The organism is Nocardia sp. NPDC050717 (genome assembly GCF_040654275.1).
GTDB lineage: Bacteria > Actinomycetota > Actinomycetes > Mycobacteriales > Mycobacteriaceae > Nocardia.
Genome location: NZ_JBFAHR010000003.1, coordinates 356,736 through 414,406, shown reverse-complemented (window position 1 = coordinate 414,406; position 57,671 = coordinate 356,736). Strand labels below are relative to the sequence as shown.

The 57,671-nt window shown below is 68.6% G+C and carries 48 protein-coding genes (2 of these 48 cut by a window edge); 32 read left to right on the top strand and 16 right to left on the bottom strand.

From position 1 onward, the window contains the following. On the bottom strand, positions 1-554 hold the 5' portion of the coding sequence (locus AB0H56_RS10230; RefSeq protein WP_357160053.1) for a siderophore-interacting protein. It extends 154 nt beyond the left edge of the window; the window shows 554 of its 708 coding nt (coding positions 1-554); it begins with the start codon at positions 552-554; the stop codon falls past the left edge of the window. A 68-nt stretch (positions 555-622) separates the two neighbouring features. Here AB0H56_RS10230 and AB0H56_RS10225 point away from each other — a divergent pair, with 68 nt between their 5' ends. After that, positions 623-1,891, top strand: a complete 1,269-nt coding sequence (locus tag AB0H56_RS10225) for a SidA/IucD/PvdA family monooxygenase (protein ID WP_357160050.1) — start codon at positions 623-625, stop codon at positions 1,889-1,891. A gap of 52 nt (positions 1,892-1,943) precedes the next feature. On the opposite strand, the gene AB0H56_RS10220 is transcribed toward AB0H56_RS10225, so the two are convergent. After that, positions 1,944-2,609 (bottom strand): GNAT family N-acetyltransferase, encoded by a 666-nt coding sequence (locus AB0H56_RS10220; protein WP_357160047.1) that lies wholly within the window; start codon positions 2,607-2,609, stop codon positions 1,944-1,946. A gap of 319 nt (positions 2,610-2,928) precedes the next feature. On the opposite strand from AB0H56_RS10220, the gene AB0H56_RS10215 reads away from it, so the two are divergent. The 6 genes from AB0H56_RS10215 to AB0H56_RS10190 all read left to right on the top strand — a co-directional run bounded on the left by AB0H56_RS10215 (position 2,929) and on the right by AB0H56_RS10190 (position 18,635). Further along, positions 2,929-3,681, top strand: a complete 753-nt coding sequence (locus AB0H56_RS10215) for an alpha/beta fold hydrolase (RefSeq protein WP_232996621.1) — start codon at positions 2,929-2,931, stop codon at positions 3,679-3,681. Continuing rightward, positions 3,678-4,997, top strand: a complete 1,320-nt coding sequence (locus AB0H56_RS10210; RefSeq protein WP_357160044.1) for a polyketide synthase — start codon at positions 3,678-3,680, stop codon at positions 4,995-4,997. Before AB0H56_RS10215 ends, AB0H56_RS10210 begins: the two co-directional genes overlap by 4 nt. Next, positions 4,990-8,175 (top strand): nocobactin polyketide synthase NbtC, encoded by a 3,186-nt coding sequence (gene nbtC, locus AB0H56_RS10205; protein ID WP_357160041.1) that lies wholly within the window; start codon positions 4,990-4,992, stop codon positions 8,173-8,175. The genes AB0H56_RS10210 and nbtC overlap by 8 nt, the downstream gene beginning before the upstream one ends. 14 nt (positions 8,176-8,189) lie before the next feature. After that, a complete protein-coding gene (locus AB0H56_RS10200; protein ID WP_357160038.1) occupies positions 8,190-13,367 on the top strand; it encodes an amino acid adenylation domain-containing protein in 5,178 nt (1,725 codons plus the stop codon). 61 nt (positions 13,368-13,428) lie between these two features. Further along, a complete protein-coding gene (locus AB0H56_RS10195) occupies positions 13,429-18,186 on the top strand; it encodes a condensation domain-containing protein (RefSeq protein ID WP_357160035.1) in 4,758 nt (1,585 codons plus the stop codon). Positions 18,187-18,308: 122 nt separating this feature from the next. Next, positions 18,309-18,635, top strand: a complete 327-nt coding sequence (locus AB0H56_RS10190; RefSeq protein WP_110037206.1) for a VOC family protein — start codon at positions 18,309-18,311, stop codon at positions 18,633-18,635. An 8-nt stretch (positions 18,636-18,643) separates the two neighbouring features. On the opposite strand, the gene AB0H56_RS10185 is transcribed toward AB0H56_RS10190, so the two are convergent. Both AB0H56_RS10185 and AB0H56_RS10180 read right to left on the bottom strand, forming a co-directional pair. Then, a complete protein-coding gene (locus AB0H56_RS10185) occupies positions 18,644-19,090 on the bottom strand; it encodes a PIN domain-containing protein (protein WP_357160032.1) in 447 nt (148 codons plus the stop codon). Further along, the gene (locus AB0H56_RS10180) at positions 19,087-19,320 is read right to left on the bottom strand and encodes a CopG family transcriptional regulator (protein ID WP_357160029.1); all 234 of its coding nucleotides are present in this window, start codon (positions 19,318-19,320) and stop codon (positions 19,087-19,089) included. Before AB0H56_RS10180 ends, AB0H56_RS10185 begins: the two co-directional genes overlap by 4 nt. A gap of 693 nt (positions 19,321-20,013) precedes the next feature. On the opposite strand from AB0H56_RS10180, the gene AB0H56_RS10175 reads away from it, so the two are divergent. Then, positions 20,014-21,222, top strand: coding sequence for an alpha/beta fold hydrolase (locus AB0H56_RS10175; RefSeq protein ID WP_357160026.1), 1,209 nt, complete (start codon positions 20,014-20,016; stop codon positions 21,220-21,222). A gap of 223 nt (positions 21,223-21,445) precedes the next feature. Further along, positions 21,446-21,568, top strand: a complete 123-nt coding sequence (locus tag AB0H56_RS10170; protein WP_357160023.1) for a DUF4172 domain-containing protein — start codon at positions 21,446-21,448, stop codon at positions 21,566-21,568. Between the two features lie 631 nt (positions 21,569-22,199). Here AB0H56_RS10170 and AB0H56_RS10165 read toward each other — a convergent pair. From AB0H56_RS10165 to AB0H56_RS10145, 5 genes are all read right to left on the bottom strand, one after another. Further along, positions 22,200-28,790: a toxin glutamine deamidase domain-containing protein gene (locus AB0H56_RS10165; RefSeq protein WP_357160020.1), complete on the bottom strand. Its 6,591-nt coding sequence runs from the start codon at positions 28,788-28,790 to the stop codon at positions 22,200-22,202. Further along, a complete protein-coding gene (locus AB0H56_RS10160; RefSeq protein WP_357160018.1) occupies positions 28,791-29,111 on the bottom strand; it encodes a hypothetical protein in 321 nt (106 codons plus the stop codon). Beyond that, positions 29,108-29,614 carry a YbaB/EbfC family DNA-binding protein gene (locus tag AB0H56_RS10155; RefSeq protein ID WP_357160015.1) on the bottom strand — a complete coding sequence of 169 codons (507 nt, stop codon included), beginning with the start codon at positions 29,612-29,614 and terminating at the stop codon, positions 29,108-29,110. Before AB0H56_RS10155 ends, AB0H56_RS10160 begins: the two co-directional genes overlap by 4 nt. Positions 29,615-29,701: 87 nt before the next feature. Next, complete coding sequence (locus AB0H56_RS10150; RefSeq protein ID WP_357160012.1) at positions 29,702-31,051, bottom strand: SagB family peptide dehydrogenase; 1,350 nt, start codon at positions 31,049-31,051, stop codon at positions 29,702-29,704. Between the two features lie 39 nt (positions 31,052-31,090). Next, positions 31,091-32,065 carry an ABC transporter substrate-binding protein gene (locus AB0H56_RS10145; RefSeq protein ID WP_357160009.1) on the bottom strand — a complete coding sequence of 325 codons (975 nt, stop codon included), beginning with the start codon at positions 32,063-32,065 and terminating at the stop codon, positions 31,091-31,093. Positions 32,066-32,252: 187 nt separating this feature from the next. On the opposite strand from AB0H56_RS10145, the gene AB0H56_RS10140 reads away from it, so the two are divergent. The 6 genes from AB0H56_RS10140 to AB0H56_RS10115 all read left to right on the top strand — a co-directional run bounded on the left by AB0H56_RS10140 (position 32,253) and on the right by AB0H56_RS10115 (position 36,170). Continuing rightward, positions 32,253-34,100 (top strand): ABC transporter ATP-binding protein/permease, encoded by a 1,848-nt coding sequence (locus AB0H56_RS10140; protein WP_357160006.1) that lies wholly within the window; start codon positions 32,253-32,255, stop codon positions 34,098-34,100. A 202-nt stretch (positions 34,101-34,302) separates the two neighbouring features. Next, entirely contained in the window at positions 34,303-34,671 is a 369-nt protein-coding gene (rplN, locus tag AB0H56_RS10135; protein WP_019045060.1) for a 50S ribosomal protein L14, read from the top strand. Positions 34,672-34,673: 2 nt separating this feature from the next. Then, on the top strand, positions 34,674-34,991 hold the full coding sequence (gene rplX, locus AB0H56_RS10130) for a 50S ribosomal protein L24 (protein ID WP_110037193.1): 318 nt from the start codon (positions 34,674-34,676) through the stop codon (positions 34,989-34,991). Position 34,992: 1 nt separating this feature from the next. After that, entirely contained in the window at positions 34,993-35,556 is a 564-nt protein-coding gene (gene rplE, locus AB0H56_RS10125) for a 50S ribosomal protein L5 (protein WP_067491083.1), read from the top strand. Positions 35,557-35,560: 4 nt separating this feature from the next. Next, positions 35,561-35,746 carry a type Z 30S ribosomal protein S14 gene (locus tag AB0H56_RS10120; RefSeq protein ID WP_014981705.1) on the top strand — a complete coding sequence of 62 codons (186 nt, stop codon included), beginning with the start codon at positions 35,561-35,563 and terminating at the stop codon, positions 35,744-35,746. A 175-nt stretch (positions 35,747-35,921) separates the two neighbouring features. Then, positions 35,922-36,170 (top strand): hypothetical protein, encoded by a 249-nt coding sequence (locus tag AB0H56_RS10115; RefSeq protein ID WP_357160003.1) that lies wholly within the window; start codon positions 35,922-35,924, stop codon positions 36,168-36,170. A gap of 24 nt (positions 36,171-36,194) precedes the next feature. On the opposite strand, the gene AB0H56_RS10110 is transcribed toward AB0H56_RS10115, so the two are convergent. Next, complete coding sequence (locus tag AB0H56_RS10110; protein WP_357160001.1) at positions 36,195-37,763, bottom strand: alpha/beta hydrolase; 1,569 nt, start codon at positions 37,761-37,763, stop codon at positions 36,195-36,197. A gap of 312 nt (positions 37,764-38,075) precedes the next feature. Here AB0H56_RS10110 and AB0H56_RS10105 point away from each other — a divergent pair, with 312 nt between their 5' ends. From AB0H56_RS10105 to AB0H56_RS10040, 14 genes are all read left to right on the top strand, one after another. After that, positions 38,076-38,813, top strand: a complete 738-nt coding sequence (locus AB0H56_RS10105; protein ID WP_357159999.1) for a YoaK family protein — start codon at positions 38,076-38,078, stop codon at positions 38,811-38,813. 219 nt (positions 38,814-39,032) lie between these two features. After that, positions 39,033-39,431 carry a 30S ribosomal protein S8 gene (gene rpsH, locus AB0H56_RS10100; protein WP_067491077.1) on the top strand — a complete coding sequence of 133 codons (399 nt, stop codon included), beginning with the start codon at positions 39,033-39,035 and terminating at the stop codon, positions 39,429-39,431. A 15-nt stretch (positions 39,432-39,446) separates the two neighbouring features. After that, on the top strand, positions 39,447-39,986 hold the full coding sequence (gene rplF / locus AB0H56_RS10095; RefSeq protein ID WP_019045067.1) for a 50S ribosomal protein L6: 540 nt from the start codon (positions 39,447-39,449) through the stop codon (positions 39,984-39,986). Between the two features lie 2 nt (positions 39,987-39,988). Then, positions 39,989-40,396: a 50S ribosomal protein L18 gene (gene rplR / locus AB0H56_RS10090; protein ID WP_110037187.1), complete on the top strand. Its 408-nt coding sequence runs from the start codon at positions 39,989-39,991 to the stop codon at positions 40,394-40,396. Positions 40,397-40,427: 31 nt separating this feature from the next. Beyond that, entirely contained in the window at positions 40,428-41,078 is a 651-nt protein-coding gene (rpsE, locus tag AB0H56_RS10085) for a 30S ribosomal protein S5 (RefSeq protein ID WP_110037186.1), read from the top strand. A 1-nt stretch (position 41,079) separates the two neighbouring features. Continuing rightward, positions 41,080-41,259 carry a 50S ribosomal protein L30 gene (rpmD, locus tag AB0H56_RS10080; RefSeq protein WP_019045070.1) on the top strand — a complete coding sequence of 60 codons (180 nt, stop codon included), beginning with the start codon at positions 41,080-41,082 and terminating at the stop codon, positions 41,257-41,259. 2 nt (positions 41,260-41,261) lie between these two features. Beyond that, the gene (rplO, locus tag AB0H56_RS10075) at positions 41,262-41,705 is read left to right on the top strand and encodes a 50S ribosomal protein L15 (protein ID WP_232996647.1); all 444 of its coding nucleotides are present in this window, start codon (positions 41,262-41,264) and stop codon (positions 41,703-41,705) included. Positions 41,706-41,862: 157 nt separating this feature from the next. After that, the gene (secY, locus tag AB0H56_RS10070; protein ID WP_110037184.1) at positions 41,863-43,185 is read left to right on the top strand and encodes a preprotein translocase subunit SecY; all 1,323 of its coding nucleotides are present in this window, start codon (positions 41,863-41,865) and stop codon (positions 43,183-43,185) included. Further along, entirely contained in the window at positions 43,182-43,727 is a 546-nt protein-coding gene (locus tag AB0H56_RS10065) for an adenylate kinase (RefSeq protein WP_110037183.1), read from the top strand. Before secY ends, AB0H56_RS10065 begins: the two co-directional genes overlap by 4 nt. Beyond that, on the top strand, positions 43,727-44,524 hold the full coding sequence (gene map, locus AB0H56_RS10060) for a type I methionyl aminopeptidase (protein WP_357159992.1): 798 nt from the start codon (positions 43,727-43,729) through the stop codon (positions 44,522-44,524). Before AB0H56_RS10065 ends, map begins: the two co-directional genes overlap by 1 nt. 81 nt (positions 44,525-44,605) lie before the next feature. Further along, the gene (locus tag AB0H56_RS10055; RefSeq protein WP_357159989.1) at positions 44,606-45,685 is read left to right on the top strand and encodes a BMP family ABC transporter substrate-binding protein; all 1,080 of its coding nucleotides are present in this window, start codon (positions 44,606-44,608) and stop codon (positions 45,683-45,685) included. A gap of 9 nt (positions 45,686-45,694) precedes the next feature. Continuing rightward, positions 45,695-47,227, top strand: a complete 1,533-nt coding sequence (locus AB0H56_RS10050) for an ABC transporter ATP-binding protein (RefSeq protein ID WP_357159986.1) — start codon at positions 45,695-45,697, stop codon at positions 47,225-47,227. Between the two features lie 15 nt (positions 47,228-47,242). Next, the gene (locus AB0H56_RS10045) at positions 47,243-48,517 is read left to right on the top strand and encodes an ABC transporter permease (RefSeq protein WP_357159983.1); all 1,275 of its coding nucleotides are present in this window, start codon (positions 47,243-47,245) and stop codon (positions 48,515-48,517) included. Beyond that, positions 48,514-49,803: an ABC transporter permease gene (locus AB0H56_RS10040; RefSeq protein WP_357159980.1), complete on the top strand. Its 1,290-nt coding sequence runs from the start codon at positions 48,514-48,516 to the stop codon at positions 49,801-49,803. Before AB0H56_RS10045 ends, AB0H56_RS10040 begins: the two co-directional genes overlap by 4 nt. Here the strand turns inward: AB0H56_RS10040 and dtd are convergent, their stop codons facing one another. After that, positions 49,804-50,247 carry a D-aminoacyl-tRNA deacylase gene (dtd, locus tag AB0H56_RS10035; protein WP_357159977.1) on the bottom strand — a complete coding sequence of 148 codons (444 nt, stop codon included), beginning with the start codon at positions 50,245-50,247 and terminating at the stop codon, positions 49,804-49,806. A gap of 47 nt (positions 50,248-50,294) precedes the next feature. Beyond that, positions 50,295-51,806 carry a hypothetical protein gene (locus tag AB0H56_RS10030; protein WP_357159974.1) on the bottom strand — a complete coding sequence of 504 codons (1,512 nt, stop codon included), beginning with the start codon at positions 51,804-51,806 and terminating at the stop codon, positions 50,295-50,297. A gap of 243 nt (positions 51,807-52,049) precedes the next feature. Here AB0H56_RS10030 and AB0H56_RS10025 point away from each other — a divergent pair, with 243 nt between their 5' ends. From AB0H56_RS10025 to AB0H56_RS10015, 3 genes are all read left to right on the top strand, one after another. Beyond that, positions 52,050-53,966, top strand: a complete 1,917-nt coding sequence (locus AB0H56_RS10025; protein WP_357159971.1) for a hypothetical protein — start codon at positions 52,050-52,052, stop codon at positions 53,964-53,966. After that, positions 53,963-54,760, top strand: coding sequence for an ESX secretion-associated protein EspG (locus AB0H56_RS10020; RefSeq protein ID WP_357159968.1), 798 nt, complete (start codon positions 53,963-53,965; stop codon positions 54,758-54,760). Before AB0H56_RS10025 ends, AB0H56_RS10020 begins: the two co-directional genes overlap by 4 nt. Positions 54,761-54,883: 123 nt before the next feature. Continuing rightward, complete coding sequence (locus tag AB0H56_RS10015; RefSeq protein WP_357159965.1) at positions 54,884-55,204, top strand: hypothetical protein; 321 nt, start codon at positions 54,884-54,886, stop codon at positions 55,202-55,204. A 259-nt stretch (positions 55,205-55,463) separates the two neighbouring features. Here AB0H56_RS10015 and AB0H56_RS10010 read toward each other — a convergent pair whose 3' ends face one another. The 4 genes in view from AB0H56_RS10010 to AB0H56_RS09995 are tightly spaced (at most 10 nt apart) and all read right to left on the bottom strand, a layout consistent with a single transcriptional unit that may run on beyond the window. Next, positions 55,464-55,949 carry a DUF6301 family protein gene (locus AB0H56_RS10010; RefSeq protein WP_357159962.1) on the bottom strand — a complete coding sequence of 162 codons (486 nt, stop codon included), beginning with the start codon at positions 55,947-55,949 and terminating at the stop codon, positions 55,464-55,466. Further along, positions 55,946-57,199: a hypothetical protein gene (locus AB0H56_RS10005; RefSeq protein ID WP_357159959.1), complete on the bottom strand. Its 1,254-nt coding sequence runs from the start codon at positions 57,197-57,199 to the stop codon at positions 55,946-55,948. Before AB0H56_RS10005 ends, AB0H56_RS10010 begins: the two co-directional genes overlap by 4 nt. Positions 57,200-57,209: 10 nt before the next feature. Further along, the gene (locus AB0H56_RS10000) at positions 57,210-57,662 is read right to left on the bottom strand and encodes a hypothetical protein (RefSeq protein WP_357159956.1); all 453 of its coding nucleotides are present in this window, start codon (positions 57,660-57,662) and stop codon (positions 57,210-57,212) included. Then, positions 57,659-57,671, bottom strand: the final stretch of a protein-coding gene (locus tag AB0H56_RS09995; protein WP_357159953.1) for a hypothetical protein. The gene runs 143 nt beyond the window's last position; only the last 13 of its 156 coding nucleotides appear in the window; the start codon falls outside the window, past its right edge; the stop codon is at positions 57,659-57,661. Before AB0H56_RS09995 ends, AB0H56_RS10000 begins: the two co-directional genes overlap by 4 nt.

Here is a 57,671-nt window from a genome sequence, read left to right as displayed (position 1 = left end):
AGGCGCCCGTCGTCGACACGCTGCAGCCAGGTGAGCTCGTGGTGCGGTTTGTTGTGCACGGGGATGGTCATGTCCGACTCGTACTGCCACTCCAGCCAGACCCGCGCCGGGGTGTCGCCGATGGCGTCGAGCAGGGAGTTGATGGCAGGCAGCGAGGCGGTGTCGCCGAAGACGACGTACTCGCTCGGGGTCTGCTCGGGGAGCTGGAAGTTGGAGCCGAGCACGGTGGCGTCGAGCAGGTCGCCCGGCTTGGCGCGGACGGCCCAGTCGGCGGCCGGGCCGTTGTGCAGCGCGAAGTCGATGCTGGCGGTGTCGGCTTCGGGGTTCGGGTCGACGAGGGTGTAGCCGCGGTGGTGCAGCTTGTCGCTCTCGGCGTCCGGGATCCAGAGCCGGATCCACTGGGTCGGGTGCACCGGGTGGTCCGCGAGGAGTCCGCCGACGGTGAAGCCGATCCGCACGAACTTGTCGGTGATCTGCTCGTTGGAGGTCACCGTGAGCGTGTAGTCGGCGCCGCCCCAGGCCTTGGTGATGAGCCCATTCAATCCCTTACCCATGCCGTTAGGTTAGCCTAAGGTCACATATTTGTCTGTATGGCGTTCGTGAGAGAGCGGAGAACGAACCGGTGGAAACCCTCCTGGTAGTCGGAGCGGGGCCGAAAGCCCTTGCGGTAGCGGCTAAATCGCACGTCCTGCGCGCTCTCGGGCTGTCCGCTCCCCGCGTGATCGTGGTGGAGTCGCACGCGGTCGGCGGCAACTGGCTGCCCACCGGCGGGTGGACCGACGGTCAGCATCGCCTCGGCACCAGCCCCGAGAAGGACATCGGCTTCCCGTACCGATCCACCTGGGCGCGCGGTCGCAACCGCGAGATCGATCAGGGGATGGCCGCGTTCAGCTGGACCTCGTTCCTGATCGAGCACGGCACCTACGCCGAGTGGATCGACCGCGGCAGGCCGAGCCCGCAGCACCACGTGTGGGCCAAATACCTGCAGTGGGTCGCCAAGTCCATCGATCTGGAACTGGTGCTCGGCAAGGTCGAGCAGGTCAGCCATGCCGGTGACCGCTGGCAGGTCGACGTCGTCGACGCCGACGGCCACCGCACCGAACTGGCCGCCGACGGCCTGATGATCACCGGCCCCGGCCGCAGCAGCCGCGCGCTCGCCGAACATCCGCGCGTGCTCAGCATCGCCGAGTTCTGGGACCTGGCGGGCAAGCGCAGCCTGCCGGTGGCCTCACGCGCCGCGGTGATCGGCGGCGGCGAGACCGCGGGCTCGGCGCTGGACGAATTGGTGCGCCACGAGATGCTCACCATCTCGGTGATCTCGCCGATGGCCACCCTCTACACCCGCGGCGAGAGCTTCTTCGAGAACTCGCTGTTCAGCGACCCGGTGAAGTGGAACGCGCTGAGCATCCAGGAGCGTCGCGACGTCATCCGGCGCACCGACCGCGGGGTGTTCTCGGTGCGCGTGCAGGAGAGCCTGCTCGGCGACAACCGCGTGCACCACCTGCAGGGCCGCGTCACCAAGATCGTGCCGCGAGGCGAGTCGCTCGCGCTGACCCTGACCAACGAGCTGCGCGCCGACCAGGTGCACAACTTCGATCTGGTCGTCGACGCGACCGGCGGGCAGCCGCTGTGGTTCCTCGAGATGTTCGACCAGCAGACCGCCGACCAGCTCGAGCTCGCGGTGGGCGGCCCGCTGACCCAGCAGCGCATCGAGGCGTCGATCGGCTACGACCTCGCGGTCACCGGTCTGGCCGGAAAGCTCTACCTGCCGAACATGGCCGCGCTCGCGCAGGGCCCAGGTTTCCCGAATCTGAGCTGCCTCGGGGAACTCTCGGACCGCGTGTTGCAGAGTGAGCCTGCCAGGAGCCGGACACGCGCCGCGGCTCGCTGAGCACACGAAACAGCCCCGCGCGGCAGACGGCGCGGGGCTGTTCGGGTCGGACTCAGGCCCGGGCGACGGGCAGGTCGTCAGGAGTGCGCGGCGCCGCGTAGAGGGCGATGCGACGGTCGGGACGGACGTCGAATTCGTCGATCCGATGGAAGCCCGCCTTGGTGAGACTGCGGCAGATGGCCTGGTTGCGATGGTCGGGATCGCCGAGGACGCGGTGGCAGTCGGGGTTCGCGGCGAAGAGCGCGGTGACCATCGTGGCGATCCAGCCGGTCATGATGCCCTTGCCGATCACCGCGGTGTCGGCGGTGGCGATGTGGAAGCCGATGTCGCCGGGGGTCGCGTCGTACAGGCGGCCGATCTCGTCCTTGGCGGCGCGGTAGAACTCGAGGTAGGCCACGTCGCGGACGCCGAGTTCCGGCCTGCCGAGCACCTCGAAGTCGAGGCTGAGAATGCAGGGGCGCGAATACGTTCCGGCCAGCTGGGCGCGGAAGTCGGTGCGGCGGCGCTCGGCGTCCCAGTCCTGCTCCCAGGATTCGAGCAGGTGCTCGCGGGTCATCCACTCGGCCAGCAGTTCGGGGTCGGTACCGTCCGGGTCGGCCGCGCGCAGGGCGAACGGCGGTGCGAACACCGGCAGGCTCGGCGCCGGTGCGGCGGCTACGTCGGCGGGCAGGTCGGTCTGCTCGCGGGGTAGCACGTAGGGGGTCCCGGCGGGGCTCATCTGGCTCGGCGCTCCGTTCAATCACACACCGTGGCGGTCGATCACAAACCGCGGCGTTTCAATCGGAAATCATGGCGATCCGGTCGTTCGATCGCCACCGTTGTCACGTCAATGGTAAGGCTAGCCTATACTAATGGCCGGATGATATTGTTGCCCGACCGATCGCCCGATGGTTGCCGGACCGGCATCCCGGGTCGGTCTCGGGTGCAACAGGATTCGCCCCGGTTCCGTGCGACTGCGCGAGCCGGTCCGTGCCTGCGCGCGGAGTTGGACAGTGCGAAACGGCGGCGTGACCCTGCGTGGCCGGTGAGGGAGAGACATGGCAAGAGAACTCGGCTGGATCAGGCAATTCCAGGCCCCCAGGACCGATTCCCTACCGCCGCTGATCGTCTTCCCGCACGCGGGGGCCGGCGCGTCGGCCTACCGGGTGTTCGCCAAGCGGATGAGCCAGGACTTCGACACCGTCATCGTGCAGTACCCGGGCCGCCAGGACCGCCTGGCCGAACCCGCCGCGCAGACCCTGCCCGAGCTCGCCGCAGGCGCCTTCGAGGCCTTCCGCGGCTCGGCCCGCGACACCGGCGCCCCGCTGACCGTCTTCGGCCACAGCATGGGCTCGATCGCCGCCTTCGAGTTCGTCCGGCTGGCCGAGGCCGCCGGGTTGGCCGTGCGTTTGCTGGTGGTCTCCGCCGCGGCCGCCCCGCACCGGATCGCCGAGCTGCCAGGGCATCCCACCGAGGACGAGGAACTGCTCGACCACATGTCCGCGCTCAACGGCACCGGCGCCGACGTGATGGCCAGCCGCGAGGTCATGCGGATGGCGCTGCCGGTCCTCAAGGCCGACTACCGCGCCTTCGACGCGTACTCCTGCGGCGCCGACGTCCAGGTCGCCGCGCCCCTGCTGGTGCTCGGCGGCGACGACGACCCGTTCGTCGGTCCCCGTGATCTGTACGGCTGGGAGCAGAGCACCACCGCCTCGATCGAGGTCAACCTGTTCGCGGGCGGCCACTTCTACATCGACGAGAACATCGACGGTGTCGCCGAGGTGCTCGCGGGTCAGGCGCTCGCCCGATGACTCAGGACACCGATCCCATCGTCATCGTCGGCATGGGAGTCGAGGCCCCCGGCGGCGTCGACACCCTGCCCGCCTTCTGGTCGGCGCTGGCCGACGGCCGCGAACTCATCGGGCCCTTTCCCCGTGATCGGGACTGGCCGCTCGACGAACTGTTCGCCCTCGGCAGGCTCGACGGCTGGGCGCCCGTGCGCGACGCGGGCGGCTTCCTCGACGGCGCCACCGAATTCGACGCCCAGTTCTTCGGCATCACCCCGCGCGAGGCCGTGGCCATGGACCCGCAGCAGCGGGTCGCCCTGCGGGTGGCGTGGCGCGCGCTCGAGCACGCGGGCGTCAATCCCGGTGCGCTCGACGGTGATCCGGCCGGCGTCTGGATGGGCGTGTCGACGGTCGAGTACGGACCGCGCGTCGGCGAGGTCAACGAGTACAGCGGCTACCGCGCCACCGGCACCGCGCTCGGCGCGGTGGCGGGCCGGATCTCGCACGGGCTCGGCCTGATCGGCCCGTCGATCAGCGTCGACACCGCGTGCGCGTCCTCGCTGACCGCGGTGCACCAGGCCGCCGCCGCCGTGCGCGCGGGCGAGTGCGACTGGGCGCTGGCCGGTGGCGTGTGCGTGATGGGTTCGCCCGGCGCGTTCTACGAGTTCTCCAAGAACAACGCGCTGGCCACCGACGGCCACTGCCGTTCCTACGCCGCCGATCCGACCGGGACCCTGTGGGGCGAGGGCGCCGGCGTCGTCGTGCTGGAACGGGAGTCGCGGGCGAAGGCGCTCGGTCACCGGATCTACGGTCAGCTGCTCGGCTCGCGGGTCAACCACAACGGCGCGGGCGCGCCGATCGCGGTGCCCAGCGCGGCCGCCCAGCAGCGGCTCATCGAGGCCACCGTCGCCGCGGCCGGGATCGACGCGAGCGCGATCGGTCTCATCGAGGGGCACGGCACCGGCACCGCCGTCGGCGATCCGCTCGAATTGACCGCGCTGGCGGCCACTTACGGTGCCGCCGACCGTCCCGACACCCCGTTGCTCGGCTCGGTGAAGTCCAACGCGGGTCACGCCCAGGCGGCGTCGGGCATGCTCGGGCTGATCAAGGTGCTGCTGTGCGGCGCGCACGGCGCGATCGCGCCGAGCCTGTGGGCCGATGCCCCGACCACCGACATCGACTGGGACGCGACCAGTCTGCGGCTCGCCGCGAAACTCACCGACTGGGCGCCGCGCGCCGACGGCCTGCGCTACGCCGCGGTGTCCTCGTTCGGTGTCGCGGGAACCAACGCGCACGCCATCGTCGGCCTGCCGATGCTGGAGGAGACCAACCATGGCTGAGTACCGTCTGCCCGACGGGCGCGTTCCCGTCCTGCTGTCCTCCGACAGCGTCGACGGGCTGCGCGCCGAGGCCGCCGCCGTGCGCGACTACCTGTCCGAACACCCCGAGGTGGGTGCGGAACGCCTGGCGGACATGCTGTTTCGCACCCGCGTGCCGCGCCGTCGGCGGGCCCTGATCCTCGCCACCGCGGGTTCGGCCACCACCGACGAACTGTCGGCCGCCCTCGACGCGATCGCCACCGACGCCGACCACCCGTCCGTGGTGCGCGGCGACGTGGCCGCGAGCGCGCGCCGCGTCGGGTTCGTCTTCCCCGGCCAGGGCAGCCAGCGGCCGGGGATGGGCGCGCTGTTCTACGCGCAGTCCGCGGCCTATCGCGCCGTCGTCGACGAATGCGCGGCCCTGCACGAGGAGCGCTTCGGCCATTCCCAGCCGCTGCACTACCTACTCGGTCACGAGGGGCAGTACGAGGACACGGTGTGGGAGGTCCAGCCCGCGCTGATGTTCCACATGACCGGCCTGGCCGCTGTGTGGCGCGCCGCCGGTGTCGAACCGAGCGCGACCGTCGGGCACAGCCAGGGCGAGCTCGCCGCGGGCGCCGTCTCCGGAGTGATGACCCTGCGCGACTCGGTCCTCGCGGTGACCCACCGCGCCCTGCTCGCGGATCGGCTGTCGCCGCGCGGCTATTCGATGGCCGTGTTCGGTATGGACCGCGAGAGCGTGGAAGCGCTGATGGCCCGGCATTCGGGCTGGGCGGAGCTGGCGGTCGTCAACTCGCCGCACATCATCGCCATCTCCGGCGAGCGCGGCGCCGTCATCGACCTGGTCGCGGCGGCCACCGAGCGTGGCCAGTTCGCCAGAGAGATCCGGGTCGCCTTCCCGGCGCACACCTCGATCGTCGCCGAGGTGCGGGCCGATTTCGAGGGCTTCCTCGGCGACGAGATGAGCTCGACGAACTTCGCGCCCACCGAGATCCCCTGCTACGGAGCGACTCTCGGTGAACCGATCACGCCCGACCTCAAGCAGGAGGAGTACTGGTTCTGGAACCTGCGCAACCGGGTGCGGTTCGACCGCGCCGTGGTCAACGCGGGCGGCGACGGTGTCGACCTGATGATCGAGGTCGCCGAGCACCCGATCCTGCAGCTGGCACTGCAGGAGAACCTGAGCCAGGTCCCGGCCCGTCCCGGCCTGCCGCCGCGGGACTTCCGCGTCCTCGGCACCTCGTTGCGCACGGCGGAGGACCTGTCCGAGTTCACCCGCAATCTCGCCCAGGTCGCCGTCCTCGATCTCGGCTACCGGTGGGACGCGCTGCGCGTCGACGACTCGGTCACCCTGCCGCTGCGCGATTTCCCGCACACGATCACCGCCCCCAAGCGCCTGTGGGCGCCGCTCGGCGCGCGCGAGACGCCCGCCGAACTCGTCGTCAGCGCGCCGAAACCGCAACGGCTGGTGGAGGAGTGGACGCCACTGCAGCGGCGGACGCTGACCGCGCCCCGCAATCTGCTCATCGTCGACCACACCGGTGCCTGCGCCGACACCGCGGCCGCCCTGCTGACGGCCGCCGACCGCCACGGTGCCGACGCCAGGGTGCTCGGCCCGCTGGAGCTCGCCGCGGCCGACAGCGTGTCGGCAGCCGCTGCTCAGGCCCCGCCGTCCGGGAACGACCGCGCCGGAACCGGAGCGGGCGAGATCACCGCCGACACGGTGCTCGTCCTGCTGCCTGCCGGTGGTGACGAGAGCGTGGCCGACGCGACCGAGGCCCTGACCCGCTTCTACGCCGACCGCCCCTGGGCCGCCGCGCTGTCCGCGCTGCGTCCGGGCGGGGAGTGCTGGCTGCTCACCGTCGGCGGCGAAGCCGTGCACGACAGCGATCCCGTCCCCGGTCTGTTCCAGGCGGGCGTGGCGGCCGGATTCCGCAGCGTCGGTATCGAACACCCGGGCCTGCGGTTCCGTCATCTCGACATCGCCGCGCACGAACCGGCGACGACGCAGGCCGCCAAGATCATCGGCGCCGTGCACTCCGCCGGTGAGGCCGAGCTGGCGCTGCGGTCGGGCAAGCTCTTCGTCAAGCGCCTCGTCCCCGACACCGTGCCCGAAAGCGGTTCGCTCGGAACAGGTCTCGACCATGTCGTCATCGTCGGCGGCACCGGCAAGCTGGGGTTGCGCTTCACCGAGCATCTGGCGCGGGTGGGCGCGGGCCGGGTCACCCTGCTCAGCCGCAGCGGTGAGACCGAGGCGCTGGCGGGCGAACTGGCGCGGTTGCGCCGGCTCGGCAGCACCGAGATCGTGGTCAGCGCCTGCGATGTCAGCGATGCCGTCGCCGCGAAGGCCTTCGGCGCCGGGATCGCCGATCGCCCGGCCGATCTGGTGATCCACGCCGCCGTCAACTACGTCGACGCCGAACTGGGCGCGATCACCGCCGCCGACGTGCGCACCGCGGCCGCCGCCAAGCTGCGCGGCCTGGACAATCTCGTCGACAACGCGCCGCTCACCGCCGACGCACGGGTCCTGCTGTGCTCGTCGATGGCCGCGACCATCGGTGGCCGCGGGCAGATCCTGTACGCGGTGACCAACCGGATGCTCGATGTCGCGGCCCGTCGCCTGCGCGTGCGTGGCATCGCCGCGGCCAGTCTCCAGTGGGGTCTGTGGAGTGTGGCCGGTCCGCTCGACGACGCCGGGTTCGCCCGGGTCGAGGAAGCGGGGGTGTACCCGATGGTTCCCGCCGACGCGATCGCGGCCGGGCTCGCCGAGCCGGTCCGCGACGGCATGATCATCGCCGCCGACTGGGACTTCCTGCGCGAGGTGCTCGGCGCCTTCGGCCAGGAGAGCCTGCTCACCGGACTCGAATCGACTGTGCCCGCACCGCGGCCGACCACGCCACCGCCGGCCACCGAGGCGGAGCAGGCGAAGGCCGCGGCGCCAATGCCGAGCGCCGACGCCGTCCCGCTCGATCTGCGCATGCGCACCGAGCTGCTGAAGGTGATCGGCGGCGACAGCACCGAATCCATCGACGCCACCATGCCGTTGGTCGCGCTCGGCCTGGATTCCCTGCAGGCCTTGGACTTCCGCAAGCGGGTCAAGGCCGAGCTGGACCGGGATCTGCCGGTCGCGGCGATTCTCGGCGGGGCGTCGCTCGACGACGTCGTGCTGCTGATGGCACAGAACACCAACCAGGGCTGAGGGGCCGAAAGAACATGTCAGACACCGAAGCCACCCTGTCCGTCGCCGAGCGCCGCAAGCAGCTGCTGCAGCAGAAACTGCGTGCCAGCGGCATGGCCGCCGCGGCGCCGACCGCGACCGCCGTCCCGCGCATCGCCGCGGGGGAGCGGTGCCCGCTCACCCCCGGCCAGCGCCGGATGTGGTTCCTGCAGACCCGCGACGCCGACGACACGGCCCTCAACATCTGTGTCGCCTACCGGCTCACCGGTCCGCTCGACGCCGACCTCCTGCACGCCGCCTTCGACGCCGTCGTCGCCCGCCACGACATCCTGCGCACCACCTACGGCGCCGATGCCGAGGGCGAACCGTTCCAGGTGTTCACCGCCGAGGCGCGTGCCGAATGGACCACTCACGACCTCACCGACCTCGCCGAATCCGGCCGCGACCTGCGTGTGGAGGTGCTGGCCCGCCGCGATTTCGACCGTCCCTTCGCGCTGGGTACCGAGCTTCCGCTGCGGGCCACGCTGATCCGCACCGGCGCCGACGAGCACGTGGTGCTGTTCACCATCCACCACATCTGCTGGGACGACGATTCCTGGGCGGTGTTCTTCGCCGAGCTGAACGCCGCCTACCGGGCGGCGGCGACCCGGCGCGCGGCATCGGCCGAGGAGACCGGCGCCGTTCCCGGGGACGTGACCACCGCGCGTCCCGCCGGCCCGGACGACAGCGTGCAGTTCGCCGCGATCGCTCCCACCGCCGAACCCGCCGAAGCGGACGTCGCCTACTGGCGCGACGCGCTGCGCCCGCTCCCCGAGCCGCTGGAACTGCCCGGATCGGCCGCGGCGAACCCCGGCCGGCACGCCCAGCGCCGCACCCATCGGCTGCCTGCCGAGCTGGTCGCCCGCACCGAGCAGTTCGCGCGCGAGCAGGCCGCCACGCCGTTCATGGTGCTGCTGGCCGGCTTCGACGCGCTCGTGCACCGCTACACCGCCGCCGACGACTTCCTGGTCTCCGTGCCGGTCACCGACCGCCCGGCGGGCACCGAACAGCTCATCGGCTACTTCGGCAACACCCTGCTGCTGCGCGCCACCCTCGGCGCGCGCACCGACTTCGCCGGTCTGGTCGCCGCCGTGCGCGAGACCTGTGCCGGCGCGTTCGCCCGGCGCGGTGTCGGCATCGATCGCGTTGTCCGCGAGGCCAATCCGGATCGGGTGGCCGGCCGCGACGGCATGGATCAGCTGGTGCGCCTCGGCTTCTCCGTGCGCAAGAGCGCCGACGGGTTCGCCATCGACGGTGTGCGCTCCACCCAGCTCGAGCTGGGCGCCGCGAGCGCGCAGGTGCCGCTGTCGCTGGCCATCGTGCTCGAGGCCGACGGCACCGCCGTCGTCGAGGCCGAATACCAGACCGACGTGCTCGCCGAGCCGCTCGTCGACCAGTTGCTCGCGCACTTCGGCAACCTGCTCGACGCCGCCCTGCGCGACCCGAGCCGCCGCCTCGCCGACCTCGACATGCTCGGCGCCACCGACCGCGCCGCCCTGCTGGAGCGCTCGCACGGCCCGCTCGTCGAGCAGCCCGCGACCACACTGGTCACGCTGCTCGAAGCCGCCGCGGCCGCCGACCCCGCGGCCACCGCGCTGGCCTCCGACGACGTCGAACTCAGCTACGGCGTTCTGCACGCGCGCGCGAACCGGTTGGCGCACTGGCTGATCGGGCAGGGCATCGGCGCCGAGGACATCGTCGGCCTGCGCCTGGGCACCTCGGTGGAGTTCATCGTCGCCGTGCTCGCCGTGCTGAAGGCGGGCGGCGCCTACCTGCCGATCGACCCGGCCTACCCCGAAGACCGGATCGAGTACCTCGTCGCCGACGCGAAGCCCCGATTGCTGCTCGGCGCACCGGAACTGGCCGACGCCGAGGCCGCCGCCGCGGCGCTGCCCGAGACCGCGCCCACCGACGCCGACCGTGTGCGCCCGCTGCTGCCCGCGAACCTCGCCTACGTCATCTACACCTCCGGCTCGACCGGCAAGCCCAAGGGCGTGCCGGTGCCGCACGCGGCGATCGCCGAACACATCGTCTGCTTCACCGCCGACTGGAACATGACCGCCGAGGACCGGCTGATGCAGTCCTCGTCGGTGAGCTTCGACGCCTCGCTGGTCGACATCGCCATCACGCTCACCGTCGGCGCGCAGCTGATCGTGCCCAAGCCCAACGCCTTCCGCGACATCCGCTACGTCGCCGACCTCATCACCCGCCGCCGGGTGACGGTGCTGCACATGGTGCCGTCCATGCTGAGCACCTTCCTGCTGCTGCCCGAGGTGAGCGAATGGCGCACCCTGCGCCAGGTCCCCGTCGGCGGCGAGGCGCTGCCCGGTGAGGTCGCCGACCGCTTCGCCAACACCCTCGACGCCGAGCTGCGCAACCACTACGGCCCCACCGAGGCGGTGGTGTGCTCCACGCACATGCCCGTCGACGGGCCGCAGGGCACCGGCGTGGTGCCGATCGGTGTCCCCAACCGCAACGTCTACACCTATGTCCTCGACGAGGCACTGCACCTGGTGCCCGACGGGGTCGTCGGCGAGCTGTACCTGGGCGGCGAGCAGCTCGCCCGCGGCTATCTCGATCGACCCGCGCTGAGCGCGCAGCGCTTCGTCGCCGACCCGTTCACCCCGGGCGCGCGGCTCTACCGCTCCGGTGACCTGGTGCGCCGCAACAGCTTCGGTGAACTCGAGTTCGTCGGCCGCGCCGACGAGCAGGTGAAGGTACGCGGTTTCCGCATCGAACTCGGTGAGGTGGAGGCCGCGATCGCGGCACACCCGGCCGTGGCCCACTGCGTCGTGATCGTCACCGAGGATCCCGCCATCGGCGCGATGCTGGCCGCCTACGTGGTGCCCGCCGAGGAGTCCGTCGACCTGGAACAGGTGCAGGCCTTCGCCGCGGCCGGGCTGCCGGAGTACATGGTGCCCAGCGCGTTCGCGGTGATCCCGGAGATCCCGCTGACCGTCAACGGCAAGCTCGACAAGCGGGCCCTGCCCGCCGCGACCCCCGCCGTCGCGCGCACCCACCGCGCGCCGGCCACCGCCACCGAGCGCAAGATGTGCGCGCTGTTCGGTGCCCTGTTCAACCTCGACGAGGTCGGCGCCGAGGACTCCTTCTTCGAGCTCGGCGGGCACTCGCTGCTCGCGGCCAGGCTGGTCGCCCAGGTGCGCGCCGAATTCGGCGTCGAACTCGACGTGCGCGTGGTCTTCGACAGCCCGACCCCGGCCGCGCTGGCCGCGAACCTGGTCGCGCGCTTCCTCGCCGAATTCGACATCGACCTCGACGCGGTGGATTCCGAGGAGGCCGAGGAGGTTTCGTTCGACGACGGCGCCGCACGCGGAATCGACGGTTCGCCGGCAGCGGAGTCGCAGGTCGGCGCCGGGCCGGAATCGCAGGCTCGCACCGCACGTCCCGCCCTCGGCGGACGGGTGCGCGGCGAGCGCATCCCCCTGTCCTACTCGCAGCTGGCCATGTGGTTCCAGTACCGCATGGAAGGCGCGGGCTCGGTCGGCAACCTGCCGCTGGCCCTGCGTTTCGAGGGCGCACTCGACATCGCGGCGCTGCGCTCGGCGCTCGACGACGTCGTCGCCAGGCACGAATCCCTGCGCACCACCTTCCCCGAGCAGGACGGCCTGCCGTACCAGGTCGTGCACCCCGCCACCGCGGTGCCGCTGCCGATCCGGGAGATCGCGCCCGCCGAGCTGTCCGCCGAGCTGGCCGAGATCGCGACATACGCGTTCACCCTCGACGGCGAACCACTGCTCCGCGCCGAACTGCTCGTGCTCGACGCCGAGACCCACGTGCTGTCGCTGCTGGTGCACCACATCGTCGCCGACCACGCGTCCTTCGGCGTGCTGCTCGACGACCTGACCACCGCCTACCGTGCGCGCGTCGAGTCGGGTGCGGCGCCGAGCTGGCAGCCGCTGCCGATCCAGTTCGCCGACTACGCGCTCTGGCAGCGCGAGCTGTTCGACCAGGCCGCGCCGAGCGAGTTCGCGCTGGCCCAGATCGAATACTGGCGCTCGGCCCTGGCCGGGGTGCCCGAGGAGATCGCGGTCGCCCACGACCGTCCGCGTCCGCCGGTGCTCGGCAAGCGCGGCGAGGTGGTCACCTTCACGCTGCCCGCCGGCGTGCGCTCGGGCCTGGAAGCGCTCGCGATGCGCAGCGGCGCCACCGAATTCATGGTCTGCCAGGCCGCGGTGGCCACCCTGCTGCACACCCTCGGCGGCGGCACCGACATCACCCTCGGCACGCCGGTGGCGGCCAGGACCGACCCGGCCACCACGAACCTGATCGGCCTGTTCGCCAACATGGTGGTGCTGCGCAACGACTTCACGGGCGCGCCGACCCTGCGCGACACCGTGCTCGCGGCGCGCGATGTCGTCCTCGACGCCAACGCGCACCAGGATCTGCCGATCGAACGGCTCGTCGAAGCGCTCAACCCCCGCCGCTCACGCTCCCGGAACCCCCTGTTCCAGAGCATGATCCACTTCCGTGGCGCCGACTGGGCCCCGGCCACCCTGCCGTTCGCGTCCTCGGGCGCGTCGACGGTGACCGTGCTACCCGCCGACTTCGACGTCTCGTTCCTGGATCTGAACCTGAGCCTGAACGTCACCGCCGACGGCGGCATGGACGTGCGCGTCGTCGTCAACGCCGACCTCTACGACCCGGCCACCGCGGCCCTCATCGCCGACGCCCTGGCCGCCACCCTGCGGGCCTTCGCCGAGACCCCCGACCTGCCGGTCACCGACCTCCGGGTGCTGCCCGAGGCCGACCTCGACCGGCTGCGCACCGCGCCCGAACCGGCTGCCGCCGTGGCGGTCGCCGGCGCGGTCGCGGCGGGCTCGGACACCGAAAGCGCTCTGATCAGGCTGATCGAGGAACTGCTCGAGATCGACGACGTCACCGGCGAGGACAACTTCTTCGCCCTCGGCGGCGACAGCGTGATCTCCATCCAGTGGTCGGCCCGCGCCGCGGAGCTCGGCCTGCCGCTGACCCCGCAGCTCGTGTTCGAGTGCGCGACGATCACCGAACTGGCCGCCGCGGTGGACGCCGCCGCGGCCTCGGAGCCGGCGAAGACCGAGGAGCCCGAACAGGTGACGCACGCGCCGATGAGCGCATCCGGTCTCGACTCGGACGCGCTGTCGGCGTTGACCGCAGCCTGGTCCGCACAGGAATGACCGGCTCAGCACCACGGCGGCGCCGCCGCAGCACGATCACCCAGCTAGGAGAGGACGCAGCATGAGTGCGCCGCAGATCGAAGACGTACTCGCGCTGAGTCCGCTGCAGGAGGGTCTGTTCTCGCTGTCGCGGATCGCGGGCACCGAGATCGACCTGTACACCATGCAGTTCGTGGTGGACATCGACGGCCCGCTCGACACCGACCTGCTGCGCCGCAGCGCCCAGGCGATGCTGGACCGGCACCCGAACCTGCGGGCCGCGTTCTGGGACACCGATGTGCCCAAACCGGTGCAGATCATCCCGTCCAGGGCGGAACTGCCGTGGACCGAACGCGCGGCGAGTTCGTCGGAGTTCGACGCGATCGCCGAGTCCGAGCGGCGCATCCCGTTCGTGCTCAGCCGCGGTCCCGCACTGCGGGTGCTGCTGCTCGACGTCACCGACGCGCCCACGCCGCGCAAGCGGATGATCCTCACCGCGCACCACATCCTCATGGACGGCTGGGCGGTCGCGGTGTTCTTCACCGAACTGCTCGCCGTCTACCGGGCGGGCGGACGCCTCGACGGGCTGCCCGCGCCGCGCCCCTACCGCGACTACATCGGCTGGCTCGGCGCCCAGGACCACGCCGCCGCGGCCGCCCGCTGGGCCGAGTACCTGGGGCAGGTCGGCGCGCCGCTGGTGCTGGCCGACGGCACCGCGACGAGCGGTTCCACCGTGCCGGAGACCACACGACTTCGCCTGTCCGCCACCGAGACCGAGCGGCTGCAGCGGTGGGCCCGCGCCAACGGCATGACACTCAACACCGCCGTGCAGTTCGCCTGGACGCTGCTGCTCGGCCGGATCACCGACCGCCGCGACGTCGTCTACGGCACCACCATCTCCGGCCGTCCCGAGAAGCTCACGGGCGTGGAGGGCATGGTCGGCCTGTTCATCAACACCGTTCCGGTCGTGCACCGGCTCGACCCGGCCGAACCCGTCGTCGCGCAATGCGCGCGCCTGCAACGGGATTCGTCCACCATGCGCGACATCGGCTACCTGAGCCTGTCGACGCTGCAACGCGCCGCCGGGCACGGCGCCCTCTTCGACACCCTGTTCGTGTTCGAGAACGCCCCGATCGACGACGCCATCCAGACGGTCACCACCCCGGACGGCGCACAGTTCCGGCCGATCGAGATGGAAAGCCTCGCGCACTACCCGCTCACCGTCGTCTCGCACCTGAGCGAGGGGGAGCTGCTCGTCCTCGTCGAGGCGCTCCCCGCGCTGCTGGGCCACCTCGACCCCGCCGACCTGGGGCAGCGTCTGGTGCGCATCCTGCGCACGCTGCCCGATCTCGACGCCGCCGCCACCCTCGACGCGATCGACCTGCTCAGCGCGGAGGAGCACGCCGACCTCGCGGCGGCGGCCGCCGACCTCGCCCCGGCGCCGACGGAGACGCCGTGGGACCTGTTCGCGGGCCAGGCCGCCGCGACGCCGGACGCGACCGCCCTCGCCACCACGGTTGGCGAGGTTCTCACCTACGGCGAGCTGCACGCCCGGGCCTGCCGGCTCGCGGGGGAGTTCGCCGCGCACGGCGTCGGCCCGGAAACCGTTGTCGCGCTGATGCTCCCGCGGGGGTCGGCATCGGTCGTCACCATTCTGGCCACCTTCGCCGCCGGCGCCGCTTACGTCCCGGTCGACATCACGCTGCCCGCCGAGCGCATCGCTTCGATTCTGTGCCAATCGAATCCGGCGCTGGTAGTCATCGATGACCGAGACCGCGCCCTGCTCGCGGAGGCCGCGGCCCTTGCCGGTATCGACACCGCCACGGGACCGGTGGAGTCCGAGCCGGCCTTCGTGCGGCCGGAACGCGCACCGGCGGAGGCCGAGGATTCTGCTGCCACCGGATATTCGGCGGGCGCTCACGAGGCAGGGCGATCCGCCGCGGTCGTGCGCGATGTGGTGCCTGCCGCCTGCCTCGCGGCGTCCACCGCGGGGACCGGAGTCGGTGCGCGATTCGGGCCGCAGGCCACTCAGGTGCTGGTCCTCGACGACCCGGCCGTGGCCGCCCGCGTCGCCGCCCGCCCCGCGCAGGCCCCAGGGGTGCACCGCGACCTCGAGCACAGCGCCTACATCATCTTCACCTCCGGCTCCACCGGCGAACCCAAGGGCGTGGTCGGTACGAACGCCGCGCTGGCCGGATACTTCGCCGACCACCTGGCTCGCTTCTACCGGCCCGCCATGGCGAAACTCGGTCGCCCGCTGCGGATCGCGCACGCGTGGTCGCTCGGGTTCGACGCGTCCTGGCAGCCGATGGTCGGCCTCTTCGCCGGCCAGACCCTGCATCTGTTCGACAGCGAGGAGATGCGCGACGCGAACCGAATCGTCTCGGGGATGGCCGAATTCGGCGTCGACATGATCGACACCACCCCGTCCATGCTGGCACAGCTGGCCGCGGCGGGCCTGCTCGACCGGGAACTGCCGGTGCTCGCGCTCGGCGGCGAGGCCATCGACACCGCGCTGTGGGCCCGCCTGCGCGCCCTGCCGGGCACTGCGGTCTACAACTGCTACGGTCCGACCGAGACCACCGTCGAGGCGGTCGTCGCGCCGGTCGCCAGCTCCGACATCCCGACCATCGGCACCGCCAACGAAGGCATGGTCGGCTACGTCCTCGACTCCCGCCTGCGGCCCGTACCGCCCGGCATCGTCGGCGAGCTCTACCTGTCGGGTGTGCAGCTGGCCCGCGGCTACCTCGGCAAACCCGGCATCACCGCCGACCGGTTCTGCGCCGACCCGCACCGCCCGGGCCGACGCATGTACCGCACCGGCGATCTCGTTCGCAGGCTCCCCGGTGGCCGCTTCGGCTACCTCGGCCGCGCCGACGCGCAGGTCAAGGTGCGTGGCTACCGCATCGAGGTCGGCGAGATCGAGACCGCGCTGCGCCGCTCCGCCGAGATCGACACGGCCGCGGTGACCGTGGTGCGGCGCGCCGGTGGCGCCTCGCTGGTCGGCTTCGTCGTCGGCAAGGCCGGGCGCGCGGTGGTCGTGAGCCGGGTGCGCGCCGATCTGGCGCAGCGCCTGCCCGCGTACATGATTCCCGCGCGCATCGTCGTGCTCGACCAGCTGCCGGTGAACGTCAACGGCAAGCTGGACGGGCACGCCCTGCTTCGGCTCGCCGAGCAGACCCTCGCCGCGGCCGAGGGCAACGCCGCCGCCGAGACCCCCACCGAGATCGCGCTGAGCGAGGTCTTCGCCGAACTGTTCGACGGCCGCGCCCCCGGTGTCGACGCCGACTTCTACGAACTCGGTGTCGACAGCATCGTCGCGATCTCGCTGGTCAACAAGGCCCGCCGCCGTGGCCTCGCGCTGAACCCGCGCATGGTGCTCGCCTGCCCCACGATTCGCGAACTGGCCGCCGCGATCGACGAATCACCGGTCGCCGCCGCGAAATCCGACGACGACTACGGTGTCGTCCCGCCGCTGCCGGTCGTCTCCTGGATGTACGAGTACGGCAACTACCGTCGTTTCACGCAGAGCGCGCTGCTGCGGCTGCCCGCCGGAATCGATCGCGCCGGACTGGAAGCCACCCTCCAGGCCCTGCTCGACGCGCACGACACGCTGCGCGCCGTGCTCACCGACACCGCCGAGGGACCGCGCCTGGTCACCCGCGCACCCGGCGCGGTGCGGGCCGCCGACATCGTCATCGAAGCACCGCGCGGGCTCGCCTGCGCCGAACTCGACACGGCCATCACGCGATTCGCGCGTATCGCCAACGACGACATCGACCCGCGCGCTGGCGCGATGGTGCGCGCGGTATGGTTCGCCGAATCGGAAGGCGACGGCGAGGTCCTGCTGCTCGCGATCCATCACCTCGCGGTCGATGTCGTCTCCTGGCACATCATGATCGACGGGCTCGCCGCCGCCTGGCAGCAGATCCAGTCCGGCGTCGCCCCGAAGATGCTGCCCGAGTTCACCTCCTACCGGCAGTGGTCGGAGGCCATGTGGCGGCGTGCGAGCGAGCCCGAAGTGCTCGCCCAGCGCGCCTACTGGGCCGCCCAGGTGGCCGCGCCCGACGCCGCGCTCGGGTCTCGTCACCCCGCGCCGGCGACCGACACCTGGTCCACCCTGCGGGTGCGCCCGGTCGTCACCCCGGTGGCGCTGACCGAACGTCTGCTCGGCCGTCTCGGCAAGGACGAGGGCGTGCGCGAGCTGCTGCTCACCGCCCTCGCCATGACCATGGCCTCGGTCCACGCCGACAACGGAAACGACCCCGCCGCAGGCGCTTTGATCGCGCTGGAAGGTCACGGGCGCGCCGATGCCGAACTCGGCACCGACACCGCCAACACCCTCGGCTGGTTCACCAGCGTGTTCCCGGTGCGCCTCGGCGTCGGCACCGGTTCGGTGGATGTGGCGGGCGCCCAAGCGAATCCGGCTGCCGCGCGTGCGCTCCTCGACAGTGTGTCCACCCATCTGCGCGAGATCCCCAACCAGGGACTCGACTACGGTCTGCTCCGCTACGTCGACCGGGTCGGCGAACTGCGCGGCGCCGAACCGCAGGTCGAGTTCAACTACCTGGGCCGCATCGATCTCTCCGGCGCCGAGGGGGACGCGTGGTCGCTGCTGGTCGGCCCCCGCAACGAGGCCCTGCCGCTCGACCCGGAGCCCGACCTCCCGCTCCGGTACGCGCTCGACGTCATCGCAGGCATCGGCACCACGCCCGACGGCCCGGCCCTGACCACCAACTTCCGCTGGAGTACCGCCCTGTTCACCGAGGGGCAGGCGAACCGCCTCGCCGAGCTGTGGGCCGCGGCGCTCACAGCCCTGGCCGCCGCCATCGAGCACTGAACAGTGTCGGACGCGGGTGGCCGGACTGCCCGCGTTCGGCACCGCCGATGATTACGCTGGTCCGTGGAACATCGTCAGATCTCCGCCCGAGCCAGTCCGCTGTCTTTCGGAAGGACGTACAGATGAGCCCCACCGTCGGCGCGGTCGTCATCCCGGTCACCGACCTGGACGCCGCCAAGAAGATCTACACCGCCCTCTACGGCGAACCCCACACCGACCAGCCGTACTACGTCGGTTTCAACGTCAACGGCTTCGAGATCAGCCTCAACCCCCAGGGCGAGGGCGGCCCCGTCGCCATGACCGACGTCGACGACCTCGACGCCACCCGCTCCGCCCTGCTCGCGGCGGGCGCCACCGAACAATCACCCCCGCGCACCGTGGCCCCCGACCTGCGCATCTGCGTCCTCGCCGACAAGGACGGCAACCCCTTCGGGCTACGGGGGAAATAGCGGGCTGATCACAGATCTGCTGGGAGAACCCGGAACGCGCGGTGCGCCGTCAACGGTGTCAGCGTGCGGAAGTCGCGATGGTCGAGGGTCAGCACCGCATCGGTCTCGTACTCCGCAGCCAAGGCGACACATACCGCGTCGGCGAGGTCGAGATTCAGCGCTGGATACAGCGTGCGCACCGCATTCGCCTGGTCGAGAATGTCGGCGGTGATCACGGCGATCTCGAAGGCGCCGAGGCGGACTTGCGCGGTGAGGTCCTCGATCATCGACTGAGCCCGGCCGCGGCCGAGTTCCCGCTTACCCACATGATCGAGCTCCGCGAAGGCCAACGGTGACAGCACGACAAGCCCCGCGCGCTCGAGAGCGGCGAAGGCCGCGTCACTCTCGGGCGCGGAGGTGTCGAAGGCGGCGAGCAGACCGGACGTATCAGCGATGACGATCCCGGTTCCGGTCACGCAACGCCGTCTTCGGCGAGAATCTCCTCGGTTCGGGCGGCGAGCGTGGGATCACCGCTGGCGAAGCGCCGCAGTCGCAGCGGCTCGGATCGTCGCCGCAAACGCATCGCGGCCAGATGGATCGCCTCACGGATGATCTCCGCTTCGCTCGCGTCCGAGCGCGCGGCGGCATCCTTGATCACCGCCAAGTCATCGGCTTCGGCGTAGACCATCGTCCGCTTGAGTGGCATATGTGCATGCTAGCATATATGCCACTTGGTCTGCCTGGATCGAGGTCGGGGAGAGAGTCCTGTGCGCAGGGTCGTCGGGGTGGCCGTGTTGTGCTCGGTGCTCGCCTCGTGCGGGTTCGTGCCGAACGGTCGGGCCGAGCTGGACTGTTCGGCGGGGACCTTGGATGTGCGTCCACGCGGGCGCGCGCTCGGCAATTTCGTGGCGCTGCAAAAAGAGGTGCGCGCGGTGCTGGAGAGGGGCGAATCCCCCATCACGATGCGGGAGATCGGCAGGCGCACGGGTTGGTCGGCCGAGTGGGATCGCATGATCTCGGTTCCTGTCGCGCGGTCGCGCGGTCGACTGGGCGGAATGGTTCGATCCCCAGCCGCTGTTCAGGTACGGGGCACAGGGCTACATCGCGCCCGATACGACGCTCGTCATCGTCAACGGCTACCTCGAACCGGGCTGACCACGCGCCCGGATCAGTGCACCTTCACAGTGAATTCGGCAATCGGATATTGCCGGTAACTGTTCACTGAATTCCGGTCGATGATTCGATCACCGGTATTTCTGTGCCCGGCCATGGGCCCTGGTCAGGACCTTGGTGAGGTCTACAAGACTGCGCGGCAAGAGAATTCGCCGACGAATTTGCCGACTTATCGTCGGTGCGGCTCACGGGTCGATTCGTGACCGCAGGCGAAAGGCAGAATTGTATGACCATATCCCGTGGTCGCACACGATCGGTGTGTGCGGCGATACTCACGGGCGTCAGCGCACTCGCTGTCGCCCTCACCGGGGCGGGGGCGGCGGCGGACCCGCAGGCCGCGCCCACCGAACAGGCACTCGCCGACATCATCCGCGGGGGCCGCCAGGTCGCCTGGGGCACGGACGGCGGACTCGGCGGCACCGGCTCGGCGTGCACCTCGGGCAGTGGCGCGGGCTCGGGCAACGGCTCGGGCGACTGCTACGGCGGCTCCGGCTCCAGCTCCGGCTCCTCCGGCGGCTACTCGTCCGACCCGGGCGCGCCCGGCCCCGCCTCCACCTCGTTCCTCGCGGCATTCGGCTACGGCCTGCTCAACAACGACGCGGCGGCCCCGGGCACCAACGACTGGAACTGCAAGCCGACCGCCGAGCACCCCCGCCCGGTGGTGCTGCTGCACGGCACCTGGATGAACGCCTACAACGGCTACGCCTACATGGGCCAGCCGATCAAGGACGCCGGCTTCTGCACGTTCACCTTCAACTACGGCCGCTCCAACATGCTCGAGGGTGGCGGCCTCGGCTCGTTCATCCCCGGCGTGATGGGCACCGGCTACATCCAGGACTCCGCCAAGCAGACCGCGGCGTTCGTCGACCGCGTGCTCGCGGCCACCGGCGCCGAGGAAGTCGACATCATCGCCCACTCGCAGGGTGGTTCGATGGCCAACTGGTACACCAAGTACGAGGGCGGCGCGGCCAAGGTGAAGAACCTCATCACCTACGGCGCCACCCACCACGGCACCAGCCTCGACGGCATCGGCGCCCTCGGCCGCGCGATCAACAACCTGGGTATCGACATCCTGGGCCCGATCGAGATCTTCGTCGGCCACGCGGGCATCCAGCAGACCGTCGGCTCCGACTTCGTCAAGCAGCTCAACGCCAACGGTGACACCGTCCCCGGCGTCGACTACACCGTGGTCGGCACCCGCTACGACGAGGTCACCAACCCCTACGAGCTGACCTTCCTCGACCAGGGCCCCGGCGCCACCGTCAACAACATCACCCTCCAGGACGGCTGCGAACAAGACGTCTCCGACCACCTGACGATGATGTACTCCCCGCGCGCCCTCTCCATCGCCCTGCGCGCCCTCGACCCCATCCAAAACCCCAACCTCACCTGCACCTTCAACCCGTGGGTGATCGGCGGAGGTGGTTCGCTGTAATCCACCGGGCGGGACGGTCGAAACCCCCGCCCGATCCGAACGAGGGGTAGCCGAGGTTGGCCGGCTACCCCTCTTCGACTGCCTCGAGCTCGAGCATCCGGTTTCGTTGATCCGCGATACTCCTGCGCACGCTCCAGATGAGCTCGATGTAACTCATTTGCGTTGCGGTGCATCACCACCTATTCGACGCAAAATATGCGGAGAATAAGCGTAGAATCGCTGCGTGGCACACCGATCGCGTCCGCACATCTGGGAGGATCCCGCTTGGCCCGCCCTCCGGTACGACGCCGCGGCGTTGACCGGTGCGATCGGGGCGGTCGCGCACGCGACAGGTCGCATCCCCTGAAACTTCACCAGATGGTCTTCGGGTAGGCAGTATCGGCCACGGTCGAATCGAATCCAGGCGATCGATCACGCGCCCCATGAACTCACGCAACTCGTCCTCTGACTGGCGCATCGGGACCAGGGTCGGCAGCTCCGCGCCCCGACGGGACCTTCTGCGAGCGAGTCGAACGCCTCCCCCGGCGTCAGGGTCGCCAGCGTCTTTGGTCTTCTCCCGAACCCTGTCCGAGACTTGGATGGTCACGGCGCTCGCGCGCGGGCCGTCTACCCTCGGCGATCCGCCAGCATGCGCACTGCGAGTGCAATCGTGTCGGCATCGGGCAGCGAAGCATAATATTCGCGCGACTCGATATATGTCAGAAACTCGGCCTCAGGCGCTATTCCGTAATGCTCCAGATAGTAGCGGGTTGCGCCCGTCCAGATCCATTGCCCATCTGTCCTGAACGTGCGAGGTACCTTATTGCCGCGACTGGGATCGACCTGATCCCTTGATCGTCCGTTCGCGGCACGTATCAGCCCTCCTCCGCTTAGAAACGACAGGATTCTCTCTTTCTCTGCTGGATCGGAAACTCTCTTCCGCGACTCGTACCGTGGCCTCCCGTCGGTATCGATGCCATCGAATAGTCGAGATATTCTCACGATCCGCTCCCTCCTTGCTCGTTCTCGGGTTCGAAAAGAACCCAATCGCCATCCGGTGGATCTTTTGCGTCGACCTCGCCGGTATCCGGATCGGTGACTTCGGTCGCCACGACCACGACCCCGTCCTCGTCGGTCCAGGCGATCTCGTTCGGGGCCCACACCGGCACCCCCAACTCGTTGGCCAACTGTTGGGCAAAGGGGTCGGATCCTTGGCCGGTCTCGCAGGACAGTAGTCGGACAGAGCGGTTTTGCCACTGCGGATCCGCTCTGATGAGCGCCGCCAGGTCTCGCGGCGAGAGTTCATCGTCGCCGACGAACACGGCCTCGGGATCCCCGTGCATGTCGATGGTGTAGAAGTTCGGAAGGGCCTCGACCCATTGTGCGTATTCGCGCATTTCGGTGTCCGCCGCCTCGTAGTAAGACCTTCCGGCCGGCGTGCTTTCCCCTAGATCGAAGAAACTCTGCAGGTGCGGCGGAAGAGCGGTTGCGGCTGCAATGGGAAGCGGTTGGGTCGGTGTGTCGTCCGCAGGCGGAATTTCGGGTGGAGTCCCCACTGCGGTGGTGTCGTCCGGCGAGGGCATGTCGCCCGGAGGCAGGGAAGGATGCGTTCTGCCTCTCTGTGGACGAGCAGTACCACCAGCAGCGTCCCGGTTTCGGGCATCGGGATCCGCTAATCCTCGATCGTCCCGGCTGCCGGCCAGCTCTGGTCGCGACTGCTGAGCCACTTCGCCTTCGAGATCACCAGTGAGTCCATCGGGCCGCGCCGGTCGCGTTTCAGGGTCTGTTTGTCGAAGGTCAGGGGGTAAGACTGCGGGAGTTCCGCCGTGTTCTCCAGCGACGTCACGGTGACCTGGTATGTGACCGTGGTCGGGCTCTCGCTCGTACGGCGAAATGTCGCTCGGTGCCGTCGCGGGTAGATCTGGCGTCCTTGGATCGACTTGCTCTCGTCGATCGCCCGATCGTACTTCTCGCCGATCGTCATGGGGTGCAGGCTCCCGTGTACCGTCACCACCCCGGTCTGTTTGTTCACCACGTAGCTGGTCTGGCCCAAGGCCTGGCCCGCTGCGATCTCGTTCGGACTCAGATGTGGTCGGCACACCCACCCGTGCCGGAACTCCGTCAGTGTGAAGGTTTGTGTCGGAAAGGCTTCCGCCAGGTAGTCCCGCACTTGTTCCGTGGTGAGTAGCGGTGGGACCGGCATTGGCTGCTCCTTGGGGGCCGATGGGCATCGACCACAATTCGACCGATGCCCCGGTCAGATCGGCTGGTGGCGAGTCAGAGAAGGTGGACTGCTGAGGATCCCACCATACGGGCCCGGCCGCACCGTGCGGGAAGACGACGACGGTGGCGTGGGCACCCTCCACCTGGGGTGTTCCGTCGGCGTTGTACTGGAACTGCCCCGTGTTCTGGTCGAACGCATGCCAGCTGTTGATCACCAGTGCCGCGGAGCCGGGACCCATGTTCGCGATCTGGTCGTGTAGAGCCTGAAATTGTTCGGCGATCGGCAGACTCGCGTCGTACTGCCAAGCGCCGCCGAGCCATGCCGCCGCCCGGGCGGGCCCGTCGACCTCGCCGCTCCGAGTGTCGAGTGAACCGTCTGGCATCAGGTCGGGCCACCGCGGCGCGCCGACCTCTGGCCTGCCGAAGAATGAGGACAGTGCGGCCAGAGATCCGTCGAGGCAGTTGTTGCTGCGCCCGCGCTGGGACGGCCCACCGTCGTTGATCAACTCACCGTAGTCATTGGTACGCGGATCCGCGCCGACCACGAAACTGTTGCCATCGCGCAACGCGTCTTCGACGTCGTGCTGGTACTGGACCTGCTCGATGGCGTCGAGCAGATTCGCGCCCTCGACTCTGGTATCGGGTAACCCATCGAGGTGAGTGGGGGTGTTGGCGCGGGCGATGTTGTTGCTCAGTTCGCGGACATCGTTGTCGTCGAGTGCGTCTCCGGTATCGGCCAGCCCGAGCTGCTGCCTGATCTGTGCGGTGAGGACGTCGATCTCGGCGCCGAGGTCCACGTGGCCTGGCGTGGACGGATCGAGATCGAAAATGATGTCGGCGCCGCTGGGGTCGGTGACCGGGACCAGATCGACCATCATCCAGTCGCCGGACAGCAATTGAGTTCCGCTGTTGCAATGCAGGTCGACGGCGAGCTGCGCTCGCTCGAGCAGAGCGGCAACGGCTGCCGGATCGAGACCGGCTGCGCCGGCGACGGACACACCGATCCGTAGTACGGAGACCGGGGATCCCAGTGCCGCGGTGTACCGACCCCAGGTGAAACGTCGGCTGCCACTGTCATCGGTGACTGGCTGCACTCCGCCGTCCGGCTGCTGGTTGCGCAGACTTTCACGGGCTGCACGCGATTGGTGTGCGTTGTGTATCTGCTGCGGTGTTGGTGTAACCGCTGACGGTGTGGGTGACGGGGACGTGACATCGGTCGGATGTGCCGGGGTGCCGCCGTTGCTCGGATCACCGGAGATCGGAACGGCAGCATGGCCCACTTGCTTCGCCGCAGCATGGGTGGTGTGGCCGGGAGCTTCGCCCTCAGGGGAGGACGTGACCGAGCTGCCGGTTACTCCTCGAACGTCCCCTCCGCCGGCCAGATCCCCGTGTTCTTGCTCTGCGTCGATGCCCACGATGTCGCGACCGCCGAGATGCGGTCCGTCGGGCGATGCCGGATCGGATTCTTGGTGATCTCGACTTCCCGGATGATCGCCGGTTCGGTCGGTTTGTCCAGAAAGGTCAGGCGAATCCGGTAGATGATCGTGCTCGGGTCCTCGAAGATCCTGGTGAGTTCGATCCGGCGTTGTGCCGGATGGACCTGGTAGCCCTGGGGCGGCAGGCCGGCTTCCGTCGTCGTGTCGAACTCCTCCCCGATCACCGGCATCGCCATGCTCGAGTGCGCCGTGATCACTCCCGTATGTTTGTTGATCACGTAATTGCCCAGGCCCATTCCCCACTGGGCTTGCTCCTCCGGGGACAGCATCTGCTGGCACACCCAGCCGTGACGGCTCTCCAGGATGCTGAACTCCAGGTTCTGTCCGAACACTCGGGCCAGCAATTGTCTGGCCTGTTCCCGGGTGGGTACTGGTTCCGCCACTGACGGGTCCTCCGTTCGCGTCGATCGGGATACATTCCATGGACGCCGCGTTGTTCGTCAGCGACGGGGGTGGGGCATCGAACGTTTCCCCGGACTGCGGGTCCCACCAGACCGGCCCGGTGGCGCCCAGCGGGAAGACCACCACGGTGGCATGGCCACCACGAAACACCGGCGTGCCGTCCGCGTTGTAGAGCTTGTTGCCGTTCACATCCCTGGCATGCCACATGGTCCCGACCATCGCGGCGGAACCGGGTCCCAGACTCGCGATGTAATTGTGCAGGGCTTGGTACTGATCGGGCAGCGACATTCCGGAGTACGACCCCCAGTTGGCGCCCAGCCACGCGCTGGCGCGCTCGCGTCCGCCCCACTCGCCGGAAGTGTTGTCCCGCTGACCATTCGGCAACTGGTCCGGCCATCGCGGCGCGGAAACCCGTGGGATGCCGAAGAACGACGACAACGCGGAAATGGAGCAGTCCACGCAATTGTTACTTCTGCCGGGAACACTTCGACCGCCGTCGTTGACCGATTCACCGTACGGGTGCGTGCGTGGGTCCGCACTGCGGACGAAACTGTTGCCGGACCGGAGCGAATCCTCGACAGCGGTCTGGAAGCCGGGATCTTCGACGTCGTCGAGCCGCCGATGATCGACGACCCTGGTGTCCGCCGGATCGCCGAAGCGCGCGGGAGTGTTTGCGCGGGCTACGTCGTTGCTGATCTCGCGTAGATCATCCGGGCTCAGCTGACTGCCCGGCTGCGCGGGAAACAAGCCCATGTGCTCACGCAACGCGTTGGCGGTCGTGTTCGTCGGCTGGCTGGGGTCGAGGATCGTGTCCGCGGTTGTCGGATCAGTGGTGAATTCGACGTCGACCAAGAGGCGGTCCCCGCTGCCGAGCAGGCGGGAACCGTTGTTGAAGGTCGCGTCGACCGTCGCCTGGATGCGCTCCATCGCCTGGTTCAGCTCGGCCGGTGACATCAGGTGGGCGTTGGGAATATGGGCGCGGATGGTCGCGACGGCGACCCACTGATTGCCGCCCAGGTGAAAGCGCCGAATTCGGTAGGCGGGTGGACGTTGCAGGAATGGGCTTCGATTGGCGTCGACCACGGTGGTGCGGCCGTCTTGGGATGGCAGATTTCGGAGCGACTCGCGGAGGCTGCGGGCTTGGTTGTGGACAGCTGGATTCGAGGGCGGCGCCGGGTTGGTCGTGGTCGGCGCAGGGTTCGGCCCGAACGGGTTTGTGTTCGGGGTCGGGGGTGGTGTGGGAGTAGTCCCCATTTCGTGTGATGGCGCGCGAGTGGACGGTGCCTGCGGTGGAGTTTCGACCGGCGGCGCGTTCGTGGCGGGTGGAGCCGTGGTGGAAGAAGTCGCGGCTGGCGTGGGCGCGTTGCCGTTTCGGCCTCGAGCGGCAGCTACCGGTGGGGTGCTCGTCTGCGGTGTCGCGGTGGGAGTGGCGGCCGCTGGGGCGACATTGGTCGCGGGTGTCGCGGTTGCGGCGGCGGGATTGCCCGTGGGCTGTGTGGTGGACGGCGCGAGAGTGGTTGGAGCCGTGGCGGTGTCGGCGGCAGCCGGTCGCGTGCCGGTGTCGGTGGCGGCCTGTGCCGGTGTGGTGACGGCGGGGGTGAGAGTCGCCGGGCCCGAATTGGGTTGCGGGGATTGCGGAGTCGTCGTCGCGGGTGTGTCCGGCTGGGTCGGTGCGGACGTCTCGGTGGGGAGAGATGTCTGGGCGGGGAGATCCAGTGGGGGAGTGGCGGTCAGGGTGTCGGTGGGCCAGGGACTGCTCGGCGCCGCTGCCGCCGGTGGTGCATCCGTGGTGGGTTGATCGAGACCGTTGTCCGGGGTGGCCGGGTTTTCGGTCGAGGGTTTGGACGTGTCCGGCTGGTCGTTGTTCGGGGTGACAGGTGACGTATCGGTCTGCGGTGCCGTCTGGTTCGGCCCGCTGTCGTCGACAGACGATAGGTCGGTCGGCGAGGGGTTCTCGGGTGCTGTATCGGGGGTGGAGTCCGGCGCGGGCGCGGTATCGCCTGCGTCGAGCGGAGTCGAATTGTTGTGCGCTCCTTGGTCTCCGGCATCCGTGGCGGTGCCCGATCCCGGCTCGGCTGTCGTGTTCGGCGCGGGGTGGCCCGAGTCTCCCACGTCAGCCGCCGCCGGCGAGTCGGCCGATGCGGGCACTGTGGCGGCGGGATCCGGGTTCGACGCGGGTGCGGTCGGCGTACCAGGGTCGCTGGACTGCGCGGGTGCGGTGGCCGCAGGTTCACCGGTGGACTCAGGTGCGGTCGACGTCGCGGGGTCGGTGGTCGGTGTGGGTGCGGTGGCTGCCGGCTCCCCGGCTGCTGCCGGAGCGGTCGAGGCTGCCGGGTCGGTGGCTGACGCGGGTGCGGTGGCCACTGGTTCACCGGTCGATGCCGGAGCCGTTGACGCCGGGTCGCTGGTCGACGCGGGGGTTGTGTCCCCAGCCGATGCCGGAGCGGTGGAGTCGCCGCCCGCGGGTGCTGCGGCGGCAGGCGCGGCGGCTCCGGGAACCTCGGTGCCGAGTTCAGGCACGGTGGGCGCCTGCTCGGGCGACGATCCGCCGGACTCGATCGCGGACTGCACCCCACCCGCGCCGGCGCTGGTGAACGTCTCCAGCCCGATATCGAGCTGGAACTCCCGGCCGAGGAACGCGGCACCGACTCCGGCGGCGGCGACCTGCGCGGACACGTCGGCGCCGAGTTCGGTGACGGCGCCGCCGACGACCTTGCCCGCGACTTTGCCGACGGTAGAGCCCGCGGTGTCGGCCAATGCTCCTGTGCCGCCGCCCAAGACGCCGCCCACGGCCCCGCCGACGGCACCGCCGAAGGTGGCGAGGCCGAGGTCGGTCCAGCCGAACTTGTCGGTGGTCCGGTCGCCGTTGGACACCTGGATCATGCGGGCGGACAGGTCGACGCCGCCCTCTTCGAGTGCCTCGAAAGCGGCGCCGCGCAACGCGAGCCGGGCGGCGGCTTTGGCCGCGCCGCGGGAGAGCATGCGGGCGATGAGCTGTTTGATCGCGATCCGGATCGCTATCTGCCCGGCGACCCGGGCGGCGACTCCGGCCACGGCTCCGACGCCGGTCCACGACGTCGCGAGCGCGACGGCCAGCTCGGCCGCGGTCACGATCATCGTGCCGATGATCACCAGCTTGGTGTGCTCGATGTCGTTGGCGCCGTCATCGAGCAGTTCGGCTTGTTTCTCGCACCAGGTGCGAACGGCGGTGACGGTGGCCTGGTCCCCGGCGAGGAACTTGTCGCGGAAAGTCGCGATGGCGGTATGGGTCTCGCCTTCGGAGATCGCGGTCAGGGCGGCGTTCAACGCCACGGCCGCGTCATCGTCGACGGTGTTCAGCGTGTTCGCCATCGCCGTCCAGCCGTCGGCGACGCGGCGCATGGCGGTTTCGTCGCCGTCGGGCCAGTCGCCGGCGCCGAGCAGATACTGCGCGACCCATTGCAGCTCGCCGGGGATCTCGATGCCCATTTACAGGGCGCCCTCGACCTGCGCGATCTGTCCGGCGTGGCCGGTGTCCTGGGCTTGTAGCGCGTTGGCGACCGTCACCATGTTCTCGCCGAACTGGGTCATGGTCGTGGCCAGTCCGGTGACGGCCTTCTGTCCGGGTTCCACACCGGGGGTGTAGTTCTTGGCGAAGGCGGCGCCGATCTCGTCCCCGCCCCAGCATTCGCCCTCGGCCGCGATCACCGCGGCCAGCTGCTGGGCCGCGGTGGTGATGGTTGACGCGACCGCGGCGAACGCGGGCTGGGTGTTGCGCAATCCGTCGGGATCGACCTCGACCGTGGTCACCGCAGGTAGCTCCGGTTGCGGAAGTAATCGCCTTCTTCGTCGTCGGAATCCTCGACGAGACCGCGCGGCGCCTCGGCCACCGGTTCCGGGGTCGGCGGAGGCGGCGGCGCCACTCGGGCGATCAGGTCCTTCATGCTCGGCACACCGGGGATCAGGTCAGGGAGATCGGGCAGATCAGCGGTGAGCGGGGCGAGGGCCTCCTGCTGGGCGAGGGCGGCCCGCGTGGCCAGTTCGGTGAGCGCCGCGGTGACAGATCGCCCGAGGGAATCGGGCGTGGACCGTTTGAACGCGTCCGGCTCGATATGCACCTCGGAAACACCGGCGACAGTGCCCGACACGCGAACCAGACCATCGGCCGACCACACCGTCACGAGCTCGGTGGCCCGCGCTCGCGCCTCGAGCAGGGCCGACTTCTCGGCGTTGAACGACTCGAGCATGCCGTCGATCTGCGCCCGCAACGCGTCGTTGGCCGCTCGCGTCGGCGCCGACCAGTCGTCGGTCATGAGTCCTCGATCCGATAGGAAGCACGTCAAAGGTATTGGACGCGCGAAACCCATCGACGGTTGCATCGATGTGACAGGTGTCACCGCTCAGGCGGGGCGGGACCCCACGATGATGCTGCCGACGTTGCATTCCTCCAGCTCGTCGACGCCGGTCGCGGCGGCGAAGGCGGAGGTGTCGCTGAAGCCCTGGGCGACGACGCCGAGGCGCATGGCGGTCGCGGCCAGGTAGACGGTCTGCATGAACACGCCGACGTGCTTGAGGATGTTGGCGTAGGCGACCTGCTCGTAGCTCCACATGACCCGGCCCGCGCGGGCCGAGACCAGCAGCACCACTTGCGGTTCCGCGCCACCGGCCAGCGTCGCCGAGGTGGACTTCAGCAGCTTCAGGACCGCGGGGGAGTCGGCAGGGGCGACCGGGCGTAGGGCGTGCTCGGTCGAATCGTAGTGGTACATGCCGTTTTCCAGCCCGGGCACACCGCGGAGCACCGGGTAGACCTCGAGCTCGTAGGCCCCGCCGCCGGACGGGTACGGGCGCGAGCCGTCCTCGCGGGTGCGGGCGCTGCGGAACAGCAACTCGCCCAGCTGGTCCGCGGTGATCGGGGCCGCGTCGTCGAAGGCGCGGGTCGAGACGCGATCCTCGAGCGCGGCGGTGAGCGTCGGATCGGCGGCGCGCAGCTCGGCCAGCTCGGGGCGGGCCAGCGCGATCGGGTCGGCGGCGAACGGCGCGCGGCGGGCGGGCAATTCGGGGAAGCGGCCGTCGGCCCAGCGGGTCGGGCCGAAGTCGTCCCAGGTCACCGTGCGGGCGCCGAGGGTGCTGCGGCGATGGAACCACAGGTCGGCGGGGTTCCATGAGCGGGTGGTGAACTCGTGCTCCTCCTCGTCACCGTCGACCAGGAATCCGCACCACTGCAGATCGGACATGAACTGCGACTTCACCGCCGCGGGCACCGGCGAATCGGCGGCCATCGGGCCGTCGAGCAGCGCGAGCAGCCGCGGATCGTGGACGCGCAGATCGCACCACGCCCGCGGATGCTCGAGCACGAAACCCTGGGAATCGCGGTGCAGCACCGCGAACTTCGACAGCGTCGCCGACCAGGACGGCAGCGGCACCTCGGGACGCGGCGCCGGCTCGGCGAAGGGCCGGATGCTGTAGAGGTCGCGACCGCCGTCGCGCACGGTCACCGCCAGCCAACCGCCGTCGGTGAGTTTGCGCATGAGGCCGGTGATGTCGTCACCGGCCGCCGCGGTCGTCATCTCCGCGGCGGTCGCCGGGCCCTGGTTGAGGGTCTTGAGCGCCTGCAGCGCGCCCGCGCCCAGCCCCGTCAGCTTCACGTTGTGCGGCGGGTTCAGCAGCACCGCGCCCGCGGGCGTGGTCAGGCAGGTGACCCCGGTGCGCAATGCGAATCGGGTCTGGGCGGGGTACGCGGAGGCGAGCACAGCGAGTTCCTTGCGGGTCGAACGTGGTTGGGGACGAGTCTATTTCGCCGCCGCGGCGAACGCGGGCGCCAGCTTGTCGAGGATGTAGGGCACCGACAGCGCCGAGGGCTGGTTGATCGCGCTGATCTCCTGGGTGGTCAGGAACACCGCCGAGCCCTTGCGCACCGACGGCAGGTCGCTGTAGCCGGGCAGCTGCCGGTACTTCTCGTCCAGCCCGGGCGAGTACCCGGCCAGCAGCAGGTCGGCGGTCAGTTCGTCGACGCGCTCCGGCGACAGCGCCAGGCGGCCCTGGTTGGCGGGCAGCGCGGTCAGGTTCGCCGGAATGGTCATGCCCAGCTGGCCGAAGACCTTGGCCGAACCGTCGTTGGGGTCGGTCAGCACCATCAGCTGCGACGGGCTGGCCAGCCAGGTGCTGGCGAAGGTCTTGCCCTTCAGGCCGGGGTTGGCGGCGGTGATCTCGGCGATCTTGTCGTCGACCTTCGTGATCACCGCGCTCGCGTCGGACTCCTTGCGGAGCACCTTGCCGAGCGCGGTCACCTGGTCCTGCCACGGCGTGACGGCGTCCTTGGTCAGCGCGGGCAGGGTCGGCGCGATCTTGGACAGATCGTCGTAGGTCTTCTGATCGGCGATGAACGGATCGGCAAGGATCAGGTCCGGCTCCAGCGCGGCGACCTGTTCGGCGACGCTGCCTGTGGTGTTGAGCGCGGTGGCCGACTTCAGGCTCTCCGGCTGCCACGGCGGGGTGCTCTTGGACACCGCCGACACATTGTCGATATAGCCGACCGGCACGACGCCGAGCGCCAGCGACGAATCCAGCCACTGGTTGCCCAGCGCCACCACCTTCTTCGGCGTGCCGTTGACCGTGGTCTCGCCGCGGGCGTGGGTGATGGTCACCGGCTCACCCGAGCCGGCGGTGTCGTCGGTGGAACCGCAGGCGGCGACGCCGAAGGCGAGCGCACCGGCGAGCGCGGCCACCGCCACGCGCCGCCAGCCGCGCGAAGTCCGAGCAATCATCGTTGCGTCCCTTTCCTGCCTCGGGGGAGTGTCCCCCGATTCGGCCCGAAGGCTCATCCAGCATAAGTCAGCCAAGGCTAACCTACGTCCGTTTGCCCATGGCAATCGATCGTGCGCGTCCGGGCGAACGGGCTCGGATCGGGTTAGACTGCGCCGAATTTCGGTCGTAGCGGGATGGGAAGAACGCGTGGAGACGTCTAGGGACTGGAGCGTCGAGTGGTTCGAGAGCGCGAAGTGGCTCGGAATCGCCTTCCTCATCACCGCGGTGGCCTTCGTGGTCATCGCCGCGCTGTTGCTGCGGTTCACCCGGTGGGGTCGCCAGTTCTGGGCTGTCAGCGGTAACTACTACCGCGGGCCCGGCGCGTGGAAGACCTGGCTGTTCGTCGCGGGCCTGCTGCTGATGGCGCTGCTGAGTGTCCGGTTGAGCGTCTTGCTCAGCTACTGGGGCAACGACATGTTCGCCTCGTTCCAGCTCGCCGCGTCCGCGTTGCAGTCCGACGACGCCGAGAAACTGTCGCAGGCCAAGACCGGATTCTGGGATTCGGCGAAGCTGTTCACTCTGCTCATCGTCATCTGGACGATCAAAGAGCTGGTGTACCTCTACGCCAAGCTGGCCTACGACATCCGGTGGCGGGTCTGGTTGACCGAACACATCACCACCGACTGGATGGACGGGGTCGCCTTCTACCGTTCCCGGTTCATCGACAACACGATCGACAACCCCGATCAGCGAATCCAGGCCGACACCATCACGTTCACCGAGCAATCCCGCGCGCTGGCGCTCGGCGCGGTGACGGCCGTCGTCTCCGTCGTGTCGTTCACCAAGGTGCTGTGGGACCTTTCGGGGCCGCTGACCATTCTCGGTGTCACCATCCCGCGAGCGGCCCTGGTCATCGTGATGAGCTACGTCCTGATCTCGACCGTGATCGCCTTCTGGATCGGCCGGCCGCTGATCCGGATCAACTTCCTGCGCGAGCGCACGAACGCCAACTTCCGCTACGCGCTGGTTCGGGTGCGTGACGCGGCCGAGAGCGTCGCGTTCTATCGCGGTGAGGACGTGGAGCGCGTCGGTCTCCTCCGCCGATTCGCCGAGGTGATCCGGGTCCAGTGGGCCTACGTCTACCGGATGCTGAAGTTCGTCGGCTGGAACTTCGTCGTCACCCAATCCGCCTATCTCTTCCCCTACCTCATCCAGGCGCCGCGCTTCTTCAGCGGCGCGATCACGCTGGGCGGTATGAACCAGACGGCCACGGCGTTCCGCGAGATCCAGGACTCCTTGTCGTTCTTCCGCGAGTCCTACGACGACTTCGCCGAGTACCGGGCCTCCCTGATCCGTCTCGACGGGCTGATGGTCGCCAGTGGCGAATCGCGTCAGCTGCCCAAGCTCGCCGCCGTCGACCTGGACGACGCGGTGCGCCTCGACAAGGTCGGCGTGTGCAAGCCCGACGGCGAAGTGCTCATCGACGACCTCAGCCTGCGACTCGTCCCCACCGACGCGTTGGTCGTCAAGGGTGTCTCGGGGAGCGGCAAGACGACGCTGCTGCGCGCGCTCGCGGAGATGTGGCCCTACAGCGACGGCGAGTTCGGCCGACCGGCGGGCATCGAGACGCTGTTCCTGTCCCAGCTGCCCTACCTGCCGCTCGGTGACCTGCGCACCGCGGTCGAGTACCCGGTCGGATCGAACGGGATCACCGACGAGCAGCTGCGCGAGGTGCTCAACAAGGTGCACCTCGGGCACCTCGTCGACCGGCTCGACGAAGAGGCCGACTGGGCGAAGATCCTGTCCCCGGGTGAGCAGCAGCGCCTGGCGTTCGCCCGCATTCTGCTCACCCGCCCCAAGGTGGTGTTCCTCGACGAGGCGACCTCCGCCGTCGACGAGGGCCTGGAGTACTCGCTCTACAACCTGATCCGTACCGAGGTTCCGGACACCATCGTGGTGTCCGTGGCGCACCGCAGCACGGTCGACCAGCACCACACCCAGGTGCTCACCCTCGCGGGGGACGGCTCGTGGGAGCTCGCGCCCGTGGCGAGCTGACACCGACCCCCCGATTTGGGTCGACCTGGGGGTTCACCTACACTAGACCGGTTGCCTGCGGGAGCTCTGCGCCCGCAATCCGGCAGTGAACCCCCAGTGGTAGGTATTTCCGCTGGCAGGCGCGCGTCCGGAGGGTGACTGACCATGTGCGTCGGGTCGGCAATCCGGCGTACGTATACATCCAGGTCCAGGAGGTGCTGAAGTGATTCAGCAGGAGTCGCGACTGCGCGTCGCCGACAACACCGGGGCGAAGGAAATCCTTTGCATCCGCGTGCTCGGTGGCTCGTCGCGTCGCTATGCCGGTATCGGTGACATCATCGTCGCCACCGTCAAGGACGCCATCCCCGGCGCGAACGTCAAGAAGGGCGACGTCGTCAAGGCTGTCGTCGTGCGCACCGTCAAGGAGCGCCGCCGTCCGGACGGTTCCTACATCAAGTTCGATGAGAACGCTGCCGTGCTCATCAAGGCGGACAACGATCCGCGTGGCACCCGCATCTTCGGCCCCGTCGGCCGCGAGCTGCGCGACAAGCGCTTCATGAAGATCGTTTCGCTGGCCCCGGAGGTGCTCTGACCATGAAGGTGCACAAGGGTGACACCGTTCTCGTCATCGCGGGCAAGGACAAGGGCGCCAAGGGCAAGGTCATCCAGGCCTACCCGGCGAACAACAAGGTCCTCGTCGAAGGCGTGAACCGGATCAAGAAGCACGTCGCGGATTCCGCGAACCAGCGTGGCGCCTCTTCGGGCGGCATCGTGACCCAGGAAGCCCCCATCCACGTGTCCAACGTGATGGTCGTCGACTCCGACGGTAACCCGACTCGCGTCGGCTACCGCACCGACGAAGAGACCGGCAAGCGGGTTCGGATCTCCCGTAAGAACGGGAAGGACATCTGACATGACCACCTCTGAGCAGACTCAGCCCCGGCTGAAGGCGCGCTACCGCGCCGAGATCAAGGACGCGCTGAACAGCGAGTTCGAGTACGCCAACGTGATGCAGATCCCGGGCGTGGTGAAGGTCGTCGTCAACATGGGTGTCGGCGACGCCGCCCGTGACGCCAAGCTGATCAACGGTGCCGTCAAGGACCTGGAGCTGATCACCGGTCAGAAGCCGGAGATCCGCAAGGCCACCAAGTCGATCGCGCAGTTCAAGCTCCGTGAGGGCATGCCGATCGGCGCGAAGGTCACCCTCCGTGGCGACCGCATGTGGGAGTTCCTCGACCGCCTGGTCTCCATCGCGCTGCCCCGTATCCGCGACTTCCGCGGCCTGTCGCCGAAGCAGTTCGACGGCAACGGCAACTACACGTTCGGCCTGAGCGAGCAGTCGATGTTCCACGAGATCGACGTGGACTCCATCGACCGCCCGCGCGGTATGGACATCACCGTGGTGACCACTGCGACCAACAACGAAGAAGGCCGTGCGCTGCTCAAGCACCTCGGCTTCCCGTTCAAGGAGAACTGAGCACATGGCCAAGAAAGCACTGGTCAACAAGGCCAACGCCAAGCCGAAGTTCGCGGTCCGCGCCTACACCCGCTGCCAGCGTTGCGGCCGCCCCCACGCGGTGTACCGCAAGTTCGGCCTGTGCCGCGTGTGCCTGCGCGAGATGGCCCACCGTGGCGAGCTCCCTGGCGTGCACAAGAGCTCCTGGTGACCTCGCGCTCCTCGTGAGCGCAGCCACCTAGGCGAATATCGAACGAAGGCACGGACTTCCCCTGGAAGTCCGTGCCTTCGCGCGTTACGCTGCCGGCTCTCGCGGAGTCGGCCGAACCGGGCGAAATATCTTCATTTCACTCTTGTGGCGCGCGACGGTGGTGTTCCCTTGGCGCATGAAGAAGATCGCGGCCGTCGCCGTCCTTTCCTGCGCGCTCCTCGCCACTCCCGCAGTCGCCACCGCGGCCCCCGCCGCGCCGGCCCCGATCGCCGAACCCGGCTCGGCCGGAGGTGGTAGCGGGTCAGGAGGCGGCTCGGGCTCGTCGGAAACGGCGTTGATCTGCTCGCCGCTCGCTCAACTGGCGTTCGCCACCGGCAGCGTCGAGAAGCCGCCGCTCTACGACCTGCTCTGCCTGATCAGCTGAGATCGGTGACGGCCCGCTTCGGAATCAGGCGAAGGGGGAGTGGTCGATGCCGCAGCGGGTGCCGTCGGGTGGGAGTGCGCCGGTGAACAGGTAGTCGCGTTTGACGTGTTCGGCGCAGGTGCTGGGGACGTACATGCTGCTGTGGCCCGCGCCCTCGATGACGACGACCTGGGCGCGGGACAGCTGGGCGGCGCCGGCGTAGGCGCCGTGCAGCGGTGTGGCCGGGTCGTAGCGGCTGTTCAGGACGAGGATGGGGGCGGCGGTCTCGCGGTTCCACGGGCCGGTGTAGCGGTCGAGGTCGCGGGTCGGCCAGAAGGCGCAGGGCATGGCGTTGAAGACGGCGGTGCGGCCGAAGTAGGGGTTGTGCAGGTCCTCGGCGGCGGCGATCCGGCTGTAGGCGGCGGGGTCGGTCGGGACGGTGCTGTCGGCGCACTGGATGGTGTAGAACGCCTCGACGCGGTTGGCGGGATAGTTCTTGTCGAACAGGGCGTCCGGGACGCGGGCGGGCAGCGTGGTCGCCGCGTCGAAAAGGTTCTGCAACAGGACCGCGAGGTCGGCGTAGGTCTCGGGGCGGGACAGGCTCCCCGCGGTGCTCACGACCTGGGAGAACGTCCACGGTGTCCCGTCGAGCGTGATCGGTGCCAGGCGCGCCCGCTCGGCGAGCGCGAGCCACTTGAGTTTCGGATCGCCCGCCGAGAACGCGCAGCGCGGCCCCGCCGCCGAGCACTCGCGCAGGAAGGCGTCGAAGGTCTCGGCGATGCCGACCGCCACGCCCTGCCTGGTGTCGAGCGGCACGTTCGCGCCGTCGGCGCCGTGCCCGTCGGCATTGCCCTCGAAGTCGAGCGAACCGTCGAAGGCCATCGCCCGCACCCGGCCGGGGAACATGTTGGCGTAGACCGCGCCGACCTGGGTCCCGTAGGAGATGCCGTGATAGGTGAGCGTCGCGTCGCCGACCGCGCGCCGCAGCAGGTCGAGGTCGCGGGCGGTGTTGGCGGTGGAGGCGTGCCGCAGGATCGGCCCGGCCGCGGCACCGCAGCGCGCGGCGATATCGGCGGATCTGGCGAAGAACTCCGGCTCGTCGCGCGGATCGGTGGGCGTGCCGGGGAAGGACCCCAGGTACTGCGCCTGCTCTTCGGCGCTGCCGAAACAGTGCGCACCCGCGCTGCGGGAGACTCCGCGCGGATCCCAGGAGACCAGGTCGAACCGGGCACGCAACTCCGGCGAGAACAGCCACGGCCACCGCGCCCGCTCCCGCAGGCGATCCACCCCGGACGGTCCTGGCCCGCCGAAGTTCACGAACAGCGTCCCGATCCGCTGACCGGGGTCGGTGGCGGGCAGCTTGATCACCGCCAGGTCGATCTGCTCACCGTGCGGGCTGTTGTAGTCGAGCGGCACCTGGGCGGTCGAGCACTGGAAGCCGTCTTCGCACTCGGCCCAGTTCAGCGCGGGGGTGGCGGCGTCTTCGGCGAGCCGGTCGAGGTAGGGGTCGGCCGCGTGCGCGGACGGCACCGAGAGCACGCCGACGCCGAGCGCGGCGGCCAGCACGCTGACCAGGGCCCGGCGAGTTCCACGGCGCGCGGAGCGCGAAAACACCTGCCGAGCCTCCTGCACAGATCCGACGAACTTCGCGAAGCTACCACATCGGTAGCTCGGCTCACGATCGGAAGTGATTGGGCTCGAACGGGATTCGCGGTGGAGTCGGCCGCCCTGCGACGGGGAAGGCGGCACGGGTTACCGCGAGATTACGCGCGGTGAATATTCCTGTGCAATTCCCGAGAATGTGATCCCGGCACTGGTCGGCACAATTTGTCGCCGCTACGTTCGGAATGGTCGCACAACAGCGAAACAGGTAGTTGGGTGTCAACGTAGATCCCCTGTTCGGCAACAAACAGAGGATGTGGAATTGTGACCGTCACCACAGAGAAAACGGGCCGTGACCTGGACCACCGGCGGCCGTTGCGGGGCATACCGACCGGCGCGATGCCGCTGGTCGCCTTTCTTTCGGCGCTCGCCGGATTTATCGGCGCGGCCGCCTATACGCATTCCGCCGGATATTTCGTCACCTTTATGACCGGAAATACCGAGCGCGCAGTTCTCGGCTGGTTCGACAATGACCGGCTGCTGGCCGTCGGCGCCTTGACGCTGCTGTTCTCGTTCGGGCTCGGTGTCTTCGTCGCCTCGCTGCTGCGGCGCCGGATGTGGCGCAACGACCACTACGGCGCCTCGGTGGTGACGACCGTGGCGCTGGCGGTGGCCGCGATCGTCGACTACGCGCTCGACCGGACCGGCGGCCAGGAGGTGGGCTTCATTCCCATCTCCTTCGTCGCCTTCGCGGTCGGCGCGCTCAACACCGCCTTCGTCAAGAACGGCGAGACCGCCGTCCCCCTGAGCTACGCCACCGGCACTGTCGTGAAACTGAGCCAGGGCATCGAGAGTCACGTGAGCGGGGGATCGGTGCGCGATTGGCTCGGCTACGGCCTGCAGTACGCGGCGTTCGCCGGCGGCGCACTGCTCGGCGGCGTGACGAGCCTGGTCGTCGGCGGCGAGCTGATGCTGATCATGGCCGCGGGCGTCTCGGCCGCGGTGATCCCGCTCACCTCCACGGGGCGCGCCGGTCGGTATCGGACCCGGATTTTGTCCTGACCACGGCATTGCCTACACTAGACCGGTTGCCTGGGCACATCTGTGTCCGCTGCCGCCTCGCGCGGGTGGACGAGTTGCCAGGCACCGAGAGCTCGTAACGAGAACTCATCCGGTCGGTAAGTGCCGCCCGGACCAGCCGAATTGTTGTAGGCCCACGGTCGCCGCGCGAGCGGTGACGCTGCATGGGAACCGCAGCGAGAAAGGTGTCGAGGTCTAACCATGACCATGACTGATCCGATCGCAGACTTCTTGACGCGTCTGCGCAACGCCAACTCGGCGTACCACGATCAGGTGAAGGCGCCCCACTCCAAGCTCAAGGCGAACATCGCCGAGATCTTGAAGCGTGAGGGCTACATCGCCGATTACCGCACCGAAGACGCGCCGGTGGGCAAGGCCCTCGTCGTCGATCTGAAGTACGGCCCCAGCCGTGAGCGCAGCCTGCAGGGCCTGCGTCGCGTCTCGAAGCCGGGTCTGCGTGTGTACGCGAAGTCCACCAACCTGCCCAAGGTCCTCGGCGGCCTCGGCGTGGCGATCATTTCCACGTCGACCGGTCTGCTCACCGACCGTCAGGCGGCCAAGCAGGGCGTGGGCGGCGAAGTCCTCGCCTACGTCTGGTAAGGGAGGTCAGGACAAATGTCGCGTATTGGTAAGAAGCCCATCGAGATTCCGGCCGGCGTCGACGTCACCATCGACGGCCAGGTCGTCACGGTGAAGGGGCCCAAGGGCACCCTGTCGCACACCGTCGCCGAGCCGATCACCGTCACCAAGGGTGAGGGTAACGAGCTGGAGGTGGCCCGTCCCAACGACGAGCGCGCCAACCGCTCGCTGCACGGCCTTTCCCGCACCCTGATCGCCAACATGATCGAGGGTGTCACCAAGGGCTACGAGAAGAAGATGGAAATCTTCGGTGTCGGTTACCGTGTGGCCGCCAAGGGCTCGAACCTCGAGTTCGCCCTCGGCTACAGCCACCCGGTCCCGATCGAGGCCCCGGAGGGCATCACCTTCGCGGTGGAATCGCCCACCAAGTTCTCTGTGTCCGGCATCGACAAGCAGAAGGTCGGCCAGATCTCCGCTGTCATCCACGGACTGCGTAAGCCCGACCCGTACAAGGGCAAGGGCATCCGCTACGCCGGCGAGGTCGTTCGCCGCAAGGTCGGAAAGACGGGTAAGTGATCATGGCGCAAACCGAAAACCAGAAGGCCAAGCGTATTCCGCTGGGCAAGGACGCTTCCACGAAGCGTCGTCTGTCGAAGACCCGCCGTCACTTCCGTCTGCGCAAGAAGGTCGTCGGCACCACCGAGCGTCCGCGCCTGGTGGTCAACCGCTCCTCGCGGCACCTGCACGCCCAGCTCGTCGACGACTCGGTCGGCAAGACCATCGCCGCCGCATCCTCGATCGAGGCCGATGTGCGTGCGCTGGAGGGCGACAAGTCCGCCAAGGGCGCGAAGGTCGGTCAGCTGATCGCCGAGCGTGCCAAGGCTGCCGGTATCGAGGCGGTCGTGTTCGACCGTGGTGGTCACGACTACCACGGCCGTATCGCGGCGCTGGCCGATGCCGCTCGTGAAGGCGGGTTGAAGTTCTGATGACTGTTATTTCGAACGGAAGGAACGTCTGATGCCGGGACGTCAGCGGCGTGACGGCGGCAACGGACCCGCCGGACAGAACAGCAATGGCCCCGAGGGCAACCGTGGCGACCGCCGCGGTGGTGGCGATCGTCGCGGTGGCGGCGACCGTCGGGACAACGCTGCCGAGAAGAACCAGCTCGAGCGCGTAGTCGCGATCAACCGCGTCTCCAAGGTCGTGAAGGGTGGTCGTCGCTTCAGCTTCACCGCCCTCGTGATCGTCGGTGACGGCAACGGTCTGGTCGGCGTCGGCTACGGCAAGGCCAAGGAAGTTCCCGCGGCCATCCAGAAGGGTGTCGAGGAGGCTCGCAAGGGCTTCTTCCGCGTCCCGATGATCGGCTCGACCATCACCCACCCGGTTCAGGGTGAGGCGGCGGCCGGTGTCGTCATGCTGCGTCCGGCTTCGCCCGGTACCGGTGTGATCGCCGGCGGCGCGGCGCGTGCCGTGCTCGAATGCGCAGGCATTCATGACATTCTGGCCAAGTCGCTCGGTAGCGACAATGCGATCAACGTCGTTCACGCGACGGTTGCCGCGCTCAAGATGCTCCAGCGTCCCGAAGAGGTTGCCGCGCGTCGCGGTCTGCCGATCGAGGACGTCGCTCCGGCGGGCATGCTGCGTGCGCGTGCGGGACAGGGAGCCTGACATGGCTGATCTCAAGGTGACCCAGATCAAGAGCACCATCGGCGCCAAGGCGAATCAGAAGGACTCCCTGCGTACGCTGGGCCTTCGCAAGATCCGTCAGAGCGTTGTCCGTGAGGACAACGCCCAGAACCGCGGCCTGATCAACGTCGTGCGCCACCTCGTAACAGTTGAGGAGGTCTGACAATGACCATCAAGTTGCATCACCTGCGTCCTGCGCCGGGTTCCAAGACCGAGAAGACCCGTGTGGGTCGCGGTGAGGGTTCCAAGGGCAAGACCGCGGGTCGCGGTACCAAGGGCACGAAGGCACGCAAGAACGTCTCCCCGGCGTTCGAGGGTGGCCAGATGCCGCTGCACATGCGCCTGCCGAAGCTGAAGGGCTTCACCAACCGCTTCCGCGTGGAGTACCAGGTTGTGAACGTGGGCCGCATCGCGGAGCTGTTCCCCGAGGGCGGCACGGTCGGCAAGGCCGAGCTCGTCGCGGCCGGCGCCGTTCGCAAGAACGAGTTGGTCAAGGTCCTCGGCGACGGTGAGATCGGCGTGGCGGTCCAGGTGACCGCCGACAAGGTGACCGGCTCCGCCAAGGAGAAGATCACCGCGGCCGGTGGCACTGTCACCGAACTGGCCTGACGGTACTGTTAGTCAGCAGTGGACACCGGACGAGTCGCGAGCTCGTCCGGTGTCACTGTTAGAGTTCAAGTGTTGTCTGCCAAAGCTCGTCATCGGCTGACGTTTCCGTAAGAACCGAAGTCGCATGGCATGACCATGTCGTTCGCCAGGAGGATCTGTGCTTTCCGCCTTCGTATCGGCCTTCCGGACTCCGGACTTACGGCGGAAGATTCTCTTCACGCTGGGGTTGATCGCGCTGTACCGGTTGGGTGCCGCGCTGCCGTCCCCCGGTGTCAACTACCAGAACGTCCAGGACTGCGTGAAGCTGGTCTCCGGCGGTGAGTCCGCCGGTATCTACCAGCTCATCAACCTCTTCTCCGGTGGTGCGCTGCTGCAGCTGTCGGTGTTCGCGATCGGCATCATGCCGTACATCACCGCGAGCATCATCATCCAGCTGCTGACCGTCGTCATCCCGCGCTTCGAGGAGCTGCGCAAGGAAGGCCAAGCAGGCCAGACCAAGATGACGCAGTACACCCGCTACCTGTCGATCGCCCTGGCGATCCTGCAGGCGACGGGTCTCGTGGCGCTGGCCGCGCGTGGTCAGCTGCTGCAGGGCTGCCAGGAGGACATCCTCGAGGACACCGGCATCTTCGGCATGATCGTCATCGTGCTGGTGATGACCGCGGGCGCGGCCCTGGTCATGTGGTTCGGCGAGCAGATCACCGAGCGCGGCGTCGGCAACGGCATGTCGCTGCTCATCTTCGCCGGTATCGCCGCGCGCATCCCGATCGACGGCAAGTCGATCCTGGACACCCGCGGTGGCCTCGTCTTCGGCCTCGTCTGCGTCGCCGTGCTGGCGATCATCGTGGCCGTGATCTTCGTCGAGCAGGGTCAGCGCCGGATCCCGGTGCAGTACGCCAAGCGCGTCGTCGGCCGCAAGATGTACGGCGGTTCCTCGACCTACCTGCCGTTGAAGGTCAACCAGGCCGGCGTCATCCCGGTGATCTTCGCGTCCTCGCTGCTCTACCTGCCGAACCTGATCTCGCAGCTCACCGGTTCGGCGACGGCGACGGACCCGAGCTGGTGGCAGGAGATCATCCAGAAGTACCTGGTGAATCCGTCCAACCCGGTCTACATCGCCATCTACTTCGGCCTGATCGTTTTCTTCACCTACTTCTACGTCGCGATCACCTTCAACCCGGAGGAACGCGCGGACGAGATGAAGAAGTTCGGCGGCTTCATCCCGGGCTACCGTCCCGGCAAGCCGACCGCCGACTATCTCAACTTTGTTCTGAGCCGCATCACCCTGCCTGGCTCGATCTACCTCGGCCTGGTCGCCGTGCTCCCGAACCTGTTCCTCGACATGGGTAACTCGGGCGCGGTGGCGAACCTGCCGTTCGGCGGTACCGCGGTGCTCATCATGGTCAGCGTGGGTCTCGACACGGTCAAACAGATCGAGAGCCAGCTGATGAATCGAAATTACGAAGGGTTCCTCAAGTGAGAGTTGTTCTGCTCGGGCCGCCGGGTGCCGGCAAAGGTACTCAGGCCGTCCTGCTGTCGGAAAAGCTGGGCGTTCCGCACATCTCCACCGGAGACCTCTTCCGCGCGAACATCAGCCAGCAGACCGCTCTCGGGCGTGAAGCGCAGAAGTACATGGACGCGGGCGACCTCGTCCCCAGCGATGTCACCAATCGCATGGTCGAGGCCCGCGTGGCCGAGCCGGACGCCGCCAACGGCTTCGTGCTCGACGGCTACCCGCGCACGGTCGACCAGGGCGACGCGCTGAAGAAGATCCTCGAGCACAACGGCACCGCGCTCGACGCCGTGCTGTGCTTCGTGGTGCCGGAGTCGCTGCTCAAGGAGCGCATGCTCGCCCGCGGCCGCGCCGACGACACCGACGAGGTGATCGACAACCGCCTGCGCGTGTACCGCGAGGAGACCGAGCCGCTGCTCGAGTACTACGACGGTCTCGTCGTGACGGTCGAGGGTGTCGGCGAGGTCGAGGAAGTCAACAATCGGGCGCTGAAGGCGCTCGGCCACTGATGGTCTTCAGCCGGAAGAAGAAGGTCGTGCCGTTCCGGACGGCGGGCGAGCTCGACGCCATGCAGGCGGCGGGCGCGGTCGTCGGCCGGGCGCTCGTCGCCGTCCGCGCGGCGGCCAAGCCGGGCGTGTCGACGCTGGAGCTGGACGAGGTCGCCGAGCAGACGATCCGCGACGCGGGCGCTGTCCCGTCGTTCAAGGGCTACCACGGGTTCCCCGGCTCGATCTGCTCCTCGGTCAACGACCGGGTGGTGCACGGCATCCCCTCGGCGCAGGAGATCCTCGCCGAGGGCGACCTGGTCTCGATCGACTGCGGCGCCATCCTCGACGGCTGGCACGGCGACTCGGCCTGGACCTTCGGCGTCGGTGACATCATCGAGGCCGACCGGCTGCTGAGCGAGGCGACCAGGCTGTCGATGGAGGCGGGCATCGCCGCGATGCTGCCCGACAACCGGCTCACCGACGTCTCGCACGCCATCGAACTCGGGACCAGGGCGGCCGAGCAGGCGCACGGTCGCAAGTACGGCATCGTCGACGGCTACGGTGGCCACGCCATCGGCCGCGAGATGCACATGGACCCGTTCCTGCCGAACGAGGGCGCGCCCGGCAAGGGCCCGCGCCTGGTGGTGGGTTCGGTGCTGGCGATCGAGCCGATGCTCACGCTCGGCACCACCCAGACCGAGACGCTCGAGGACGACTGGACGGTGGTCACCACCGATGGTTCCCGGGCCGCGCACTGGGAGCACAGCGTCGCCGTCACCGAGGACGGGCCGCGCATTCTCACGTTGCGCCCGGAGTAAGTTCTCGAGCGCACGAAAAAAGGTCAGGTTACAAAACCTTCGAATCAGGACGCGAGCGGCGTAATCCTGTATCTCTGAGCTATGAGATCTGGCATCGCGCTGCTCGCCGCCGCGGCGACGGCTCTGCTGGCTGGCTGTGCCGAGCCGCCCGCGGAGTCGCGCTATACCGGTTCCGGTAACACCTACGGCTCGGCCACCGCGGGGTTCGAGACCTGCATGGTCACCGACGCGGGCGGCGTCGACGACAAGTCGTTCAACGAATCCGGCTGGAACGGCGTCAAGGCCGCGGTCGACGCCAACCCCGGCATCTACGGATCGTATCGGCAGTCCAACAGTTCCGCCGACTACGAACCGAATCTGCGTGCCTCCGCCGACGACGACTGCGATCTGGTGATCGGTGTCGGCGGGCTGATGGCCGAGGCTGTGGCCCAGGTGGCGGCCGAATATCCCGACACCCGCTTCGCCGTCGTCGACGCGCACATCGATCTCGACAATGTGTATTCGATGGAATTCAACGCCGCCCAGTCGTCGTATCTGGGTGGCTATCTCGCCGCGGGCACGAGCAAGACCGGCAAGGTCGCGACCTGGGGCGGGATGCAGATCCCGGCGGTCACCATCTTCATGGACGGATTCGCCGCGGGCGTCGCGAAATACAACCAGGTGCACGGGACCTCGGTGGTGGTGCTCGGCTGGGACGTGGCGGCCCAGCGCGGCTCGTTCACCGGCAACTTCGACGATACGAGCGCGGGCCGCTCACTCACCGAGAATTTCATCGCCCAGGGCGCCGACGTGATCCATCCGGTGGCGGGCCCGGTGGGCATGGGCGGCGCCTCGGCCGTGCAGGACACGCCGGGGGTGAGCATGATCTGGGTCGACTCCGACGGTTTCGAGGCGGTGCCGGAGTACCGGCACATCATGTTGTCGTCGTCGATGAAGGACATCTCCTCGGCGGTGCGCAGCGCCATCGACAACGCGTTCACCGAGGGCCCCACCGACGGCCGCTACATCGGCACGCTCGGCAACGACGGTGTCGGGCTCGCGCCGTTCCACGATTTCGAGCAGCAGGTGCCCGCGTCGGTGAAACAGGAACTCGACGCGCTGCGCCGCGACATCGTCGACGGCAGGATCGTGGTCACTTCGCCCGCGGCCCCCACGGATTAGGAGATCCGGATGCGACTCGAAGTACGGGGACTCACCAAGACTTTCGGCGATTTCGTGGCCGACGACCACGTCGACCTGGTGGTCGAACCGGGCCAGGTGCACGCCGTACTCGGCGAGAACGGCGCGGGCAAATCGACCCTGATGAACATGCTCTACGGGATCCTGGAGCCCACCAGCGGGGAGATCCTGATCGACGGCGCACCGGTGCGGTTCCGTTCCCCCGCCGACGCCATCGCCGCTGGAATCGGCATGGTGCATCAGCACTTCAAGCTGGTCGGCCCGTTCAGTGTGGCCGACAATGTGCAGCTGGGCAACGAGCACGCCAAGCGGGGCGTGCTCGACCGCGCGGCCGCCAGGACGGCCGTGCGGGAGGTGTCCGAGAAATACGGCCTCGCCCTCGATCCCGACGCGGTCTGCGCGAACCTGCCGGTGGGCGTGCAGCAGCGGGTGGAGATCGTGAAGGCACTCTCCGGCGACACCGATCTGCTGATCCTCGACGAGCCGACCGCCGTGCTCACCCCGCCCGAGGTGGCCGAATTGCTCGGCATCATCCGCAATCTCACGGCGGCGGGCATGTCGGTGATCTTCATCAGCCACAAGTTGCGCGAGGTGAAGGCCATCGCCGACACCATCACCGTGCTGCGGCGCGGCAAGGTGGTCGACGAGGCCTCGCCGCGCGACAGCGAGGCCGAGCTCGCCGCCGCCATGGTCGGCCGCGCGGTGACGCTGTCGGTGGAGCGTCCGCCGGCCGAGCCGGGCGAGGTGGCGCTGGCCGTGAAGGATCTGACGGTGCTCGGTGACCGTGGCATCGCCGCGCTCGACGGGTTGAATCTGACGGTGCGCGCGGGCGAGATCGTCGGGCTGGCCGGCGTGGAGGGCAACGGGCAGACCGAACTGGCGCGGGCGATCCTCGGCACCGTCAGGGCCGCGGCCGGTTCGGTGGAACTGTCCGGCGCCGAGGTGACGCAGTGGCAGCCGTACCGCCGGATCACCGCGGGACTCGGCTACATCCCGGAGGATCGCGGGCGCGACGGGCTGGTCGGCGATTTCAGCGTCGCCGAGAACCTGGTGCTGAATCAGTATCGCGACGAACCGTATTCGCGGCGCGGGGTGCTGGACACCGCGGCGGTGGACGCGCTGGCCGACAAGTCCATCGCGGAATTCGACATCCGCACGCGCGGGCCGGGCGAACTGGTGACGTCGCTGTCGGGCGGCAACCAGCAGAAGGTGGTGATCGCCAGGGAGTTCTCCCGGCCACGCACGGTGCTCGTCGCCGCCCAGCCCACCCGCGGGGTGGACGTGGGCGCGATCGAGTTCATCCACTCCCGGCTGGTGGCCGAACGCGATTCGGGAACCGCGGTGCTGCTGATCTCCGCCGAACTGGACGAGATCCTGGTGCTGTCGGACCGGATCGCGGTGATCCACAACGGGAAGATCGTCGGCGAGGTCGCCCCGGACACTCCGCGCGAGGTCATCGGGCAGCTCATGGTCGGCCATCGCCCCGACGACGACACCTCCGCCGATCCCGCCGCCGCGCGCTGACTCCCGAGGACTCCCATGCCGAGTACGACCACCGAGCCGGACATCGACTCGCCCCGACCGGAACAGGACGAGCCCGGATTCGGCCGCACCTTCGCCCGATACCTGACCGAGGCCAACAGCGTGATGGTGACGGTCTATTCGCTGCTGCTGGCCTTCGCCCTCGGCGCGCTGCTGATCATCGTCTCCGATCCGTCGGTGCGCCGCGCCTGGGCCTACTTCTTCAACCGGCCCGCCGACGCGTTGAGCTTCTCGTGGATCGCCGTCAGCACCGCCTACCGCGACCTGTTCGAGGGCGCCATCCTCGATATCGGCCGCCTGCAGGAGTTCTTCGCGGGCGACGCGACGCTGGCCCAGGTGCTGCGGCCGATTTCGGAGACGCTCACCTACACCACCCCGCTGATCTTCACCGGTCTCGCCGTTGGCCTCGCGTTCCGGGCCGGGCTGTTCAATATCGGCGGGCACGGGCAGTTCATCTTCGGCATGCTCGGCGCGGTGACCGTCGGCTTCGCGGTCGACCTGCCGCCGCTGCTGCACGTGCCGCTGGCGCTGCTCGCCGGCGCGCTCGCCGGCGCGATCTGGGGCGGCATCCCCGGCGCGCTCAAGGCGAAAACCGGTGCGCACGAGGTGATCTCGTCGATCATGCTGAACAATATCGCCACCTATTTCCTGCTCTGGGCGCTGGGCACGACCTTCCTGCACTCGACGACATCGCAGGAGCTGGTGTCGAAACCGGCCGACATGTCGGCGCGGCTGCCGCGACTGCTCGGCTGGGCGGGCACCGGTCTGCGGGTGAGTGTGGGTCTGCTGATCGCGCTGGCGCTGGCCGTCGCGGTCTGGTGGCTGCTGCGCAAGTCCACCTTCGGGTATCGGATCCGCGCGGTCGGCGCCAACACCGACGCGGCGGCCAGTTCGGGCATCGACATCGGGCGCACCTTCGTCACCACGATGGGCGTGGCCGGTGGGCTGGCAGGCGTGGGCGGCGCGGCGCTGGTGCTCGGGCTCAACCCGTACACGGTGAATCCGGGCACGGTCGCCGAGTACGGGTTCGACGGCATCACCGTCGCGCTGCTCGGCCGGGCGCATCCGGGCGGGATCGTGGCCGCGGCGTTGCTGTTCGGGGCGCTGAAGTCCGGCACGCTGCACATGCAGCCCGCCATCCCGGTCGAGATGTCGACCTTGCTGCAGGCGGTGATCGTGCTGTTCATCGCCGCGCCCGCCCTCGTGAAAACTCTGCTGCGACTGCGCACCCCGCGCGGTGGCCTCAACACTCTGGAAGCGAGGGGCTGGTGAGTACGACCATCGCGGCACCGAAGCCGGTCGTCGACGAGGCGACCCGGCACCGCACGGCGGGCATCGTCTTCCTCGCGCTCGCCGGAGCACTCGGCGGGCTCGGACTGCTGTTCGTCGACGGCGACCGGACCACCACGTTCACGCTGGATCAGACCACCGAGGGCAGCTGGACCGTCGGCACGCTGGCCGTCGTCCTCACCCTGTGCGTGCTGACGGCGGCGCTCGGCGTGCTCCTGTTGGTCCGCCCGCTGGCCCCGCGCCCGCACGGGTGGACCGTCGGACTCGGGGTGGCGGCGCTGGTGATCGCGGCGCTGTCGTGGGTGGTGACGCCCGGCGTCGGCTTCCCGGTCGAATTCGTCTTGATGACCACCCTGTTCCTCGCGCTGCCGTTCATCTTCGGTGCCCTGTCGGGGGTGGTGTGTGAGCGCTCCGGCGTGATCAACCTCGGTATCGAGGGGCAGTTCCTGGCCGGGGCCTTCACTGCGGCGTTGTTCGCGTCGATCAGCGACAACCCGTATGTCGGCATCCTCGCCGCCCTGCTCAGCGGCATGGTCTCGACGCTGCTGCTGGCCTGGCTGGCCACCCGATTCGCGGTGAACCAGCTGGTCACGGGCGTGATCTTGAACCTGCTCGCGCTGGGGCTCACCGGCTTCCTGTTCGAACGCCTGATGCGGATGGACCATTCGCTCAACGAACCGCACACGGTGCCGCGCTTCGGCGGGTTCTTCGAGGAAATCGGACTCGGCTTCCTGCCCGACATCCCCGTCATCGGGCCCGCGGTGTTCGATCAGAACCTGTTCGTCTATGTCGCGCTGGTCTGCGTGTTCGGCCTGACCTACCTGCTGTTCAACACCCGCTGGGGCCTGCGGACCCGCGCTGTCGGCGAACATCCGGCGGCCGCCGACGCGGCGGGCATCGACGTGAACCGGCTGCGCTTCTGGAACGTCACCGTGGCGGGCGCGCTGTCCGGCTTCGGTGGCGCGTTCTTCACCATCGCCAACAATGTCTCGTTCAGCAAGAACATGACCGCCGCGCTCGGTTTCGTAGCGCTGGCGGTGATGATCGTCGGCCGCTGGCACCCGGTGGGTGTGCTGTTCGCGGCCCTGCTGTTCGGCTTCTGCAGCGCGTTGCAGCGATTCCTGAACACCATGCCGGGCAACCCGATTCCCACCGAGTTCCTCGGCATGCTGCCGTACGTGGTCACCCTGGTGGTGGTGGCCGGGTTCATCGGCAAGGCGGTGGCCCCCGCGGCCGACGGCATCCCGTACCGGCCCGGCGACAAGTAGTCAGCCCTCCAGCAGGACCGTGACCGGGCCGTCGTTGGTGAGCGCGATCCGCATGTGCGCGCCGAAGCGGCCGGTCGCGACCTCGGCGCCGAGTTCGCGCAGGGCCGCGGCGAAGGCGTCGACCAGCGGTTCGGCCTGCGGTCCCGGCGCGGCGGCGTTCCAGGAGGGGCGCCTGCCCTTGGCCGTGTTGGCGTAGAGGGTGAACTGGCTGACGACCAGGATCGGCGCGCCCAGGTCTGCCGCCGAGCGCTCGCCGTCGAGAATGCGCAGCCGCCAGGTCTTGTCCGCCAGCGCCTTCGCGGTGGCCTCGGTATCGGAGTGGGTGGCGCCGACCAGCGCGACCAGCCCGTGCGGGCTGCCGGCGGCGGCCGGGTCGATCCGGCTGACGATCTCGTCGTCGACAGTCACCTCGGCGCTGGTCACCCGTTGCAGTAGCACTCGCACGGCTACCGATCATGCCGGGTGACCGCGCGGTCGCGCCCGGCGGGTTGTCAGGACTTGCCGAAGAACAGGATGTCGGGCCCGAATTCGGTGAGCGGTCGCTGCTCGGCGGCCTGCCGGATGCCGCTGCCCGGCAGTTCGGTCACCTTGGCGAACATTCCCGCGTTGCCGAAGGCTGCCCTGACCTGGGTCTCGGAGGCGTAGTCGGCGCCGTAGTCGGCCAGGGTGGCGAAATCGAGCGGAGCCAGCGGCGCGTCCAGCGGGGCCTGCCCGGCCGGGCGGCCGAGCGCGGCGTACTGGGTGGCGACACCGTTGTCGTAGAGGCACAGCTCATAGGAGATGTTCTCGATGGTGGCGACGGTGAGCACCGGCCACTTCTCCGAGAGCGCCACGGCGAGCGGATGCTTGCCCAGCGCGCCGATCTCCCAGTTCAGGCTCTTCACCGAAATCCAGCTGCCCGAAGACTTCTCGACGAGCACCACATCGGCGCCCAGCTCGGTCGCCGGGTTCACCACGGGTTCCTTGACGCCCCAATGCTTTTCGTGCACCCCGGCGAACCGTCCGGCGTCGACCTGCTCGGCGCCGTCGCGGGCGAACGCCGCGATGATCGCGGTGCGCACCTGCATCAACGCGTCGGGCGCGGTGCAGCGCACGGCGATGGCGCCGTAGGTCGCCGAGATCTCCACCGGGCGCGACGGCGGCTCCGGCATGGCGCCTGCGGCCAGCGGCTTGAGGCCGACCAGGGCGAGCCGCCAGTTGATCTCGTCGATGGTCGCCAGGTCGCCGCCCGACTGGTACAGGATCTGCTGCTGGGTCAGTCTGCCCGCGCGCTCGAGGGTCGGCGCGTTGAGTTTGATCAGCGCCTGCGTGGTCTTGAGCGTGAGATCGAGGTCCTCGATCCTGGTCTCGCGCAGTTTCGCCGTGCTCGCCGGCGCGGTGAGTTCGGAGTACAGCGCGCGGTAGGTCGCGATCGCCTGCTTGCGCGAACGGCCGACCATCATCGTGCGCAGCAGCGTGCTCAGACTCGCCAGGTACTTGCCCGGCTGTTCGGACGAGCGCGCGTACATCGCCGCCCTGATCCGCACCGCCGACTCGGTCGCGGCCACCGCGGCCTCGTGGTCGAGCCGCATCAGCCACACGCCGCACTTGGACAGGCCGTCGGCGCACATCGCCGACACATCCGGATAGTCCTGCGCCACTTGCCGATACGCCGAACAGGCACTGCGGATGGTGTTGGTGGCCAGCTGCCGGTGCCCGACCAGCCTGGTCGCCTGCTCGAACAGGCGCAGCGCGTCCTGCAGGGCGCCCGCGTACTCGTAGGAGACATAGCCGCCGACCAGCCAGTGCAGCCGGATGGCCACCGCCTCCTGCGCCGGTTCCAGCGCCTCGGCGGTGCGGTCGCGCTGCGACGGATCGTCGCGCGTGGTGAGCAGTCCCTGGGCCAGTTCGGTGAGGGAACCGGCCAGCTTCAGGAAGTCCTCGGGTCGCTGGCTCCTGGTGTTCGCACGGTCGGCAGCGACGCGCCGTTCGAGGCCGCTCAGGTCGGTCATGAGCAGTTCCATCGCGACGTCAATCCTGGCCTCATCCATCGTTCGAGCACGGCCGCTACCCGGCCGCTGGTGGTCGTTCGAGTTTGTCACAGATCGGCGACGCCCGCCGGATCGTCCGCCGAACCCGGATGTTCATCCCAGCGCAGATCGGTGTTTCCGTGTGGCTGTGCATATTTCGCATGGCTCACTAGAATGCGAGGCGATGGAGCCGACTGCGCGAGGGTCGTCGGTGGGGTGCTGCGAGGAGCGGTTGGCGTGGGCGATTCTCCCTTCGAGGGTGCTGCGGACAAGGCGAAGATCAAGGTCGAGACGGGTGCCGCGCTCCAGGCCGCCAAGGCGTGCAGTACCGCGATCGAGGTGGTCAAGGGCTGTCAGGGGTTGATCGAGAGTCGGCAACTCAACGTCTTCACGATGTCCAAGCTCGGCGGTGCCGAGGTCTACGCCCCGGAGAAATTGCAGCCCCGGTTCGTCACCGAGGCCACCGAGTGCAAGGACACCCTCGGCAAGTTCGTCGACTCGCTGGAGGACATGGTCGACATGTTCAAGGCCGCGGGTGAGAAATACACCGGCACCGATGAACTCTCGGCTTCGGAATTGGCCGCGCTGAAGGGGAAGAAGACCGACCTCGGCAACGTGTCGTCGAAACCGGGCGCCAAGGACATGTCGGGCGCGGTGAAGAACGCGGGCACCTACAACCCCACCAACCAGGACATCGAAACCCGCGACGGCAAGATCTACGTCCAGCACAACGACGACATCGACACAGCTAAGGTTCCCAAGGACGTCACGGCCAAGCCGGAACCGGCCGAAGGTGAGATGCCGTACCGGGAACCGTCGAGCATGAGCTGGCGAGACCTGTACGACCTGGGCTATCGCATCGGCTGGACCGAGATCACCGAGGACGCGCCGATCTGGGGCGTGATGGCCAGCCAGCTCAACGGCGCCGCCTACGACCTGAGTCAGGCGATGCAGACGATCACCTCCACCACCTGGGAGAGTCAGGGCGGCGAGACCGCCTTGGCCGCGGTGCAGGGATTCTCCAAATCGGTGTCCGATCTCGCCGGGTCGTTCAAGCTGATGCAGGCCAACCTGCAGTACACCGCCGACTGGTTGTACGCGACCAACTCCTGCATGCCGGTCTCGCCCGACGAGGGCTGCGGTGACGATGTGGGTGAGGTGCAGGAGCTCTACCGCAAGCACTACATCGAAGGGCTCAAGCAGACCCAGAAGATGTTCCCGGCCGAGGTGCTGCCGGAGGCGCCGAAGGGAGCCATCGGGCCGCCGCCGAAGAAAGAGGAGACCGGCGGCCAGCAGAACAACGGCCAGCAGAACAACGGTCAACAGAACAATGGTGGGCAGCAGTCCGGTGGTGGGCAGCAGTCCGGCGGCGGGCAGCAGTCCGGTGGTGGGCAGCAGTCCGGTGGTGGGCAACAGTCCGGTGGCGGGCAGCAGGCGAGCAGCCAGCAGCAGGGGAGCACCCAGCCGTCGGCGGAGTTCATGGCGGCGCAGCAGGCATTGGCCAACCAGGGGAAGGGCACGGGTTCCACCGGGGGCGGCTCCGGGTCGGGGTCCGGGTCGGGCTCGGCTTCGGGGTCCGGTTCGGGGAGCACCGGGGGAACGGGAAGTTCGTCCGGCAGTTCGGGTTCGGACGCCATGTCCTCGCTGATGTCGACCATCTCCGGGGTGGTCTCCTCGCTCACCCAGGCGTTGCCGAGCGTCACCCAGGCGCTGCAGCAGATCGCCTCGACCGACCTGTCGTCCGCCACCCCGGACCTGTCCCAGCTCACCTCGCTGCTCGGGCAGTATCCCGATCTGGCGACCGCGATCTCGGAATCACCCGAGTTCGCGCAATTGCTGGAAACCAATCCCGAGTTGAAGTCCGTCGCGGAACAGCTCGGCCTCACGGTCGAGGAACCCGTGGAGGAGGCCGTGCTGGCAGGGCCGGCGCCGGAGGAGGCGGTCGCGTCCGCGGCGGGCGGGGTCTTCCCGCGGGCGTCGCTGCCGAGCCTGCCCGATTTCAGCTCGCTCGGTGATCTCGTGGAGCCGGTGATCGCGGCCAGCGTCGGGGTGCCCGTAGAGCCGATGACGGTGGCGACCGAGGTCATCCAGGACGGCGAGACCGCCACCGAGGGTGCCAGTGCCGCCTACGCGCGTCCGGCGGCCGAAGCATGAGCCGTACCTGGGAGTTCACCGACGTCGAGTTCAAGGTGCTGTGGGACAGGTTGGTCGGCGGCCACATGCCGCGGCCGCTGAGCTTCCTGTCCACCACCATGCTGATGCACGACTTCGATCAGGAGAAGTACGACACCTGGCAGCGGCTGCAGTCGGTGATCGATCCCGCGTTGCGGACGGCGGTGGACGTGCTGGCTCGCCCCGATGTCTATCTGCGGCTGCGGGGGTGGAACGACCGTGAGCGCGACGACGCGCAGCGGTGGCTGAAGGCGCGTGCCGCGCGGGCAGGCGCCAACGGTTACGTGATCCACCAGCTGCCCGGCGCCACCCCGGCGCACAGCGGCGGATTCGTCCTGACCGATTGTGGCCCATACGGACTCACCGACGCGATCCTCGACCTGATGCCCAAGGTCGGGCCGGGCAGGGACGGGGTGATTCCACTCGTCACGGACCAGCAACCCGAACCGGACGCCTACGCGCCACGCGCCTCGATGGTCTTCGAGGAGGCCGACACCGGCATCGCGCGCCGCAGCGCGGAGTTCTTCGAGGTCCCCGCCGACCGCACCGGCACCATCAACATCCTGCAGAACCAGTCCATGTTCGGCTCGCGCGGCATGCATCGCGACATCCTGGTCTGGCGTGACCTGCCGGACGACGGCCGCTACGTCATCGAGCTGCCCAACGAGAATCCCACCGCCACACCGATGTCGCGGGCGGATCTGGCCGACAAGGTCGACAAGTCGATCGAGCGCATGATGTCGCGCGTGGAATCGCACTGGGAAGCGAACGTGTAGAAGATCCGGGCACACATCGTTCACAGCGGTGTCATCCGGGGTTCGTTCCCCCGTGCGAGGCTGTTGCGCACGCGAAAGAGTTGTGGTGTGCTCGAAAGCACCACTCGTGGAGGGATGAGGGCGATGGGCACGTTCGAATACGACGCCGACAACTTCCGGACCGCGGCCGGCAAGTCGCGCAACGTCAGCAACCAGCTCAGCGGCATCATCAACACCTTGAACAGCTCGCTGACCAGTCGCGGAAACGTCTGGGGCAACGACGAACTCGGCAAGTCGTTCAACAACGGTCCCGGCGGCAACGACGGCTACGACGCCTCCTGGACCAACACCAGCGAAAACGTGAAGACCATGGCCACATCCATGGGCGACTTCGCCGACGGCCAGCTCGAGAGCGCCGCCTACATCGACAAGATGGAAAAGGGCAACCGCGAGGGTCTGACGTAGGCGCGATCGACCGCTGAAGGTCGCCGTTGTCCACGTCGGCCTGATCCGGGCGACCTCTGCCCGGTCCGGAAGCTGGTCAACGTTTCTCGTGCGCCGAGGCCTGGCAGGTGGAGCTCGGCCAGGACTGATTCACCGCTCTTGCGGAACTGCGCGAAGCGACGAGATCCGGTCGGCGCTGCCTCGCCGATCACCAAGACGGCCGTGTCGGGCGCCGCATCGAGTTCTTCGGCCAAGGCGCGAGCGAAGTCTGCCCAGTCGGTCACAGCAGGCCCTGGTTGTCGAGTTCGAGGTTGCGGTCGTCGGCGGCGAGGCGGGCATTGGTGTCCAGGTGCAACCAGATCGAGGCGGCGGAGAGGATGAGGACGACAGTGGAGTCCCTTCCCGCCCAACGGTATTGCGGGGTCGGAGCGTTGACACGGGCGGTCGGCTCGCCGAGATTCTCGCCGATCGCTTGTGCGAGCCCGGTGAAAGTCGCTTCCACTTCTGACTTTTCATCGGCTTCGGCATAGTCGGTGAGCTGCAGTTCGATGCGGGTGACTTCGCCGTTCTTGGCCTGGATGGTGCCGCTGCCAGGGCCGAACCCGATATCGAGCATTATCCGGCGTGGTCGGCTGGAGACGGTGCGCCAGCCGAATTGTTCGACGATGGTGGGTGCGTCGTCCAAGGTCCACGACCAGTCGAGTCCGTGCAACCTCGTTGCGAGGTCGGCCGCTTGGTCGGCCGGCATTGTCCGCCAATTGCTCATTCGCTTGCCTTCCCTGCGTCGTGCTTCGGTGTACCGGTGCGGCGGTTACGAATCGCGAGCCCTTCCATCGGCGACTCCAGCGCCCCATCGGAGTCACAGCGGCGGCGCAGGAGGAGATTGCTCCCGGCGTCATAGCAATCTTCCCCGCGGATTCGGCCGTCCGGGTCGAACTCGTACCAGCACCCGACCGGACCGGTCGCGCTATTGACGCCTTTGCGGACTTCGCGCTTGTCGCGGTACTCGATGTAGAGACCGTCGGGGTGGCCGTCGCTGTATTCCTGGACGCTGAGAAGCATCGCGCCCGCACAGCGTTCGAGCACGCCCGTGAAAGGCTCGCCCTCGTGAAGTACGGGTGTGGCGGGGTCCAGCTCGCCTTCGTGCCGGACGTGCGCGGCGTGCGTTGCGGACGTCACGACATCGGCGATCGATTCACCGGAATCTGCCCAGGAGCTCTTCGAGATCTGACGACCGCTGCCGGAGAACACGTTCTGTTGTGCGAGAGTTCCGTTGTGATGCCAGTGCAGCCACAGCCCGAACGGCCGGTTGCGGGCAGTCGTGCCGGCATATTGGCGTGCACCGTCACCGTGCCAGCCCAGTTCTGGGCCGTCGGAGTAACCGTCGGCGAACCATTCCAGCGCGACGACAGGTCCGCCCTCGTAGAAATACCTGACAGTTTGACCGGTGAACGGTTGCCCGTGGAACAGTAGACGGCCGTCGACCCCATCTTCCGACAGGGCGGGATTTGTTCGCTCCACCGCGCTGTCCAACAGTGGTTTCGCATTCGCGGCCGCGTCGAAGTCTTCGATCAGGGTGCCCGCTTCATCCCACCGTTTCCGGTGACGGAGGTTTCCTGAGAAGTCGAACGTGTCGTATCGAACGAGCCTGCCGTGCTCATCCCAGTATTCCCAGTCGAGAACACGACGTCCGTGGTCATAACTCCCAGAGTATTTTCTTGTGTCGTCCGGATACCAGCCGTCTGCTTGACCGTGGAGGTAGCCGTCGACGTAGGTGAGCGATTCGATCTCGGTCTGATCGGGTGCCAGAGTTGCCACCTGGCCGCTGAACGGGATCGCTTTGTAGTAGGCGCGCCCGTCATCCATGACCAGGTCCGGATCACTGCTGTCGATGACGAGCACGCGAGTCCTTCCGATGGAGCCGCGGTCAGAGTTCGACAGGAATGCCGCGTCGAAATCGGGGTCGTGCGTGTCCCCGTACTTTTCGTGGTGCACGGCCACTGGCTTCAATTCCATGCGCCACCTCCTACTGCATCGACTGTCGGTTCAGGCTGAGGGTCGGCAGGTCGAGGTCGGGGTGACCGGCGCGGTCTGTCCAGGCGTTGTAGGCGAGGTCGGTGGGGCTGGTGATGGCGTAGCCGTCCCGGAGGCCGGTGACGGCGAGTTCGGCGGCGCGGTGGCAGTCTTCGGCGGTGACCGGTGCGTCGAAGTCGACCCACCACAGATGGCCGTTGTCCACGTCGGGCTGGTTCCAGCCGCCGACGGTGATCGCCTGGTATCCGGCGGGGGCAGGTCGGCGGTTCTCGTCGAGGTACCGGTCTCCGATCAACTGCGCCGACAGCACGTCCTCGTCGCGGGCGAACTGTACGAATCGGCGGATTCGAGCGGGCTCGGGTTCGAAGATGATCACCCGCGCGCCGAGCGGAAGCTTCGCCAGCTCGCCTGACAGGTGTTCGGCGAACGCGGTCCAGCCGGTCACAGCTGCCCC

Excerpts from the sequence above, each read along its gene's own strand:
- AB0H56_RS10220 (WP_357160047.1), bottom strand. The coding sequence starts at position 2,609 with ATGAGCCCCGCCGGGACCCCCTACGTGCTACCCCGCGAGCAGACCGAC.
- AB0H56_RS10215 (WP_232996621.1), top strand. The coding sequence starts at position 2,929 with ATGGCAAGAGAACTCGGCTGGATCAGGCAATTCCAGGCCCCCAGGACC.
- AB0H56_RS10210 (WP_357160044.1), top strand. The coding sequence starts at position 3,678 with ATGACTCAGGACACCGATCCCATCGTCATCGTCGGCATGGGAGTCGAG.
- nbtC (WP_357160041.1), top strand. The coding sequence starts at position 4,990 with ATGGCTGAGTACCGTCTGCCCGACGGGCGCGTTCCCGTCCTGCTGTCC.
- AB0H56_RS10200 (WP_357160038.1), top strand. The coding sequence starts at position 8,190 with ATGTCAGACACCGAAGCCACCCTGTCCGTCGCCGAGCGCCGCAAGCAG.
- AB0H56_RS10195 (WP_357160035.1), top strand. The coding sequence starts at position 13,429 with ATGAGTGCGCCGCAGATCGAAGACGTACTCGCGCTGAGTCCGCTGCAG.
- AB0H56_RS10190 (WP_110037206.1), top strand. The coding sequence starts at position 18,309 with ATGAGCCCCACCGTCGGCGCGGTCGTCATCCCGGTCACCGACCTGGAC.
- AB0H56_RS10180 (WP_357160029.1), bottom strand. The coding sequence starts at position 19,320 with ATGCCACTCAAGCGGACGATGGTCTACGCCGAAGCCGATGACTTGGCG.
- AB0H56_RS10175 (WP_357160026.1), top strand. The coding sequence starts at position 20,014 with ATGACCATATCCCGTGGTCGCACACGATCGGTGTGTGCGGCGATACTC.
- AB0H56_RS10165 (WP_357160020.1), bottom strand. The coding sequence starts at position 28,790 with ATGGGCATCGAGATCCCCGGCGAGCTGCAATGGGTCGCGCAGTATCTG.
- AB0H56_RS10155 (WP_357160015.1), bottom strand. The coding sequence starts at position 29,614 with ATGACCGACGACTGGTCGGCGCCGACGCGAGCGGCCAACGACGCGTTG.
- AB0H56_RS10145 (WP_357160009.1), bottom strand. The coding sequence starts at position 32,065 with ATGATTGCTCGGACTTCGCGCGGCTGGCGGCGCGTGGCGGTGGCCGCG.
- rplX (WP_110037193.1), top strand. The coding sequence starts at position 34,674 with ATGAAGGTGCACAAGGGTGACACCGTTCTCGTCATCGCGGGCAAGGAC.
- rplE (WP_067491083.1), top strand. The coding sequence starts at position 34,993 with ATGACCACCTCTGAGCAGACTCAGCCCCGGCTGAAGGCGCGCTACCGC.
- AB0H56_RS10120 (WP_014981705.1), top strand. The coding sequence starts at position 35,561 with ATGGCCAAGAAAGCACTGGTCAACAAGGCCAACGCCAAGCCGAAGTTC.
- AB0H56_RS10115 (WP_357160003.1), top strand. The coding sequence starts at position 35,922 with ATGAAGAAGATCGCGGCCGTCGCCGTCCTTTCCTGCGCGCTCCTCGCC.
- rpsH (WP_067491077.1), top strand. The coding sequence starts at position 39,033 with ATGACCATGACTGATCCGATCGCAGACTTCTTGACGCGTCTGCGCAAC.
- rplF (WP_019045067.1), top strand. The coding sequence starts at position 39,447 with ATGTCGCGTATTGGTAAGAAGCCCATCGAGATTCCGGCCGGCGTCGAC.
- rplR (WP_110037187.1), top strand. The coding sequence starts at position 39,989 with ATGGCGCAAACCGAAAACCAGAAGGCCAAGCGTATTCCGCTGGGCAAG.
- rpsE (WP_110037186.1), top strand. The coding sequence starts at position 40,428 with ATGCCGGGACGTCAGCGGCGTGACGGCGGCAACGGACCCGCCGGACAG.
- rpmD (WP_019045070.1), top strand. The coding sequence starts at position 41,080 with ATGGCTGATCTCAAGGTGACCCAGATCAAGAGCACCATCGGCGCCAAG.
- rplO (WP_232996647.1), top strand. The coding sequence starts at position 41,262 with ATGACCATCAAGTTGCATCACCTGCGTCCTGCGCCGGGTTCCAAGACC.
- map (WP_357159992.1), top strand. The coding sequence starts at position 43,727 with ATGGTCTTCAGCCGGAAGAAGAAGGTCGTGCCGTTCCGGACGGCGGGC.
- AB0H56_RS10055 (WP_357159989.1), top strand. The coding sequence starts at position 44,606 with ATGAGATCTGGCATCGCGCTGCTCGCCGCCGCGGCGACGGCTCTGCTG.
- AB0H56_RS10050 (WP_357159986.1), top strand. The coding sequence starts at position 45,695 with ATGCGACTCGAAGTACGGGGACTCACCAAGACTTTCGGCGATTTCGTG.
- AB0H56_RS10045 (WP_357159983.1), top strand. The coding sequence starts at position 47,243 with ATGCCGAGTACGACCACCGAGCCGGACATCGACTCGCCCCGACCGGAA.
- AB0H56_RS10030 (WP_357159974.1), bottom strand. The coding sequence starts at position 51,806 with ATGGAACTGCTCATGACCGACCTGAGCGGCCTCGAACGGCGCGTCGCT.
- AB0H56_RS10020 (WP_357159968.1), top strand. The coding sequence starts at position 53,963 with ATGAGCCGTACCTGGGAGTTCACCGACGTCGAGTTCAAGGTGCTGTGG.
- AB0H56_RS10015 (WP_357159965.1), top strand. The coding sequence starts at position 54,884 with ATGGGCACGTTCGAATACGACGCCGACAACTTCCGGACCGCGGCCGGC.
- AB0H56_RS10010 (WP_357159962.1), bottom strand. The coding sequence starts at position 55,949 with ATGAGCAATTGGCGGACAATGCCGGCCGACCAAGCGGCCGACCTCGCA.
- AB0H56_RS10005 (WP_357159959.1), bottom strand. The coding sequence starts at position 57,199 with ATGGAATTGAAGCCAGTGGCCGTGCACCACGAAAAGTACGGGGACACG.